The following is a 54,076-nucleotide window of genomic DNA, read 5'->3' as shown; positions in this document are numbered from 1 at the left end:
AGCAGCACCGGGATGGTGCGGGCGACCTCGATGTAGAACCCGCACAGCCAGCGCACCGGGCGCAGCCGGCTCAGGCGGCCGAGGGCGAGCACGATCCCGAGGGCGCCGCCGAGCACGGCGACGATCGCCGCGGCCTCGAGGGTGCCGAGCAGGCCGACGAGCAGGTACTGCCAGATCGCCCAGTCGGTGAACGGCGCCCAGCGCTCCGCCGCGAACTGACCGTGCGACGCGAGCTGCCAGATCCCGTAGCCGATGATGGCGGCGAAGGCCACGCAGCTGATCAGGGAGCCGAGGAGGATGTTGCGGCGGCCGCGCGGGCCCGGGGTGTCGTACATGAACGAAGCGGCATACGTCCGCCTGGGGCGGCGGGGACGTGCGGGTGCCGGGCGGTCCGGGATGAGCTGGGCGGTCATCGGGCGATCGCCACCTTTCGTTCGACCCAGCCGGCCGCCAGGCCGATGGTCAGCGCGATCGCCATGTAGACGAGTCCGGCGCTGGAGAAGATCAGGATGGGCTGCGCGGCGACGAGGTTCACCTTGTTGACCTCGGCCGTCAGCTCGACGACCCCGACCGCGGCGGCCAGGGCGGTGTTCATCGCGAGGGCGATCATCACGTTGCCGATGGGCTGCACGACCGCGCGCAGCGCCTGGGGCACGACCACGAGGCGCAGCGTCTTGGCGAGCGTGAAGCCCAGCGCGCGGGCCGCCTCCACCTGGCCGACCGGGACGGTGTTGACGCCCGACCGCACCGCCTCCGCCACGTAGGCGGCCTCGTACACGGTCAGCACGATGATCGCCGTGGGCGTCAGCGGGAGCAGCAGCCCGGCGTCGGGCAGCGCGAAGACGGCCAGCAGCAGCAGCGCCAGCAGGGGCACGTTGATGAAGAACTGCACGTAGAGGAAGGCCGCGGTGCGCAGGATCGGGATCGGGCTCACACGCGCGATCGTGATCAGCACGCCGAGCACGATCGAGCCGACACCGGCCACGACCGCCATCAGCAGCGTCGTGCCGAGGGCCTGGACCAGTGGTCCGAGGTTGTCGATCAGAGGGTTCATCGCTCGCTCACTCGTGAGAGAAGTCGGGGGAGGGCGGGGCCGACGATCCGGCCCCGCCCCGGGGGCTCAGGAGCCGGGGACGGAGCCGATCTTCGGCGGCGTCGGGATGTCGGAGTCGGTCACGGTGCCGAGCGTGGTCTTCCACGCCTGACCCCACTGGCCGCCCTTCTGGATCTTGGTGAGCCAGTCGTTGACGAAGGACTTGAAGTCGGAGTCGCCGTGCTTCAGGCCGATGCCGTACGGCTCCTTGGTGAAGGGCTGGCCCACGACCTTGATCTGCTTCTCGCTGGCGGCGTCGCTCGCGAGCAGCGTGTAGTCCTGGACGTACGCGTCGCCGCGGCCCTGGATGAGCGCCTGCACGGCGGCCGGGTCGGTCGCGAACGCGGTGACGGTCGCGGTCGGGGCGATCTTCGGCACCTCGGTCACGGCCGGGGTGTTGGCGCCGACGATGACGGTCTTGCCGTCGAGGTCCTTGGAGCTCGTGATGTCCTTGTTGTCGCTCTTGACGGCGACAGCGAGGCCGGACTCGAAGTACGGGCCGGCGAAGTCCACCTGCTGCGCGCGCTCCTCGGTGATCGTATACGTGTTGAACACGACGTCGACGGTGCCGTTCTGCAGCATCGCCTCGCGGGTCTCGCTCGCGGGCGGGACGATCTCCACGTTCGGCTTGCCGAGGATGTAGATCGCGAGGAGCTTGGCGAGGTCGGCGTCGAAGCCGGTCACCGAGTCCGGGTTGGTCGGATCCTGCTGCGAGAGCAGCGGGGCGTCGAGCGCTTCGGCGACGACGAGCTTGCCGCGCTTCTTGATCTTCTCCATCGTCGAGCCCGAGATGATCAGGTCGGCCGAGGCGACGGGGGCGCCGGAGAACACGGCGTCGGCGGACGACGTGGAGCTCGAGCCGGAGCCCGGCAGGTTGGTGGAGCCGGACGAACAGGCGGTGACGGCGAGCGTCACGGCCGCGAGCAGGGCGCCGGCGAAGGCGGCCTTCCTGCGGGTCGTGCTGCGGGTCATGGTGCTTCCCTTTCTGGAACGGACGGGTCGTGGTGCGGTGGAGCGGTGGAACCAGTGGTGCGGTGAAGCCGTGGTGCGATGGAGCCGGTGGTGCGCAGGACTCAGTGCGAGAGCACGGAGGCCAGGAACGACTTCGCCCGCTCGGAGCGGGGCGAGTCGAAGAACTCGGCGGGCGTCGCCTGCTCGACGATCTGCCCGCGATCCATGAAGACGACCCGGTCGGCCGCCCGGCGGGCGAAGCCCATCTCGTGGGTGACGACGATCATGGTCATGCCGTCGCGGGCGAGGGAGGTCATCACGTCCAGCACCTCGCCGACCATCTCGGGGTCGAGCGCGCTGGTGGGCTCGTCGAACAGCATCACCTTGGGCTGCATCGCGAGCGCGCGGGCGATCGCCGCCCGCTGCTGCTGGCCTCCCGAGAGCTGGGCCGGGTGGCTGTGCGCCTTGTCGGCGATCCCGACGCGGTCCAGCAGCTCCAGGGCCTGACGCTCGGCGGCGGCCTTCTTCATGCCGCGCACCTTCATCGGAGCCAGTGCGACGTTGTCGAGCACGGTGCGGTGCGCGAAGAGGTTGAAGGACTGGAAGACCATGCCGACCTCGGCCCGCAGTCGTGCGAGTGCCGCGCCCTCTTCGGGCAGCGCCTCGCCGTCGACCAGGATCTCGCCGCTGTCGATGGTCTCGAGGCGGTTGATCGAGCGGCAGAGGGTGGACTTGCCGGATCCGGACGGCCCGACCACCACGACGACCTCGCGCGGGGCGACATCGAGGTCGATCGTCTTGAGCACGTGCAGATCGCCGAAGTGCTTCTCGACGCGGCGCAGGCTGACCATGGGCCGTGCGTTCGCTGCTTCCATCGTGTTCCTCGCATCATCGTCGGTCGGATTGCGATGAGCGTACTAAGTAATCAAAGTTCATGCAATTTTGATTTTGGTTAGATCGAAATCGAAGAAAGTGGCTACACTATCCTCAACACCAGCAGTGCGGCGCCGACCGCGCAGACGAGGGGGACGCGCGATGCCGAGCAGCACCAGGACCACGCCGCCGGATGCCGCCGTCACGCTCGCGTCGTCGTCCGGGCCGGGCGGCGTCCTCGACCTCGTGCGCTCCGGGCGCGCCGCCTCCCGAGCGGACATCGCCCGGCACACCGGCCTCTCTCCCTCCACCGTCGCCCAGCGGGTGGATGCGCTCCTCGCCGCCGGCTTCCTCCGCGAGGCCGGCGAAGGGGTCTCCCACGGCGGGCGGCGGCCGCGCGCGCTCGAAGTCGATCCCACCACCGGCGTGGTGCTCGCCGTCGACCTCGGCTCGCACCACGCCACCTTCGGGCTCTTCGACCTCGCGGGTCGCCTCCTCGTCTCGCGCACCGACACGATGGACATCGCGGCCGGCCCCGACCACGTGCTCGGCTGGATCGCCGCCGTCGCCGAGGAGCTGCGCGCCGCCTACGCCGAGCCGGGGCAGGAGCTCCGCGGCTTCGGGATCGGGCTGCCCGGTCCGGTCGACTCCACCAGCGGGCGCATGGTGTCGCCGTCGCGCATGCCCGGCTGGAACGGTCTCGACGTCGCCTCCGAGCTGCGGGCGCGCACCGGGCTCGTGGCCGTCGCCGACAACGACGCCAACCTGATGGCGCTGGGCGAGCACACCGCGCTCGGCGGGGGCACGGATCAGCTCGTGTTCGTCAAGGCCGGGTCGAGCATCGGCTGCGGCGTCATCGCGTTCGGCGGCGTCTACCGCGGCCACCACGGCATGGCCGGCGACATCAGCCACGTGACCGTCCCCGGCGTCCCCGAGGTCTTGTGCTCCTGCGGACGCATCGGCTGCCTCGACGCCGTCGCGGGCGGTGCCGCCATCGTGCAGGCGCTCCGCCGCGAGGGGGTCGACGTCGCCGACACCCGCGACATCCTGGCCCTGGCGCGGGATGCGCATCCCCTCGCCACCCTCATGCTGCGCGAGGCGGGGCTGCGCACGGGCGGCGTGCTCGCGACCATCATGAACTTCTTCAACCCGCAGCGGCTCGTACTCGGCGGCATCCTGGGCGAAGCGGAGGCTTTCGTTGCGGGAGTGCGGTCCACGATCTACTCCGACTGCCTGCCGATGATCACCGACCAGCTCGACATCGCGATCACGGTCGCGAAGGAGGAGGCGGGCATCCGCGGCGCCGGACGCCTCGTGCTCGACGCCCTGTTCGACCCGGCGCAGGTCGACCGGGCGGTCCGGTGACGCTCTCCGGTGCGGCGACGCACGCCGCGGTCGTCGTCGGCGCGGGCCGGATGGGCCAGGCTCACGCCACGGCGTGGAAGAGCCTCGGCGTCCCCGTGCGCTGGGCGGTCTCGCCCCGGAGTCGACCCGCGCTGGACGCCGCTCCCGAAGTGCGCTGGGCGACCGACCTCGACCAGGCTCTGGCCGATCCCGCGGTCACGATCGTCTCGATCTGCACCCCGACCCCAACCCACGCGGACCTCGCTGTGCGCGCCCTCGCCTCCGGGCGACACGTCCTGCTCGAGAAGCCGATCGCCCTCACCGTGGCCGATGCGGAGCGCGTCGCCGCCGCGGCCGAGGACGCGCCCGGCATCCTGATGGTCGCGCACGTCGTGCGCTTCTTCCCCGCCTACGCCGCTCTCGTCGAGCGGGTCGCCTCCGGCAGCGTCGGTCGTCCGCGCGCGGTCCGCGCCACTCGCCTCTCGGCAGCGGCGCCACCCGACGAGGCCCGCTGGCTGCAGGACGAGGAGCGCTCGGGCGGCCTGGTCGTGGACTTCGCCATCCACGACATCGACCAGGCGAACGCGCTGCTCGGCGCACCCAGGGCGGTCACGGCCCTCCCGATGCCGGGCGACGGGTTCGGCGCCCCGGTCGCCGTGACGATCGAGTACGCGGAAGGCGGGATCGCCCAGATCCTCGCCGTGGCGGATCTCCCGCCGGGCACGCCGTTCCAGACCTCCCTCGACGTCGTCGGCGACGGCGGCCTCGATACGCTCGCCGACGCTCCGGGTGACCCGTTCGAGGAACAGGCGCGGTACTTCCTCGCCTGCGTCGAGTCCGGAGTCCGACCCCGGCGCGCCCCGGTCGCCGCGGCGGTCGATGCGCTGCGCGTCAGCCTGGCGGCCCGGGAGTCGCTCCGCACCGGAGCGCGGGTGGTCCTCGCCGAGTAGGGTGGCGTGCGTGAACGACAAGTGGTGGCAGTCGGCGGTCGTGTACCAGGTCTACCCGCGGAGCTTCGCGGACAGCGACGGCGACGGCATCGGCGACCTGCGCGGCATCATCCAGCACCTCGACCACCTGAAGGAGCTCGGCGTCGACGTGGTCTGGCTGTCGCCGATCTACGCGTCCCCGCACGACGACAACGGGTACGACATCAGCGACTACCAGCGCGTCGACCCGCTGTTCGGCACCCTCGACGACTTCGACGAGCTGCTCGCCGGTCTCCACGAGCGTGGCATCAAGCTGGTGATGGACCTCGTCGTCAACCACACCTCCGACGAGCATCCGTGGTTCGTGGAGTCCGCCTCCAGCCGCGACAACCCCAAGCGCGACTGGTACTGGTGGCGTGGGCCTCGCGACGGCGCCCAGCCGGGGGAGCACGGCGCCGAGCCGACCAACTGGGGCTCGTTCTTCTCGGGTTCCGCCTGGCAGCTCGACGAGCGCACCGGCGAGTACTACCTGCACCTCTTCTCGCGCAAGCAGCCGGACCTCAACTGGGAGAACCCGGAGGTGCGCGGAGCCGTCTACGACATGATGAACTGGTGGCTCGACCGCGGCGTCGACGGCTTCCGGATGGATGTCGTCAACTTCCTCTCGAAGGACGTCTCGCTCCCCGACGGCGTCGTTCCCCCGGGTGCGCTCTGGGGAGACGCGTATCCGTTCTTCGCGCAGGGCCCGCGCATCCACGAGTTCCTGCACGAGATGCACGAGCGCGTGTTCGCCGGCCGTGACGACCGTTACCTGACGGTGGGCGAGATGCCCGGCGTCGACATCGCCGAGGCGCGCCGCTTCACCGACCCGGCCCGCGGCGAGCTGGACATGGTGTTCCAGTTCGAGCACGTCGACCTCGACCACGGTCCCGGCGGCAAGTGGGACCACCGCGACGCGAGCGTGCTCGACCTGAAGCGCAACCTCGCCCAGTGGCAGGAGGGCCTCGCGGAGGTCGGCTGGAACAGCCTCTACTGGAACAACCACGACCAGCCCCGCGTGGTCAGCCGCTTCGGCGACGACGGCGAGCACCGCGTCCCGTCGGCGAAGGCGCTCGGCACCGTGCTGCACCTGATGCGCGGGACCCCGTACGTCTACCAGGGCGAGGAGCTCGGGATGACGAACGTCCCGTTCTCCACGATCGACGACTTCCGCGATATCGAGACCCTCAACCACTACGCCGAGGCGGTCGACGTACTGGGAGAGCCCGCCGACGAGGTTCTGGTCGCGCTCCGCCGGACGAGCCGCGACAACGCGCGTACCCCGATGCAGTGGAGCGACGGGCCGAATGCCGGATTCACGACCGGGGAGCCGTGGATCACGGTCAACCCCAACTTCCCGCAGGTCAACGCCGCCGCCGCGCGCGCCGACGCCGAGTCGGTCTTCGCCCACTACCGGGCGCTGATCGACCTCCGCCACCGGTCGCGCCTCGTCTCGGCGGGCGGCTTCGAGCTGGTGCTCCCCGAGCACGAGCAGGTCTTCGCCTACGTGCGCGCACTCGACGGCGAGGCCCTCCTGGTGCTCGCGAACCTGACCGGGCGGCCGGCCGCGTACGACGTGGCAGCGCTGCCGGGGTGGGAGTCCGCGGAGGTGGTGCTCGCATCCGGAGGCACGGCTGCGACCGGGCTGACCGGCGTGCTCGGCCCCTGGGAGGCCGTGGTTCTGCAGCGCTGATCGGTCTTGTGCGCCGACTCGTTGCGGGTGTGGGATGGGCGCGAGATGCAGGAGGCGATCATGGGCGATTTCGTCGCGCGCGCGGAGGCGACGGTGCGGGCGCCGCGTCGTACGGTGTGGCAGGTGCTGACCTCGAACGGCGCGCATCCGGAGATCCTGTTCGGTGCCGAGGTGCGCTCGGACTGGCGCCTCGGCTCGCCGATCACCTGGAGCGGCGAGTGGGAGGGACGGTCGTTCGAGGACCACGGCCGGGTCATCGAGCTCGAAGACCGCGAGGAGCCCTGGCGCATCGTCCTCACGCACTTCAGCCCGCTGACGGGATTGCCGGACGAGCCCGACAACTACCACACGCTCCGATTCGAGTTGGAGGAGACGGCGGCAGGAACGGTGGTGACCCTCGATCAGGACAACAACCCGACCCGGGAGGCCGCCGAGCACTCGCAGCGCAATTGGGCGCAGATGCTCGCGGGCGTCAAGACCGTGGCCGAACGCGGCGCGTGAGCCGGGTTCAGTCGCCCAGCGCCTCGCGCAGGTAGGCGTCGAGGAACACATCGAAGGCGGCGACGGTCGCCGCGCGGTCCCCGACGAGCAGGTAGCCGAACTGCAGTCCCGCCGCCGAGTCCACGAGCCAGTGCGCCAGCACTCCCGCGCGGCGGGTCTCGACGCCCTGCTTCTTGAGCCACGAGCGCACCAGCTCGCGCCACTCGGTGAACGCGGTCGTGATGCGCTTGCCGAGGTCGGGGTCGATCGGCTCCAGCACGCCGGCCTCGAACTGCAGGCGCAGCGCGGTGCGGTTGCCTTCGCGCAGGGTGTGGCGGAACGCCTGGCGGTACCAGTCGCGGAACTGTTCGCGGTCGAAGGCGACGATGTCGACGCCGACCAACGACTCGTTCTGCTGCCGCACGCCCTCCTCGAGGATGGCGTCGATCATCTCCTGGCGGGACCCGAAATGGTAGACGAACGAATAGGTGCTCACGCCGAGAGACGTCGCGAGGCTCCGGAAGGTCATGCGTGAGAGCGGCTCCGTCGCCACGTGTTCCATGATGCGGCTGAGGAGCTCCGGTTTCCTGGTCGGATCAGGTGTGCGTCCCACGCGCTAACGATAACGGAGTTTTCGTCATTTGTGAGTGGTCGATTTCGGGCGGAGTCAGCCTCGACCCGGCGGGTTCGCGCCCTGTCCTCCGGTCCCCGGTCCCGTGCCCGTGCCCGTGCCCGGCTGTGCCGGGGTGGACGGCTTGGGGGCGGGAGCCGACGCCACGTACTTCGACGGGGGAGTCGGGAAGGCGCTGCCGCCGTACGCCGCGTTGAGCGCTGCCACGATCGGCTTCACGATCGAGAACTTCACGTTGCCGCCGCCGACGCCGTTGAAGTTCTGGCTGCGGAGGGCGACGTCGCCCGACACGTTGCCGACCCAGGTCGCCTGCGCCGTCTTGGTGGTGGAGGTCACGAGCCAGTTCTCGAGCGAGTTGTCGGTCGTGCCGGTCTTGCCGAAGATCGGCACGCCGTCACCGGGGTTGGCCGAGGAGGCCGTCCCGCCGCCGCGCAGCACACCCTGGAGGGCGTAGATGGCGGCCGCGGCCACTCCCGGGTCGATCGGGGTGGTCGAGCACTGGGTCTTGGGCACAGCGTGCTCGCTGCCGTCGGCATCGACGATCTTGTCGATGGCGACCGGGCTGCAGGCGACGCCGTTGTTGGCGATGCCCGCGTAGGCCGTGGCCATCGTCAGCGGCGCGATGTAGTTGGTGCCCAGCACGGCCGAGGGATTCGACATGAACGGGTTGATCGATTCGTCCGCGCCGTGGACGAGCAGGTCCTGTGCGCGTTGCTTGATGCCGCAGAGGTCGAGCTGGGTGGCCATCTTGGCGAAGATCGTGTTGATCGACTGGGCGGTGGCGTTCATCACCGTGGTGCTGCCGACCGTCTCGCCCTCGTCGTTCGAGACGTTCCAGGGCGCTCCGCCGATGTCGTTGCACGGATCGCTGGCATGGAACGAGCTCTGGGGGAAGCTGTGCTGGGTCCCGCTGACCGTCTGGTACAGCGAATGCCCCTCCTGCAACCACTCGAGCAGGTCGAACGCCTTGTACGACGATCCGGTCTGGAAGCCCTGCGAGCCTCCCATGTCGCTGTCGGTGTTGTAGTTGACCGCCGTCGTGCCGGGCGCCGGTTGCGCCGTGTTGTCGTACGGTCTGTTCTGCACCATCGTGATCACCCGGCCGGTGCCGACCTCCACCGCCACGTTCGAGGCGCCGAGGTCGAGCCGGGGGCTGGTCGGCGGGATGTACGCGCTGAGCGCCGACTGCGCCTGGTTCTGCAGGTCGAGGTTGAGGGTCGTGTAGATCTTGAGGCCGCCGCGGGTGAGGAAGCTGGAGCGTTCGTCGTCGGTCTTGCCGAAGGTCGCGTTCTGCTCGATGGTCCGCTCCACGTAGTCGCAGAAGAACGCCGCGTTGTACTGCTGCGCCGTCATGCAGCCGTTCTGCACGGGGGTGATCTTCGGCTCGACGGGAGTGGCACGGGCGGCGTCGTGCTCCTCCTTCGTGATCTTGCCGTTGACGAGCATCCGGTCGAGCACGTAGTTGCGGCGGTCGAGGGTCTCCTTGTAGCCGTTGGCCGCGCCGTTCTCCGTGCTGTCCGGCTGATCGATGCGCAGGTTGTCGGGGTTGTTCAGGATGGCGATGAGCGTCGCCGCCTGCTGCAGGTTGACGTCTTTGGCGGAGACGCCGAAGTAGTAGGAGGCCGCCGACTGCACGCCGTAGACGCGGCCGCCGAAGAGTGCGATGTTCAGATAGCTCTGGAGGATGTCGTTCTTCGAGTACTCCTTCTCGAGGCCGATGGAGTAACGCATCTCCTTGAGCTTGCGCACCGGGTCGACCTCGGTGGCGTCGTTGTAGCAGGCCTTGTAGGCGGCGAGCTGCTTCTTCTGCACCTCGGCCGTGGCCGTCAGGTCGGGCTGCTTGTTCTCGCAGCGCTGCACGAGGATGTTCTTCACGTACTGCTGCGTGATCGACGATCCGCCCTGGACCGACTTGTGCAGCGCTGTCAGCACCGCGCCGCGCAGGGTGCCCGTCACGTCGATGCCCCCGTGCTCGTAGAAGCGCGGGTCTTCGGTGGCGATCGCGGCGTCTTTGAGGTTCTGCGAGATCGCGTCCCAGCCGACCTCCACGCGGTTCTGGGAGTAGAAGGTCGCGATCGGCACCTGCTGGCCGTTCGAGGTGGCGTACATGGTGGAGGCCTGCGCGAGGGGCTCCACTTTGATGTACTCCGGGAGGCCGTCGAAGACGTCGATGGTGGAGTCGGCGGCCGATCCGGTGAGGGCGACGGCGGGTGTCACGGCGGCCGCGGCGAGGATCCCCGCGATGCCGCTCAGCGCGACGAATCCGACGAGCGCAGGCGCCCACTTCCATCTTCTGCGTGTCGTCGAGGCCATGGGCGTCATGATACGCGGAGGATCCAGGGCCTTCCCCGGGGCGACGCTCAGTTTGGGGAGAGTCGGCGCCGAGCGGGGGCTGTGGATGACGTCATGCTGCGCCGCGCAGCTTGTCGCACAGTGCCGCGAGGGTCTCCAGCTCGTCCGGGTCGAGGCGCTCGCCCACCCGGCTGGTGATCGTCTTCATGTGCTCGACGGCGACGCTGCGGAACATCTCGAAACCCGTGTCGGTCAGCATGATGAGGGTGCCGCGCGCGTCGGCGGGGTCGGGGCACTTCGCGACGAGCCCCCGTGCGACCAGACGGTCGACGAGCCGGCTGACGCTGGGCTGCGTGAGGAGGACGTGCTTGTTGAGCTCGCGCAGGCGCAGCCGGCGGTCCGGCTGGCGGGAGAGGTTGAAGAGCACGTCGTACTCGTTGAAGGAGATGTCCTTCGTCGGGAACTCGGCGGCGAGCGAGCGCATCACGGCGACCTGCGCACGGAACAGCGATTCCCAGGCCGAGACGGCGTTGATGCGGTGTCGGGCCGGAGCCGTCTCGGTGGCGCTGCTGCTCATGACGCCTGCCTCCTTGTTCGAAAACGCGTCTCAATGCATTCGCATCTTCTCATCATCCGCCGACAGGGCCATCCGTGCCAGCACGGGAGGGCGGAGGGTGCCGGGACGGATTGAGGGCCGGCCGCAGAGGCTAGCGGCCGGCCCTCTCCCTTGCACCAAGAGTGTCCTGCAATCACATTCCGCGATGGCTGCCACAGCAAACAACCATTGCTCTTGAACTATATAACGAAGAGGTAACGGGATCTAGTTATCAAGTCGTTATTTTTGCTGCGAGTTGTCTATGGGTGCCTGACGGGATTTTCAGTGGCCGGATGAGGCGGTCTGGACACAATGCTCGCGATCGAATACTCTGAGCAAAGTATTCGGAGGTGAGCAATGTCGAAGCGCGCGATCGCGAACCCGCTGGCCCTGGCCGTCCTGGCCTGCCTGTGGGAGAAGCCGATGTACCCGTATGAGATGACGACGACCATGCGGGAGCGCGGCAAGGAAGACAGCATCCGGCTCAACTTCGGCTCCCTGTACTCCGTCATCAAGTCCCTCGAGAAGCACGGCTACATCGAGGTCGCGCAGACCGAGCGCGAGGGCAACCGGCCGGAGCGCGTGGTCTACCAGATCACCGAGAGCGGCCGACGCGAGGCCACCGAGTGGCTCAGCGACCTCATCGAGACGCCGGTGAAGGAGTACCCCGCGATCGAGACCGGGCTGTCGCTGCTCCCGATGCTGCCGCCGGCGACGGCTGCCGACCTCCTGGAGCGCCGCCTCGAACGGATCGACGCCGACATCGCCGAGCGACGTGCGCTCGGTGAGGCGACCGGGCCGGCGTTGCCCGAGCTCTTCATGATCGAATTCCGCTACCGGCAGGCCGTGCTCGACGCCGAGCGCGCCTTCGTCGCCGACCTGCTCGCACGGCTGCGCGCCGGGACGGTCGGCGGCTACGAGTGGTGGGAGCAGCTGCACGTGCTGCTCGCCAACGGCCTGAGCATGGCCGAGATCCAGCATCGGGTCGCGGCCGGCGACTTCGGCGAGGAGGTGGCCGAACTGCTGGGCAACTGATCCACGCGGCATCCCGCCGCACACAAGACGATGGCCGGAGAGCGGCAACTCCCCGGCCATCGGAAACCTTCAGTCGTTCCTTACGGAACCTGCGTCAACAGTCACCGAGGGTCGTATCCGATGATATGCCCCCTTCGGTGACCTCTCAGAGAGGAACCATCGTGGCATCATCCACCGGTCCGGCGCTCGTCGCCGATCAGCTCGTCAAGTCCTATCCCGGCGGGAGGGGCGCGCCGCCCGTCCGCGCCCTCGACGGCCTCGACTTCGACGTCGAGGCGGGCACCGTCTTCGGGCTGCTCGGCCCGAACGGCGCCGGCAAGTCCACCACCATGAAGGTCCTGTCGACCCTCGCCCGCGCCGACTCCGGCCGCGCGTTCGTCGCCGGGATCGACGTCTTCCGGCATCCGGGGCGGGTGCGGCGCGCCATCGGGTTCGTCGCCCAGAAGCCCGTCTCCGACCCGATGGACACCGGGGCGGAGAACCTCGTGCTCGCCGGCCGGCTGCAGGGCATGAGCGGGCGGGATGCGCGGGCACGCGCCCGCGACCTCCTCGACCGCTTCGGCCTCGCCGAGCACGCCGGCCGCCAGGTCAAGACGTACTCGGGCGGCATGGCGCGCAAGCTCGACGTCGCGCTGGGTCTGATGCACCGTCCCGAGGTGCTCTTCCTCGACGAGCCCACCACCGGGCTCGACCCGGAGGCGCGCACCGAGCTCTGGCTCGAGATCGAGCGGCTCACCGCGGCCGAGCACATCACCGTGCTCCTGACGACGCACTACCTCGATGAGGCCGACCGGCTGGCGGGGCGGCTCGCGATCGTCGACCACGGTCGCGTCGTCGCGGGCGGAACCCCGGAGGAACTCAAGAACGGCCTCCGCGGGGACACCGTGATCGTCGAGGTCGCGCCCGACGGCGACCCGCTCGCCGCCCTCGCCGCCCTGGAGCGGGTGGAGGCGCTGCGCGACATCGGCGGCGACGGCCGGACCCTCCGCGCCCGCGCCGATGACGGCGCCGCGACGCTGCCGCTCGCCCTCGGCGCCCTCGAGGCCGCGGCCATCGCGGTCGCGTCCGCCACCGTCGCCCGGCCCAGCCTCGACGACGTCTACCTGCGGCACACCGGCCGCACCTTCACGCGGGCGCAGGCGTCCGCCGAGCACGCCCTGGAGAACGCATCATGACCGCCGTCACCGCGCCCGCACCGTCGCCCGCCCGCAGCGCCCGCAGGGGAGGCGGACCGACCTTCCTCACGCACACGCTCCTCCTCACCGGGCGGCAGCTGCGCTGGGCCGTCCGGATGCCGGCGTTCCTCGTGATGAACCTGGTGCAGCCCGTGATCTGGCTGCTGCTCTTCGGGCAGCTGTTCAAATCCGTCGTCGAGATCCCCGGTTTCGGGGTCGGGCAGAGCTATCTGGAGTACCTGACCCCGGGCGTCGTCATGATGCTCGCGCTGTTCGGCAGCGCGTGGTCGGGGACGGTCTACATCCAGGACATGGAGCGCGGGGTGATGGATCGGCTGCTCACGTCACCGGCGAACCGGGGCGCGATGATCGTCGCCACGCTCGTCTACCAGTCGATCCTCGCGGTGTTCCAGTCGCTGATCGTGGTCGGGATCGCGTTCTGGGCGGGCGCCCGATTCGACGGAGGCGTCGGCGGCATCCTGCTGCTCCTCGTCGGGGTGGTGCTGCTCACCGCGGTGTTCTGCTCGCTGTCGAACGCCGTGGCGCTGCTGGCCCGCGACCAGACCGCCCTCATCGGCATCTCCCAGCTGATCACCCTGCCGCTGATGTTCCTCAGCTCGGCGATCATGAACACGAAGCTGTCGCCGGAGTGGGTGCGGAACGTCGCGGCCTACAACCCGTTCGAGTGGGCGGTGATCGTCGGCCGGGAGGCGCTCAGCGCGCATCCCGACACCGCCGCCCTCTGGGGGCACGTCGGCCTGCTCGCCGCCCTCGCGGTCGTCATGGCCGCCCTCGCGACCAGCGCGTTCCGCGTCTACCAGCGCAGCGCCTGACTGCAGCCGCACAGCCCCGTCGCCTCGCAAGCCGTCGAGTACGCGAACTCTCTGCGTACTCGGCGGTTTCCGGGCGACTTTCTGCGTACTCGCGAGCTACGGACGCGGGCGGGCGCTCAGAACAGGTCGGGGGAGGGGGCGCTCGCGTGGCGGATCGAGACGTCCGCGTGACGGTCGAACCGGTAGCCGACACCGCGGACCGTGCGCACGATGTCCTCGTAGCGGGCCAGCTTGGCGCGCAGGCGGCGCACGTGGACGTCGATCGTGCGCTCGTTCGGCACGTCCTCCTCGTCCGCACCGTTCCACAGCGACGAGATCAGCTCGGCGCGCTCGATCGTGCGGCCCTCGCGCAGCACCAGGTACTGCAGCAGCTCGAACTCCTTGTAGGTCAGCGCGACCGTCTGGTTGTCCAGGATGAGGCGCTTGCGGGAGATGTCCACGACCACGCCGGACGCGGCACGGTCCTCGTCCTCGTCGATCGCGGCCGTGTGACGGTGCTTGGCGATCGCGGACGGGTCCTGCAGGGCGAGGCGGACGACATCCACGTCGCGGCCGCCGGCGCCGGCCGGGGCGATCGCGACGGCGGCGTAGGTCTCCGACGCCGGGGCGAGCTCCGCGGTGAGCGCCTTGAGCGCCTCCACGATGCGGCCGAGATCGGTTCCGGCGGCCGCCGCCTTGGCCTCGTCGATGCCGACGTAGAGGACGAAGCCGCGAGCCTCCGTGCCGGTCGGGACGGCGCGGATCTTCGGAGCGGCGGGGGCGGCCTCGGCAGCGGGGCGGAGGGCGGTGGGGGCGAAGGTGTCGATGGTGGCGAGAGACATGGGAGGAAGTCCTTAGATGATGTCGCGAGCCCGATGGTCCTCCGACGCCGTGGGACGGTCGTCCCGAGGAGTGAGATGCGCCAGATGGTGCGGGGATTCGCAGAATTTTCGTGTTGGCCGTATCAGAGACGGCTGATGCGCGGGAACGTGCGTGTGGCGTTCCCGGGGAGCTCTCGCCCGATCACGAGGTGGTGGTCGGAGGGCGTTCGGCTCGGCGAAGGGTCGTCAGATCAGCGACACATTCGGCAACACATGACGGAGTCGCGGCCGGCCATCATCATGCCGGCATCCCCAGGGGCCTCGAAGGAGGTCAGGGTACGCGAGTTGTCAGTCATGGAGTCAGTAAAGCGAACGATGACTCGCGGTGTCAAATCATTACGGAATATTGCAGGCGTTCACACAGTGCCGTAGAGGCGGTCCCCGGCGTCGCCGAGGCCGGGGACGATGTAGCCGTTCTCGTTGAGGCGCTCGTCGAGCGCGCCCAGGACGATCGTCACGTTACGGCCCTCGGTGGCCTTCTCGAGCGCCTCCAGGCCCTCCGGGGCGGCGAGGATGCAGATCGCGGTGACGTCGACCGCGTTGCGCGCGAACAGGAAGTCGATGGCCGCGCCGAGCGAGCCTCCCGTCGCCAGCATCGGGTCCAGCACGAAGCACTGGCGGTCGGAGAGGTCCTCCGGCAGGCGCTCGGCGTAGGTGGTCGGCTCGAGGGTCTCCTCGTTGCGGGCCATGCCGAGGAATCCGACCTCGGCCGTCGGCATCAGGCGCACCATGCCCTCGAGCATCCCGAGCCCGGCGCGCAGGATGGGGACGACGAGCGGGCGCGGCTTGCTGATCGCGACGCCGGTGGTGGTTGTCACGGGGGTCTCGATCTCGATCGGCTCGACCCGCACCGCGCGGGTGGCCTCGTAGGCCAGCAGCGTCACGAGTTCCTCGGTGAGCGCGCGGAACACCGGCGACGGCGTGGTCTTGTCGCGGAGCACGGTCAGCTTGTGGGTGATGAGGGGGTGGTCCGCTACGTGCACTCGCATAGGCTCAAGGCTAGCCGACATCCCGCTTGGAGGAGCCCGTGTCCCTGTCCGTCCCCGCCGACTACGAGCAGTGGATGCGGCGCGCCGTCGCCGACGCGCGCCTCGCGTTCGACACGGGCGACGTCCCGGTCGCGGCGCTCGTGCTCGACGAGCATGGCGAGGTCATCGGCACGGGGCGCAACGAGCGCGAGCTGCACCACGACCCGACCGCGCACGCGGAGGTGCTCGCCCTGCGGCAGGCGGCCGCGGCGCGCGACGACTGGCACCTCGAGGGCTGCACTCTGGTCGTGACGCTGGAGCCGTGCGTCATGTGCGCGGGCGCCGTGCTCGCCGCGCGCGTCCCCACGGTCGTGTTCGGCGCCTGGGACGAGAAGGCCGGGGCGGCCGGATCGGTCTACGACGTGCTGCGCGACCGGCGGCTCAACCACCGGGTCGAGGTGTTCGCGGGCGTCCTGGCCGAGGAGTGCGCCGAACTGCTGCTCGACTTCTTCCGCGCCAAGCGCTGAGCGGCGAGCGGCGGCCGAGCGGCGAGCGGCGAGCGCTCAGCGGGGCAGCGACTCCAGCCACTCCGAGAACGCCGCGCGGGACGCCTCCTGCATCCGGGCCGAGTACAGCTCGCGGTCGCGGCGCAGGGCGTCGGGGTCGATCGCCTGCTCGTCGAGCTCGTTGTACCCGTCCGACACCCACGACTCGTGCATCTCGTCCGTGACCTCGGGATGGAACTGCACCGCCAGCGCGAAGCCGCCGATCGCGAACGCCTCGTTCGAGTAGTCGCTCGACGACGCCAGCCGGGTCGCCCGTTCGGGCAGTTCGAACGTGTCGCCGTGCCACTCCACGACGGGCACGCCCTCGAAGTGGCGGATGGGGGAGCTCGCGCCCGCCTCCGTCGTCTCGACCCGGCGGTAACCGATCTGGGTGGTGTCGCCCTTGTAGACGCGCTCGCCCAGCGCGCCGGCCATCAGCTGCGCGCCGAGGCACACGCCGAGCGTCGGCCGCTCTGCGTCGAGCCGCTCGCGCAGCAGCTGCTTCTCTGCCTCCAGGAACGGGAACTCGTCGGTCTGGTAGGCGCCCATCTCGCCGCCGAGCACCACCACGAGGTCGGCATCGGTCGGATCGACCGCTGCCACATCCTCCGGCGTGCGCACCTCGACCACGCGCAGCTCGTACCCGTGCTCTTCGAGCGTCGGGCCGATGTTGCCGAGGTGGATGGTCGGGTCGTGCTGCAGGACGAGTGCCGTGCGGGTGCCCGTGCTGGCGGCGTTGCTGGTCAATCCAGGCCCTTCAGGATGATGGTGTCGGTCGCCGGGTGCTTCTCGTTCGGGTCGATCCACACGTCGGGCTCGATGTAGATGACGCGCGCGGCCGGGACGGCGTCGCGGATGCGCCGCTCCACGAGGTTGATCGCCGCGGCGACGTCGGCCAGGCGCTGCTCGCCCGGGAGCGCCAGCTTGGCGGCGACCATCAGCTCCTCCGGGCCGAGGTACAGCGTCTTCATGTGGATGATGCGCTCGACCTCGTCGCCCGCCAGCACCGCGCGCTCGATCGCCTCGACGTCGGCGTCGGTCGCGCCCTCGCCGACGAGGAGGCTCTTCGTCTCGATGCCGAGGATGATCGCGACCACGATCAGCAGCGCGCCGATCAGCAGAGTGCCGACGGCATCCCAGATCCCGTTGCCGGTGAGGACCGTCAGGCCGACGCCGATGAAGGCGAACACCAGACCCGTGAGGGCGGCCACATCCTCCAGCAGCACGACCGGCAGCTCGGGAGCCTTCGCGCGGCGCACGAACTGCGGCCACGACATGCCCTTCTTGTGCGGGCGCGACTCGTGGACCGCGGTGCGCAGCGAGAACGACTCCAGGCCGATCGCGATCAGCAGCACCAGGACGGGGAGCCACCAGTTGTCGAGGGGGTGCGGGTGGGCCAGCTTCTCGAAGCCTTCGTAGAGCGAGAACACGCCGCCGACGGAGAACAGGATGATCGACACGACGAACGCGTAGACGTAGCGCTCGCGGCCGTAGCCGAACGGGTGCTCCTTGTCGGCCTGGCGCTTCGCCTTGCGGCCGCCGAGCAGCAGGAGCAGCTGGTTGCCGGAGTCGGCGAGCGAGTGGACGCCCTCGGCGAGCATCGAGGAGGAGCCGGAGAAGAACCAGGCGATGAACTTCGTCAATGCGATGCCGAGGTTCGCGGAGAACGCCGCGACGATCGCCCTGGTGCCTCCTGATGCGCTCATGGACTCATCCTAGGATGGCCGCATGACCGACACGCAGAACGTGACGCTGCCCACCATCGCGATGCTCGGAGCCGGCTCCATGGGCCGTGCGATCCTCTCGGGCCTGCTCGCCCCCGGTGTCTCCGTCGCCGGCGGGGTGCGCGTGACCAACCGCTCCGCCGCCCGCGCCGCCGAGCTCGCCGACACCCCCGGCGTCACCGCGTTCGCGACCGACGACGACCCCGCGGCGAACCGGCGGGCCGTCGAAGGCGCCGAGATCGTCATCGTGGCGGTCAAGCCCGCGATGGTGCCCGACCTCCTGCGCGAGATCGCGGACTCCCTCGCCCCCGGCGCCGTCGTGGTCAGCGTCGCCGCGGGCGTCACCGTCGCGACGTTCGAGTCGCTCCTGCCCGACTCGGTCTCCGTCGTCCGCTCCATGCCGAACACCCCCGCCGTCGTCGGCAAGGCCGTCACCGGCATCAGCGCCGGCACCCGCACCGAGCCGGAGGACCTCGCCCTCGTGCGCTCCCTCTTCGAGACCGTCGGCCAGGTCGTGGAGGTGCCCGAGTCGCAGCTGGATGCGCTCAGCACGATCTCCGGCTCCGGTCCCGCGTACGTGTTCCTCCTCATCGAGGCGCTCACCGACGCGGCCGTGGCCAAGGGCTTCACGCCGGAGCAGGCGGCCATCCTCGTGAACGGCACGTTCCTCGGCGCGTCGACCATGCTCGCCGCGTCGGACGACGACCCGGCCGAGCTGCGCCGCCGCGTCACCAGCCCCAAGGGCACCACCGAGCGCGCCATCGCAGTCCTGGCCGAGGCCGACCTCCCCGCGCTCTTCGCGCGCGCCACCGACGCCGCCCTCGCCCGCGCCCGCGAACTCGCCGCCGGCTGACGCCGCGCCGCCCGCCCGCGAGGCGCTGAGTACGCAAAAACTCGGGCCGAAACCGTCGAGTACGCAGAAAATCTTCGTACTCGACGGTCACGCGCGCCGCAGGGCTGTGCGCACACGGCGGGCGACCTCGGTGAAGTCGTCTCCTCAGGTCACGAACACGACGTTCCAGCCACGATCAGCGAGCCACTCGCGACGTTCGATGTCCTTCCGATATGCGGCAGGTGTCGCTCGATGATGATCGCCCAAGTACTCGATGGCGACGTTGCTCGCGGGATAGGCGAGGTCGACCATCGCTCCGATGCGCCCACGGCCGTCCACGACGCGGAAGTTCAGGTCCGGCTCCGGCAAGCCCGCGGTGACGAGTGCGAGGCGAAGCCGGGTTTCTTGTGGAGACAGGGAGCCGTAGCGGACACGATCCAACGCGAGCCGCAGAGATCGGACACCGCGGTGGCGGCCGAATCGACGTAACGCGTTCTCCAGATCGCTTCGTGTCGTGGGCGGTCGGGCCCCGGTGAAGGGCTCGTCGCCCGTGATGAGGAAGTCTCCGGCGACGACGAGGTCCTCGATGGAGAGGAGGGCGCCCAACTGGATCCAGGTGTCCTCCGGCGCGAACATCCGCATTCCGTCGACGTGGACGATCCGTTGACCGTTCGGCGTGAGTTGGTGGGCCCGGATGCCGGCTCGTCGTGGTGAGCGGGACGGCTCGAGGACGCTGACCTCCACGTCGTCGGGGAGGTCGCCGAGCGGGAGCGGTATCCCATGGAGGATGGCCGCCGAACGATGTGAGAACGCGGCCGCATGCGGGAGCGCGAGCACGGCCGCGCGGCAGAGGTCGACGTGCGACGACGGGATCCGGTCGGTACGGACACCGTGGAATGGTCGGTGGTAGCGGGTGCCGTACAAGCTCGCGCGAGGGAATCCGACGGCGAGGGCGTCGCTGGTCTTGATCGCATCCATCCGCCCACCCAACCGGACCCGCGCCGTCACCGCAGAACTTATCCACAGCCCATCCCGCGAGTACGCAGAAAGTGGGGGCTTAGACGTCGAGTACGCGGAGATTCTGCGTACTCGGCGGACGGGCGGCGGCGCGGGTCAGGAGTCGAGGGCGGCGAAGCGCTCGATGTCGGCGGAGGTGCCCGAGATGATGATGAGGTCGTGGTTCGAGACGACGGTCTCGGCCGTGGCGTAGGTGAACGGCTTGCCGGGGCTCTTCACGCCGACGACGGTGATGTTGTACTTGCTGCGCACGCCGGACTCGGTGAGGTTGAGGCCGCGGATGGGCTTCGGCGGGTACATCTTCACGAGCGCGAAGTCGTCGTCGAACTCGATGAAGTCGAGCATCCGTCCCGAGACGAGGTGGGCGACGCGCTCGCCGGCCTCCGCCTCCGGGTAGATGACGTGGTTGGCGCCGATGCGCTCCAGGATCTTGCCGTGCGACTGCGAGATCGCCTTCGCCCAGATCTGGGGCACCTTGAGGTCGACGAGGTTGGCGGTGATGAGCACGCTGGCCTCGATGGAGGAGCCGACGGCGACGACGCCGATGGAGAAGTCCTCCGCGCCGATCTGGCGCAGCGTCTCGATGGAGCGCGCATCCGCCTGCACGGTGTGCGTGACGCGGTCCGCCCACTTCTGCACGAGTCCGCCGTCGGTGTCGATGGCGAGCACCTCGCGGCCGAGGCGGTCGAGCTGACCGGCCGTCGCGGCTCCGAACCGGCCGAGGCCGATCACCAGGACGGGGGCGTTGTGCTTGATCCGGTCAACCAACGAGCGGCCTCTCCTCGGGGTTCTGGTACAGCTGCTTGCGCTGGCTCTGCGCCAGCGCCGCGGCGAGTGTCACTGTACCAACGCGGCCGCAGAACATGGTGGCCGCCATCACGTACACCCCGGGGTCCGGGAGGGAGGCCGTCAGCCCGGTGGACAGCCCGCACGTCGCGAACGCGGAGATCACGTCGAAGAGCACGTGGTCGAGCGGCGCCTTGGTCATCTGGGTGAGGGTGATGGTCGACACGGCGACGATGGTCGCGCCCCACAGGGCGACCGCGACGGACAGCCGCAGCACGTCGATCGGGATGCGGCGGCGGAACGCGTCCATCGTCTCCACTCCGCGGGCCTCCGCGAACGCCGCCAGGAACAGCACCGCGAGCGTGGTGACCTTGATGCCGCCGGCGGTGGAGGCCGACCCGCCGCCGATGAACATCAGCATGTCGGTGACGAGCAGGCTCGACCCGTGGAGGTCGCTGATGTCGATCGTCGAGAATCCGCCCGATCTCGCCATGGTCGACAGGAAGAACGATTGGAAGACCGTGTGCCCGGCGTCGAGGTTCCCGAAGGTCTTCGGGTTGTCGAACTCGAGCACGATGTACATGACCGCGCCGGCGACGAGGAGGATGACCGACGTCAGCAGCGTCAGCTTGACGTGGATGGACCAGCGCCGCCGCTTCTTGCGCAGGTTGGAGGCGATGGCGAGGATGACCGGGAACCCGATCGCCCCGAGGAACACGCCGATCATGAGGGCGCCGAGGAACCAGAAGTCCTCCTGGAACGGCGTCAGCCCCTCCGCGTTCGGCGCGAATCCGGTGTTGGTGAACGCCATGGCCGAGTAGTAGAGGCTCTCCCAGAGCGCCGAGCCGAACGACATCCCGGCGATCAGCATCCGGGGCAGGAGCAGCAGGGCGACGAGCCCCTCGATGACGACCATGCTGAGGGCGACGGTCGTGAGCAGCTTGCCCACCTCGCCGAGGCGCACGGCCTGGCCCTCGGCGACGGGACCGGCGTGGATGCGCAGCGGGTTGCTGTCGCTGGCGGCCATGAGCTTGGCGCGCAGCCCGAGGCGGCGGGAGATGACCAGGCCCAGGATGCTCGCCATCGTGAGCACGCCGACCGCGCCGATCTGCACGCCCAGGTAGACGAGCAGGTGACCGAAGACCGACCAGTGCGTGGCCATGTCGACGGTGGACAGGCCGGTGACGCAGATGACGGAGACGGCGGTGAACAGCGCGTCCGCCAGCGGGGTGACCGTCTGCTTCACCGAGGCGATCGGCAGGGAGAACAGCAGCGTGAAGATCAGGATGAGGAGGGTGAACACCAGGATCGCGAAACGCGACGGGCTGCGGGAGGCGAATCCGTTGATCGCGCCGCGCACCCGGTTCAGGGGAACCGCGGTCCCGCGCCGGGCCGCCGGGGTCGTAGCCATGGTCCGTTCCCTCCCACCGAAGCTTCGGACATGGTACTCCGGGAGTGGAGTGACTAGCCTGGGGGGATGGCCGACATCTTCGACGTGATCGCCGACCCCACGCGGCGCGACATCCTCCGCGTGCTGCTCGACCGACACTCGGAGTCGGGGGACGGTGTCGGCGAGATCTCGGTCTCGGAGATCGTCTCGACGCTCGAGCTCAGCCAGCCGACCGTCTCGAAGCACCTCAAGGTGCTGCGGGAGGCCGGCCTCGTCTCGGTGCGCGAGGAGGGTCAGCACCGCTACTACCGGCTCGACGCGACCCCGCTCGAGCTGGTGGAGGACTGGATCATCCCGTTCACGACGGCCGACGTCGACGCCGCCGCGCTCTCGGCGCAGCTCGCCGAGGAGACCCGGGAGTTCGCCAGCACCGTCGGCAAGGTGCTCGCCGACACCCGCCACGCGGTGTCGAGCGCGACCGAGCGCGTCACCAAGTGGCGTCGCGACTGACCTCCCGGTGCTTGCCGCGGGATCCCGCGGGCGCATAGAGTTCCTGTCACCCGCCGGTGGAGCCGAGTACCATGGCGGGCGGAAAGGTACGACGATGGCACACGATCTGCGCGACGTGCGCTTCCTGACGGTCGCCGAGGTGGCCGACATGATGCGCGTCTCCCGGATGACCGTGTACCGGATGGTGCATTCGGGTGAGCTTCCCGCGATCCGTTTCGGGCGCTCATTCCGTGTTCCGGAGTCGGCCGTCGACCAGGCTCTGGAGGCTCTTGTGACCTCCGAGAAGGGCGGCGTCGCCGATACGGCGTGACGTCGGGTAAACTGGTTGCTTGTGTCGCCGCGCACCCCGCGGCAAACCCCCCTAACTTTGTGAGGTCTACGTGGGTTCCGTTATCAAGAAGCGTCGCAAGCGTATGGCGAAGAAGAAGCACCGCAAGCTTCTCCGCAAGACGCGCCACCAGCGTCGCAACAAGAAGTAGACCTCAGAGTCTGCGGCTCAAGCGTCGGTCCGTCACGGCCCGGCGCTTTTTGCTGTGCTCGGGAGCACAGTGCTGTGCTCGGGAGAGCTAGGCTGGACGCCGTGTCCGCCGTCTCCCTGACCCTCATCGGCAAGCCGGGCTGCCACCTGTGCGACGACGCCCGCGAGGTGATCCGCACGGTGGTCGACGGCCTCCCGGACGGCTCTCCCTCCGTCGAGGTGCAGGAGCTCAGCATCCTGGACGACCCGGCTCTGCACGAGAAGTACGTGGAGGAGATCCCGGTCGTGCTGGTCGGCGGGCGGATGCACACCTACTGGCGGGTCGATCCGGCCCGGCTGCGCACCGCGATCCTGGAGGACCGATGACCATTCGCCACGTCGTCACGTGGAAGCTCGCTTCGACCGACGAGTCCGAGCGGGCCGAGCACGCCGCCGCCGTCAAGGCGAAGCTGGAGTCGCTCGTGGGCGTGGTGCCCGAGATCGAGCGTCTCGAGGTGGGTGTCAACGTGCTTCCCGGCAACTTCGACCTGGTGCTGATCGGCGACTTCGCCGACCTCGATGCCGTGGCGCGCTACCAGGTGCACCCCGCGCACGAGGAGGTCGCGGCGTACATCCGCTCCGTCGTCGACGGTCGCAGCGCGGTCGACTTCGAGGTCTGAGCCACGGTTCCCGCCCCTCTGCACGACGAAGCGCCCGGCCCCGCAGGGGACCGGGCGCTTCGCGTTGTTCCGGGTGACGTGAGCCGTCAGTAGCCGGGGGTGTCGTCGATGTCGCGGTCGCTGCGCCGGTACTCGGCGAGGAACTGCGTGAGCGTCGGCGCGTAGAGCTCGGCGATGAGGTCGCCGGCCTTCTGCCCGTCGCGCGCCTTGGCGGCCTCGAAGATCGCGGTGACGCGGGCCGGGAGGTCGTCGACGCCGAACGGCTGCGGCCAGACGGCGATGTAGCGCAGCAGCTGCGGGCTGAGGCCCTCGCTCACGCCGAGCAGCACCGCGTTGTCCGCGCTGCGACCGAATTCGAGGAGGAAGTCGTTGAGTGCGCGGCCGAGGGCGGGCTTGTCGCCGGCTTTCGCGGTCTTCTTGACCTCCTTCTGCGCCTTGTCGAGGCGGCTGACGGCCGCGTTGTCGAGGTCGGGGACGGCGGCGCGGACGGCGTGCTCGTGCAGCAGCCCGGTCGTGTAGATGGCCTCGTCGATCGCGCGGTGGTCGATGGGGGCGACCCGGGTGTAGCGGTTGGGCGCCATCTCGACCAGGCCGATGTCGGCCAGCTTCATCAGCGCCTCCCGGATCGGGGTGCGCGAGACGCCGAGCCACGCCGTGAGCTTGTCGTCGAGGAGGGTCTCACCCGGCTCGAGTGTGCCGTCGAGGATGCCGTCGTAGAGGCGGTTGTAGACGACGTCGCGCAGCAGCTGGCGCTCGACGGGGGCGGAGTCCTTCACGGGCAGCGGCATCAGAGGGCCTTCCCTTCGGTGGCGGCGAACTCGTCGACCACGGTCGCGATGCCGTTGTCCCAGTACTCGGTGACGGCCTGCGCGGCGCCGGCGGCATCGCCGTCGACGGCGGCCGTCACGAGCGACTTCAGCGCGGGAACGCCCGCGGCGAACGCGTCGCCGGACGGGGCTGCGACGAGGGCGCGGCGCACCTCGGGCAGGTGCCGCTTGAAGAGACGAGCGATGGTGCGGTTGTCGAGACGGCGGACGAAGACGTCGATGAAACCGTCGACCAGGACGCGGTCGCGCTCCAGGGCGGTCCCCTTCCGCGCGTCGGCCGCACGCTCCGGGAGGCCGCGGAGCGTCTCCTTGTCGGCGTCCGTCAGCAGGGGGGTGGCGTCGCGGACGACCCCGCGCAGCAGCGTGCCGACCGTGTCGATGAGGCCGCGGAGGCGGACCGGGTCGATGGGCGTCACGCGGGTGCGCTTCTGCGGCATGATCTCGACCAGGCCCATGGTGGCGAGCTGGTTGAGGGCCTCACGGACCGGTGTGCGGGAGACGCCCACCCACCGCTCGATCTCGGCGTCGTAGAGCTGCCCGCCGGGTGTGAGGTCTCCCTCGACGATCGCGTCGAGGAGACGGAGGAAGACTTCGTCTCGGATGAGCCGTCTGGGGCTGACGGCCTCGGTTACGGGTACAGGCATACTTGAATATTACATCCGCTCAGCCTGGATACAATGCCGTGATTCAGAAGCGCTGGCCCAGTGCCTTCGCCTTCAGCGCGTCGAACTCGTTCCGGCTGATCACGCCGCGATCGAGCAGCTCCTTCGCCTGCGCGATGTCGCTCGACGGGCTGGAGGAGGCGACCGGGTGGAGGCCGTAGTCGTCGTCCCCGGGGACAGTCTGCCGGCGTTGGGCGTTCCGCTCGGCCATCCCGCGACCGCGCGCGATCAGGTAGACGAGGGCCGTCAGCCAGGGCAGGAACACCAGGAAGATGATCCAGAGCGCCTTCCACCAGCCGTTGAGCGTCTGGTCGCGGAACAGGTCCGCCAGGATCCCGAACAGCACGAACAGGTAGGCGACGAAGGCGAACGACCAGAAGATCAGCCAGAGCACATCCCAGAAATTGTTCATCCGTGACTCCCATCCCGTGGCGCTCACCGTATCGGGCGGATCCGCCCGTGGCTAGACGCGGCCGGGCGCGGGGCCGGAGCTAGGCTGACCGCATGCCGCCGTCGTCGTCGCCACCGCACCTCTGGCGGGGGCGCTCGGCCGGCGGATGGATCGCGCTGATCGCGGGATTCGTCGTCGGCATCCCGCTCACGCTCGTGACCGGCGTCGTGCTGCTCGCACTGGCGGTCGTGGCGGCGGTGGTGGCCCTCGTCGTACGCCTGATCGGCCTCGCCGCGGCCTGGGTATGGTTCGTCGTGCAGCGCTCGCGCCGCATCCCGTACCCGTTCCCCTCCCCGCCGCCGGTCCGCCGTCGCGCTCGCCGCGTCGCACTGAGCGGTCTCTATCTCTCCCTTGTCCCTCGCACGGTCGGGGGGATCGCCCGACTGGCGGGCTGGCTGCTCGCGCCGCTCGCCCTCGGCGTGAGCGTCGCGGGCGTCGCATTCCCGCGCTGGCGCGCCCGGCCGTACGTCGCCGTCTTCCGGCTGCCCGATCTGCTGCGGAAGGTCGTCGGCCTGGGGAGGCGGCGCGGCCTCCTGCGCGACGGGCACGACGCGCGGCTGCTCGGCTACGACGAGTTCCTCGCGGCCGCCTTCCCCCTGCTGCACGACTTCTTCCGATGGTGGTCCGAGCCGGAGGCGCCCGAGCCGTATCGTCCGCCGGCGTCGCTCGGGGACGCCGCGTCGGCGGAGGCGGCGCGGCTCGGTCTGCGCCTCGGGCCTCCCGTCGACCCCCTGGGTCAGCCGGGCCTCGCCGCCGGCGCGATGCGACGCCGCGCCGTGCGGTCGCTGCGGGAGGTCTTCCTCAGCCAGCGCGAGATCGACGACCTCTGCGATCCCGACCTCGACGACCGCGCCGACGTCGGCGTGATCCGGGTGATCCACCGCGTGGACGCGGAGGGCCTGCGCCACTGGATCGTGCAGCTCCCGAGCACGAAGTCGTGGCACCCGCGGGCGGGCGCGGCGCCGAACGACCTCACCGCCGACCTCGTCATCGGTGCCGAGCAGCGGGCCACGATCACGCGCGCGGCGATCGCGACCATGCGCGCAGCCGGGATCGCGCGAGGAGAGCCGGTGCTGCTCACCGGCTTCAGTCTCGGCGGGATGGTCGCCGCGCAGATCGCGCTCGCCGCTGCCGCCGAGGGCTTCACGGTGACCCACCTCGTGGTCGCCGGGTCGCCGCTCGGGCGCTTCCCGCATCCTCCCGGCGTCCGAACGCTCGCGCTCGAGCACGTCCTCGACATCGTGCCGCGCATCGACGGACGCGAGAACGCCGTCGACGCCGGTCCGGACGACCTGCTCACGGTGAAGGCGCGACCCCCGCTCTCCGTCGGGTTCCGCCTCGGTGCGCTCCACCAGTCGACCGCGTACGCCGACACGGCGGGGATCGTGGAGGCGCGGCCACCTGATCAGCGCGTCGCCGCCTTCCTCGCCGAGCTCGCCCCCTTCCTCGGCGCCGGGCAGCACGTCGACGACCGGGCTGCCTTGCGTGCCGGGGACCTGCCGCCGCGGGCATCCGTGCCGATCTATCTGCGGAACACGGTGGAGGAGGGGATCACCCGGCAGAGCCTGCGGCAGACCGTGCGGCGGATCTCCGGGGTCATCGCCGTCGACGTCTACCAGTCGCGCTCGGGATTCGCGACGACGGTGATCTGGAACGCCGACATCCTCGCGACCGCGCTCGGCCCCTGGCTCTCGAACCGCAGTCGCGCCGCCGTCTACCGCGGCCTGCTCTCCCTGCTCGGCCGGCGGGGCTCCGTCGGCGTCCACCTGCGGGTGCAGGCCAAGCGGACGCCGGGCATCACGTGGGAGGCGACGCTGCAGCGCATGGCCGACGGCCGCTGGCGCGAGACGATCGACATCACCGTCGACGACCGCGCCGACCGCGCGGAGGTCGCCCGGCTGTTCCCGGGCGGGACGCAGCCGATCGTCCTGGCGCACCCGCCTCACGCCTTCGGCCCCATCGTGGGCGTGGCGCTCCCGCGCTGACCTCCCTACGATGGACCCACCCCGATCGAGGAGGACGCGGATGGGACGAGAGAGCTACTGGACCACCGACCCGGACGACCTGCTGCGGGTCGGGGACGGATTCCGGCTGTCGGAGCGGGACACCGGCGCGAAGCCCGGGTTCGACGGGGACAAGCGCGACGGCGAGAAGGCGCTCGCCGAGGGGGCCGGCATCCTGGCCGACCTCCAGGAGCGGCTGTATGCCGCGGGCACGCAGGGCGACCAGCGCCGCGTGCTGCTGGTGCTGCAGGCGATGGACACCGCGGGCAAGGGCGGCATCGTCTCGCACGTCGTCGGGGCGATGAACCCGGGAGGCGTGCGCTACACCGGCTTCAAGAAGCCGACGCCGGAGGAGCTCGCGCACGACTTCCTCTGGCGCATCGAGAAGGCGGCGCCCGCCGCCGGCCAGGTCGGCGTCTTCGACCGCTCCCACTACGAGGACGTGCTGATCGGCCGTGTGCGGCAGCTCGCCCCGCCGGAGGAGATCGAACGCCGCTACCGCGCGATCAACGACTTCGAGCGCGAGCTCGCCGAGACCGGGACGACCATCGTCAAGGTGATGCTGCACCTGGGCAAGGACGAGCAGAAGAAGCGCCTGGAGGATCGCCTCGACCGCGAGGACAAGCGCTGGAAGTTCACGACCAACGACGTCGACGAGCGGATGCTGTGGGACGACTACCAGGAGGCGTTCCAGCTCGTGTTCGAGCGCACCTCCACTGATGTCGCGCCCTGGTTCGTCGTGCCCGCCGACCGCAAGTGGTACGCCCGGATCGCCGTGCAGCACCTCCTGATCGACGCGCTGGAGCGGATGGAGCTCGGGTGGCCCGTGCCCTCCTACGACGTGGAGGAGCAGCGCAACCGGCTCGCCGCGACCTGAGGCCGGTGCCGCGGGACCGCCGGGCTGGGGTTGGGGGTCGGGCTCGGGCTCGGTCTCAGCCGAAGGCCTCCACGATCGGGCGGAACTTCATCGTCGTCTCCGCGAGCTCGCGCTCGGGGTCGGAGTCGGCGACGATGCCGGCGCCCGCGTAAGCGGTCAGATCGCCGTCGGGATCGACCTGGGCGCAGCGGAGGGCGATCGCCCACTCGCCGTCGCCGTCGCCGCCGACCCAGCCGACCGGACCGGCGTAGCGCCCGCGGTCGAACGGCTCGAGCTCGCGGATGACCGCGAGGGCGTCCTGACGCGGGGTGCCGGCGACGGCCGCCGTCGGGTGGAGGGCGTCGGCGAGGTCGAGCGAGCTCGCGCCGTCGCTGAGCGTGCCGGCGACGTCGGTCGCCAGATGCCAGAGATTGGGGAGCTTGAGGGTGAAGGGGAGGTCGCTGGCGTCGAGGTCGGCGCTGTGCGGACGCAGGGCCTCCAGCACGCTTGCGACCGCGAACCGGTGCTCCTCCTGGTCCTTGGTGCTGCTCGCCAGGGTGACGGCGGCGTCGTGGTCGGCGACCGCGTCCGCCCCGCGCGAGATCGTGCCGGCGAGCACGCGCGCCGTGACCGTGCCGTGGTGCACCCGCACCAGGGTCTCGGGCGAGGAGCCGACGAGACCGTCGACCGCGAACGTCCAGCACTCCGGGTAGCCCAGGGCCAGTTCGACCAGGGCGCGGCGCAGGTCGGACTCCAGCGGCAGGTGCCCGGTGAGGTCGCGGGCCAGGACGGTCTTGGAGAGGTCGTGCTCGCGGATGCGCGCCACGGCGGCGGACACGGCCTGGCGATAGCCGTCCTTGCCGAGGGTGCCGGGCAGGAGGCTGAGCCGGTACTCGTCGCCCAGCGGGGTGCGCGGGGGGAGTGCGGAGGAGGTGGAGGTCGGGGCTGCTGCGGCGGCGTCGTTGACGTCGATCGGGCGGATGCGGGTGATCCAGCTGCGACCGTCGCGGCGCCCCAGGATGATCTCGGGGACGATCAGCGTGCTCGTCGCCGCGCTCTCGTCCGCGAACGCGAACGTGCCGAACGCGACCAGACCGGTGCCGGGGGTGCGCACGGAGTCGGCGATCGTCGCTGCGGCGACCGTCTCGCGCCACGCGGCGGAGGCGTCGGCGATGCGGTCGGGGCCGGAGAACTCGAGCCGGAGCGCCTCGCCGATGCCGGCGATCCCCTCGCCCTTGCGCAGCCACAGGAGGGGGGTGCGTGAATCGATGTAGGGGATGAGCTGGCGTACGTCGTCGAGGGGGGTCGTCTCGACCGAGAGCGCCGTCACGTCCGTCGCCTGGCGCGTGGTCGCTGGTGCTGTCACCGCTACAGACTACGCCCGGCACGCTGGGCGTCCGATGCGCGCCCCCTGCGCATTGACCGCGCATTCGCCGCGCAGGCGCCGTCCATCCCGCCCCGGGAATGCACGGGATCACGGCGCAGCCTAAGCTGGTGTGGTGAGTAAGGCCGACCTCGACAAAAAGCCCGCCCAGGTCGCCGCCATGTTCGATGAGGTGTCGACCCATTACGACCGGACCAACACGGTCCTCTCGGTGGGCAACGCATCCCTCTGGCGTGTGGCGACGACGCGTGCCGTCGGACCGCGCGCCGGCGAACGGATCCTCGACGTCGCGGCCGGGACCGGCACGTCGAGCGCGTCCCTCGCCCGCAACGGCGCGAGCGTCGTCGCGGCGGACTTCTCCGAGGGGATGATCGAGGTCGGGCGCCGCCGTCAGGCCGACAACCCCTACGTCACTTTCGTGCAGGCCGACGCGATGAAGCTGCCCTTCGACGACGATTCGTTCGACGCGGTCACGATCTCGTTCGGCCTCCGGAACATCGTCGACCCGCGCGCGGCGCTCGCGGAGTTCTACCGCGTGACCAAGCCCGGCGGCCGCGTCGTGATCTGCGAGTTCTCCCACCCGCCCATCGGGCTCATCCGCGCCGGGTACGGCGCCTACCTCAAGTACGGCATGCCGCTGCTCGCCAAGGTCGCGAGTTCCAACCCGGCCGCCTACGAGTATCTGATGGACTCCATCCAGGCCTGGCCGGCCCAGCCGGAGCTCGCGGGATGGCTGCGCGAGGCCGGCTACGAGTCGGTCGCCTGGCGCAACCTGACCGCCGGCATCGTGGCGCTGCATCGGGGCCGCAAGCCCGTGGATGCCGCGCCCGCCCAGGCGGCACCGGAGCCGGTGGCCGCGGTGAAGCCCGCTGCCGCGGTGAAGCCCGCTGCCGCGGAGAAGCCCGCTGCCGCGAAGAAGCCCGCCGCCGCGAAGCCGGCGGCGACCGCCGCCGCGAAGAAGCCCGCGACCTCCGCGAAGCCGGCCGCGACCGCCGCCGCGAAGAAGCCGGCGACCCCGGCCGCCAAGAAGCCGGCGACCACCGCGAAGCCCGCCACCGCGGCGAAGCCCGTCGCGAAGAAGCCCGCCGCGAAGAAGCCTGCTCCGGCGAAGCCCGCAGCCGACGGAACATCTTCGACACCGTCCGTCCCATCCGAGGGGGAGTAGTGCCACGAAGTGTTCCCGGAGTCCGCCGCCCCGCGTCGGTCTCCAGCCAGCTGGGACTGACCGAGCGGATCTTCTCCCGCGGTGAGGATCGCGCCCTCGCGGCTGCCGTCGATGCGGGTCTGGTGCAGATCGAGGACGGTCTGCGCGCCCAGATGCAGTTCGCCGACGAGCTGGCCGACGTCACCGCCCGGTACCTGCTCGAGGCCGGCGGCAAGCGCGTGCGCCCGATGCTGACCCTGCTCGCGGCGCAGCTCGGCCGGGGGACCACGCCCCAGGTGCTGCAGGCCGCCCAGGCGGTCGAGATCACCCACCTCGCGTCGCTGTACCACGACGACGTCATGGACGACTCGCAGATGCGCCGCGGCGTCCCCAGCGCGCAGTTCGTGTGGGGCAACTCCGTCGCCGTGCTCACCGGCGACCTGCTCTTCGCCCGCGCGAGCAAGCTCGTCTCCGCGCTGGGCGAGCGCGCCATCCAGCTCCAGGCCGACACCTTCGAGCGGCTGTGCCTCGGCCAGCTGCACGAGACGATCGGTCCGCGCGAGGGCGAGGACCCCATCGCCCACTACATCACCGTGCTCGAGGACAAGACGGGGTCCCTGATCGCCGTCGCCGCCCAGATGGGCGTCGTCTTCTCGGGAGCGGACGAGAGCTACGAGCAGCCGGTCGTGACGTTCGGCGAGAAGATCGGCGTCGCCTTCCAGATCATCGACGACGTCATCGACCTCTCTGCCAGGGGCGTCGAGGAGACCGGCAAGACCCCGGGCAACGATCTGCGGGCCGGTGTCGCGACCCTCCCTGTGCTGCGCCTGCGCGAGCGGGCCGCGACCGACCCCTCCGCCGCCGAGCTGCTCGACCGGCTCGAGCGCGATGTCATCGGCACCGCCGACGAAGGCCCGGTCACCCCGCAGGCCACCGCCGCGATCGCCGCGCTGCGTGAGCACGAGGTCACCCACCAGACCCTGGAGGAGGCCCACCGGTGGGCGCGCGAGGCCGTCGAGGCGCTCGCCCCCCTGCCGGACGGCCCCGTCAAGAAGGCGCTCGTCCGCTTCGCGGACACGATCGTCGAACGCTCCAGCTGAACACGAAGGATACGACGCATGACCAAACTCCGACTGGCCATCGTGGGCGCCGGGCCCGCCGGCATCTACGCCGCGGACATCCTGCTCAAGGCGGAACGCAGCTTCGACGTCTCCATCGACCTCTTCGAGCAGCTCCCGGCTCCCTACGGCCTGGTGCGCTACGGCGTCGCCCCTGACCACCCCCGCATCAAGGGCATCATCACGGCGCTGCGGGATGTGCTCGACCGCGGCGACATCCGCATCTTCGGCAACGTGAACTTCGGCACCGACATCACGCTGGACGACCTCAAGCGCCACTACAACGCCGTCATCTTCTCGACGGGCGCCATCCGCGACGCCGACCTCGACATCCCGGGCATCGACCTGAAGGGCTCGTACGGCGCAGCCGAGTTCGTGAGCTGGTTCGACGGCCACCCCGACGTGCCGCGCACGTGGCCGCTGGAGGCCGAGTCCGTCGCCGTGATCGGCAACGGCAACGTCGCGCTCGACGTCTCGCGCATCCTGGCGAAGCACGCCGAGGACCTGCTGCCCACCGAGGTCCCGGACAACGTCTACGAGATCCTGCAGAGCTCGCCCGTGACCGACGTGCACGTCTTCGGGCGCCGCGGGCCGGCGCAGGTGAAGTTCACCCCGCTAGAGCTGCGCGAGCTCGGCGAGCTGCGCGACGTCGACATGATCGTCTACGACGAGGACTTCGACTACGACGAGCAGTCGAAGGACGCCATCGCGAGCAACAAGCAGGTCATGGTGATCGACCGGGTGCTGCAGCAGTGGCGCCAGCGCGAGGTGGGCGCGGCCTCCCGCCGCCTGCACCTGCACTTCTACGCCAAGCCGCTCGAGGTGCTCCCGGACGAGGACGGTCGCGTGCGCGCCTTCCGTTACGAGCGCACCGAGCCCGACGGCGAGGGCGGCGTGCGCGGCACCGGCGAGATCCGCGAGGTCGAGATCCAGGCGCTCTACCGCGCCGTCGGCTACTTCGGCTCCCCGCTGCCCGACATCCCCTTCGATGCGAAGCACGGCGTCATCCCGAACCATGAGGGCCAGGTGCTGCGCGGCGACGACAACGAGCGCATGTACGGCGTCTACGCCACCGGGTGGATCAAGCGCGGCCCCGTCGGGCTCATCGGACACACCAAGTCGGACGCGATGGAGACGATCAAGCATGTGATCAACGATCAGGGAAACTGGTGGTCCCCCACCGACCCTGACGAGGAATCTGTGGATAAGCTCCTGCGCGAGCGGGGTGTGGAGTACACCGACCTCGACGGCTGGCACAACCTCGACGAGCACGAGCAGGCCCTCGGTGCGGAGCGCGGACGCGCCCGCATCAAGGTCGTGCCGCGCGACGAGATGGTGCGCGTCTCCAACCGCACGTCGGTCTCGGCCTCCTCCGAGGACTGAGCGCCGGCGCCCGCTGGTAGCGACTGCTGCGCCGCGGGACGTCTGCGGCGCGGCGACCCGGCGCACTCGTCGCGGGACGGCGCAGTCGCGCGGCGCGCACGCCGGGTGTACCGGCGAGCCTCCCGACCTGGCACGCTGGGGGGATGACCCGCGTGCACGAGTGGCAGCCCGATGTGCTCGGCGAGCCGTTCGAGCAGCTCACCCTGCCGCTGCAGCCCGACAGCGAGGGCGAGGTTGTCGCGACCCTCGTACGGTACTTCCCGGCGCCGCGGCTCGCCGACCTGCGCCCGCACCGGCCGGCGGCCGACACGGACGTGCTCTACGTGCACGGCTGGTCGGACTACTTCTTCCAGGAGGAGCTCGCGCGGTTCTGGCACGATCGCGGCGCGCGCTTCTTCGCGCTCGACCTCCGCAAGTACGGTCGCAGCCTGCGGGAGGGGCAGACCCCGGGGTTCGTCGACAACCTGGCCACCTACGACGAGGACATCGAGGCCGCGCTCACGGTGATGGGCCACGGCGAGGGGTCGGCTTCCCACCGGAAGCTGATCCTGCTGGGCCACTCGACCGGCGGCCTGACCCTCAGCCTGTGGACGAACCGGCACCCCGGGCGGGCGCACGCACTCGTGCTCAACAGCCCGTGGCTGGAGTTCCAGGCCGGAGGTCCGGGACGCGCCGCCCTCGCGCCGCTGATCGACCTCCACGCCCGGATCGATCCGAAGGCGGCGCTGCCGAACGTCGACCTCGGCTACTACACGCGCTCCGTCTCGAAGACGATGGACGGCGAGTGGGACTACGACCTGGCCTGGCGCCCGGTGCGCGGCTTCCCCGTGCATCCCGCCTGGTTGACGGCGATCCTGGCCGGCCATGCCCGCGTCGCCGCCGGACTGTCCCTGGATGTGCCGGTGCTGACCCTGCTGTCGGCGCGGTCGGCCCTGCTGCCGTACTGGACGCCCGAGATGATGAGCAGCGACATCGTGCTCGTCGTGCAAGACATCGCGAAGCGGGCACTGGGGCTCGCCCCGACCGTCACCGTCTCACGCATCGACGGCGCCCTGCACGACGTGTTCCTGTCGCGGGAACAGCCGCGGGGCGTCGCCTACGCGGAGATGGAGCGCTGGATCCGCGGGTACGTCAGCGGAAGTTGACGAACTGGAGGGCGACGTCGAGGTCGGCGCCCTTGAGCAGTGCCATGGTGGCCTGGAGGTCATCGCGGCTCTTCGACGAGACACGGAGCTCGTCGCCCTGGATCTGTGCCTTGACCGACTTCGGGGCCTCGTCGCGGATCAGCTTGGAGATCTTCTTGGCGGCGTCCTGCTCGATGCCGTTCTTGAGGCCGATCTCGATGCGGAACTCCTTGCCCGAGGGGTAGGGGTCGCCGGCGTCGAGGGACTTGAGGGTGATGCCGCGCTTGATCATCTTGGACTCGACGACCTCGAGCACGGCCTTCACCCGCTCCTCGGTGTTGGCCTTGAGCAGGATCTTCTCGCCGCTCCACTCGACCGAGGCGCCGACGTTCTTGAAGTCGTAGCGCTGCTCGACCTCCTTGCGCGCCTGGTTGACGGCGTTGTCCGCCTCCATCTTGTCGACCTTGCTGACGACGTCGAACGTGGAGTCTGCCACGGTATCTGCCTCACTCTTCGTAGAAAATGCTGATCACGGTTGATGTGCTGATCGGCCTCGTCCCACGAGTCTACGGCGGCGACGGTCGCCCTCCACCTCCGAGCGCCGTCAGTCGGACGACGCGGCGGCCTCGCGCATCCGAGCCGCCAGATCGACGAGGGCATCGTCGTCGCCGGGGCCCTCGCCGGGAAGCTCCTCACCCGTGGACAGGTTGTAGGCGGCGATCCCGAGGAGGGCGAACGCCGTGAAGTAGACAGGGCTCTCCGTCTGCAGCAGATGGTACGTCCGGTCGAACTCCGGGGCGTCCAGGAACACGTTCGAGTAGGCGCCTGCGACCTCCAGCCAGTTCGCTCGCGGATCCGGCTCGAAGGCCAGGAAGACCCGGTGCCCGGATTCGGTCGTGAGACGGATGACCCGCGTGTACGGCACGATCTCGTTCTTCAGCACGGTGACGGTGTAGCTGACGACTTTCTCGTTCAGGGGCACGACGGTCCCTCCCTCCGGACCGGTGCACCCACGTCGGTGCGCCGTGCATCACAGGTTCCGCCTGATCCTCGGAGGTGTCAACGACGAACTACAGCTGCCCCGTCACCCAGATCACGAGCAGGCTGGTCCCGGCGACGAGCGTCGACAGGGTGAAGCCGAGCAGCAGCGGTCGCCAGCCGGCGCGGCGGATGGCGGCGAGGTCGGTGGAGAGGCCGATGCCGGCGAGGGCGACAGAGACGAGGAAGACGCTGACCGCGACCAGCCCGTCGTGCACGCCGCCGGGGATCGGGATGAACGTGTTCGCGACGGCGACCAGCAGGAAGCCGATCAGGAACCACGGCACCAGCCCGAGCGCGCGGCGGGCGGTCATCGGCGTACCCGCGTTCGTCCGGCGGTTCTCGGCGATGGCGAGGCCGATGCTGATCGGGATGATCATCAGCGTCCGCACGAGCTTCACCACCACCGCGAAACCCAGGGCGGAGGTCGCGAACAGGCTCGCGGCGGCGACGACCGAACTGGTGTCGTTGACCGCGGTGCCGGCGAACAGGCCGAAGGTGTGGGGATCCATCCCGAGCGCGTGGCCCAGATACGGGAAGACCACGACCGCGATGGCGTTGAAGAGGAAGATCGTGGAGACCGCGTAGGCGATCTCGGCGCTGGTCGCCCCGATGATCGGCGAGACCGCGGCAATCGCGGAGGCGCCGCAGATGCCGGTGCCGACGCCGATCAGGGTGCGCTCGCGGGTCGGGATGCGCAGGGCGCGGCCGATCAGCCAGGCCGCGAGCAGGCACACGACGAGCGAGCTCAGCATCACGGGGAGCGATTGCATCCCGACGACGAGGATGCCGGACAGCGACAGCTGCACGCCGAGGAGCACCACGGCGAGTTGCAGCACGAACTTGCCGGAGTAGCCGACTCCGGGCGCGAACCGTCCCGTCGGCTTGCGGATGACCGCCACGACGACGCCGATCAGCAGCGCGGGGAGCGCGCTGCCCAGGGCCGGCACGAGCCGCGCGATGCCCGTCGCGACGAGGGCGATCACCACCGTGACACCCACGCCGGGTGCGACGTCGACCCCGCGGGAGACGAGACGGGCCGGGAGGGTGCGCACGGGGGAGACGTTCATTCCACCGAGCATCTCCCGGCCGGGGCCGCCTCGGCTACCGACGCGCGGTTGGGCCGTTGCAACCGTGCGTTGTGGCCGGACCCGCGACCGGGGACGGAACCGCGGAACCGATCAGGAGATCGTGACTGCTGTTCCGTACGCGCAGACCTCGACGCCGGCCTGGCCGTAGTCGTTGGTCTCGAAGCGGAACGCGAGCACGGCGTTGCCGCCCTTCGCCTGCGCCTCGTCGGCCAGGCGGCCGAGCGCCTCGGTGCGCGCCTCGTGCAGCAGCGCGGTGATGCCCTTGAGCTCACCGCCCGCGAGCGACTTGAAGCTCGCCCCGAGGTTGGAGCCGAGGTTGCGCGAGCGCACGGTAAGGCCGAACACCTCGCCGAGGACGTTCGTCACGGTGTGGCCGGGGATGTCGTTGGTCGTCACGATCAGCATGGACCGACACTCCCACACCGCGGGTCGCGCCTCCAGCCTCCGATACGGGGCACACGACCGTCGGCGGTCAGGCTACGCGGTCTCTCTCAACTCGGCGTAGTACGTCACGTGGCAGCCGTCACCGGAGCATTCCACGCACACGGTGATCTCCTCACCGTGCTGGGCGGGGTCGGCACCGGTCCCGTCGCACCGTTCGCAAATCTCCAAGGTCCTCATGCCGACGATTCTGCGCCCGGCCACCGACATCCGTGGAAGCGGCTGCGGGGTGTCGCCGATCGGTGTCCCTCTCTCGGCGGACCCGCAGGGTGGTACGACGGTCCGACGACACCGCGGCCGCTGCCCCGTAGCGTCGAGTCATGCGCATCGTCTACGACCCCGAACTGGATGTGGCCCACCTCCTGTTCGACGAGGGCGCGGCCGGAGCACCCCTGCGCGGCGAGGTCACCGGGGTGCCGGCGGGCGGCTACGTCGACGCCGAGTACGACGCGGAGGGGCGGCTGGTCGGCCTCGAGGTGCTGGGTGCGCAGCGGGTGCTGCCGCCGGAGGTGCTCGCGGGCGCGGAACCGGCGTGACCGGCGGATCGATGTCGCTGCGCGTTCTGCTCTGAGCAGAATCACCGGATCGCACTGGTCCGGATCCGCGCTGCGCGGCTTAGGCTTGCGCCATGCTTCTGCGGCACGCTCTCGGGTCCGTGCTCCGCCGGATACGGACGGAGCAGGGGACGACGCTGCGCCAGCTCTCCGAGACGTCGCGGGTGAGCATCCCCTACCTCTCCGAGATCGAACGGGGCCGCAAGGAGGCGTCGTCCGAGATCCTCGCCGCGCTGTGCCGCGTGCTGGAGGTGCCGGAGGGCGAGCTGCTGACCCGCGTCGCCGCCGAGTTTGCGGGCGTGCAGGCTGCGGGAGTGCAGGCCGCCGCACCGGCGCAGGTGCTGAGCCTCGTCCCCGAGCGCGACGAGGTCCCTGCGTCGCAGACCGCGGTCGCGGCGGTCGCCGAGCCGGCCTCCACCACCGAGACAGCGCCGGCCGCGCTGCTGCTCGTCGCCTGAGCGTCAGCGCTCGGTTCCTGGCTCCCGGTGCGCGGCGTCAGGCGCGCAGGGCGCCCGTCGTGCCGACCACGGCATCCACGAATCCGTAGTCGAGCGCTTCGTCCGCGGTGAACCAGCGGTCGCGGTCGCCGTCCTCGACGATCTGCTCGACCGTCCGGCCCGTCTGCTCGCTCGTGAGCTGCGCCATCCTCCGCTTGAAGTGGAGGATCTGGTTGGCCTGCGTCTGGATGTCGGCGCTCGTGCCGCCGAACCCGCCGTGCGGCTGGTGCATCACCACGGACGCGTTCGGCAGGGCGTAGCGCTTTCCCTTCGCACCCGACGAGAGCAGGAACTGCCCCATCGAGGCGGCGAAGCCGAGCGCCACGGTCGCGACGTCGGCGCGCACGAAGTTCATGGTGTCGTAGACGGCGAAGCCCGCGGTGATCGAGCCGCCGGGGGAGTTGATGTAGAGGTAGATGTCCTTGTCAGCGGCGATGGAGTCCAGCAGCAGGAGCCGGGCGCAGACCTCGTTGGCGGTCTCGTCGGTCACCTCGCTGCCGAGGAAGACGATGCGTTCTTCCAGCAGGCGCTGGACCGGGGAGTTCATGTCGGTGTCCATGCGCCCATCCTGAGCGGCGCAGAGGCCCCTGTCATCGGCTTCTGCCGGGCGCGAATTCGCCGCGGGCAGACGCCGCGCACGGCCTGATTTCGCGACGGGGCGCGCGACCAGTATTCTTATGTGGCGCCTTCGGTCAGCAGCTGACTGGTGGTCGGGAGCGCGAACGGCGAGTTACCCTAGCGGCCAAAGGGATCTGACTGTAAATCAGACGGCGTAGCCTTCGGGGGTTCGAATCCCTCACTCGCCACAGCGAACAACCCCCGGTCTTCCATGACCGGGGGTTTCGTCGTCTCCGGGGTCGCCGCATTCGGCACGAATCGTCGTTATGCGGCGGCGAAAGTCGACATTCGGCACGAATCCGCGGTGCGGCGCGTGGGAGGGTGGACGCATGACCTCCTCCGCAGAGCTCCGCGACATCGCCGTGACCATCGCGAAGCGGGCGGCGACGCTCGCGCAGCAGCGCCGGCGTGACGGCGTGGAGATCGCCGCCTCCAAGTCGTCCGTGTCGGACATCGTGACGCGGGCGGACCGGGAGGCCGAGGACCTGATCCGCGGAGCGCTCGCGGCGGCCCGGCCGACGGACGGCTTCTTCGGCGAGGAGTCCGGCGGCGATGCCGGGACGAGCGGGCTCACCTGGGTGGTCGACCCGATCGACGGCACGGTGAACTACGCCTACGGCATCCCGGCCTATGCGGTGAGCATCGCCGTCGTGGAGGGCGACCCCGACCCGACGACGTGGCGGACACTGGCGGGCGCGGTGGTGAACCCGGAGTCAGGAGACGTGTTCGCCGCGGCGGCAGGTCGGGGGTCGACCCGCAACGGCCAGGCGCTGCGCGTGAACGAGGGGGTGGAGCTCCCGCTCGCCCTGGTCGGGACCGGTTTCGGGTACGACGCGGGCGTGCGGCGGCGACAGGCGGAGTTCGTGGCGCGGCTGATCGGCGAGGTGCGCGACATCCGCCGCATCGGTTCCGCCGCCCTCGACCTCTGCGCGCTCGCCGCAGGTCGGCTCGACGCGTACTACGAGCGCGGGCTGAACCCGTGGGACCACGCGGCCGGTGCGCTCGTCGCCCGGGAGGCCGGAGCGCGCGTCGGCGGCCTCGACGGCGGACCGGAGGACGGCCGGCTGCTGCTCGCCGCGGCACCCGCGCTCTACGAGGCGCTGGAGCCGATGGTGCAGGAGTTCTTCGGCGCCTGGGAGTAGGCGGACGCGCCGGCGAACTGGCGTGATGTTTATCGATTTGTTACTTTTGGTCGAGTGCGCCCCTCCACCGACCACAGCGCCGGCCGATCCGAGCCGGACGCGCCGGTGACCCGCCGGGCCGCACGAGCCGCCCGGGAGGCGCGCGAGGCCGAGAGCCGCTCGACCAGGCGTGCGCGTCGCAACCGCGCCGCCGTGGTCTCGGCGAAAGCCTCTGCGTCGCCCGCGGTCAAGGGTCGTGCCGGCCGCGGCGTCAGCGTGATCGCCATGTTCGCCGTTCTCGGCATCGGGGTGGCCACGTCGCTCCCGGCGATGGCGCTCCTCACGGAGGAGCAGGTGCGCGCCACGGCCGTCGCCGAGGCGTTCCCCGATGCGGGGGCGAGCCGCGGAGACGTGCAGGCGCTGGACCGCGTGGAGTCCGACCAGACCGCCGTCGTCGACCGCGAGAGCCCCGAGGTGACCGCGGCCGAGCAGCTCGCGGCCGTGCGCTCGATGCGCATCGCCAACACCTTCACGAACAACCCGCGCGGCGCGATCCAGTGGCCGTTCCCGGTCGGCGTCCCGATCTCGTCGTGGTTCGGGCCGCGCGAGGCGCCGACGGCCGGAGCCTCCACCAACCACCTGGGCGTCGACTTCACCCCGGGCGAGGGGGTGCCCATCCAGATCATCGCCGACGGCGTGGTGCGGGAGGTCGTGCTCGGCGACAACGGCGGCTGCGGCGTCAACGTCACGATCGACCACATGATCGACGGTGCCCTGGTGAGCAGCAAGTACTGCCACATGCAGCGTGGCTCGGTCCAGGTGCAGGCCGGGCAGATCGTCAAGGTGGCCGACATCGTCGGCAAGGTCGGCAACACCGGCGTCTCGACCGGTGCGCACCTCCACCTGGAGATCCGCCTGAACGGCACCGAGCCGGTCGACCCCTACGCGTGGCTGAAGGCCAACGCGTCCTGAGCCGACCGGCCCGCGGCCGAGACGATTATCGCCGCTGCGGTCAGACCAGCCAGACGGTGGTGTCGCGCGGGAGGCTGCGGCCCTCGAGCTCGCCGCTCGCCAGGACGATCTCGCCCGCCGGCAGCTCCACGAGTCGCTCGCCGAAGTTGGCGACCACCGTGACGCCGCCGGAGCGGAACGCGAGGGTGTCCGGGCCGAGGTCGAACCAGTCCAGCTCGCCGAACGCGAGGTCGTGCGCGCGGCGGGCGGCGAGCGCCTCCTGGTACATCGTCAGGGTCGAACCGGGCACGCCCTCCTGCGAGGAGCGCGTGTAGGTCGCCCACGACGCGGGCTGAGGCAGCCAGCTCTTCGCCGACGGGCCGAAGCCGTACGACGGGTCAGCGCCCTCCCACGGGATCGGGACGCGGCAGCCGTCGCGACCGTAGCGCTCGCCGTTCGTGCGGAACCAGGTCGGATCTTGACGGGCGTCGTCGGGCAGGTCGATCGCCTCGGGAAGGCCGAGCTCCTCGCCCTGGTAGAGGTAGGCCGAGCCGGGGAGCGCGAGCATGAGAGCGGTCGCCGCGCGGGCGCGATGCAGCGCGAAGACGGGGTCGGGCAGTCCGGTGGTCTTCGGGCCGATGCCGTGGCCCTGGAGGTTCTCGCCCGTCAGCGCGAGACGCGTCGCGTGCCGCACCACGTCGTGGTTCGACAGCACCCAGGTGCTGGGTGCGCCGACGCTTCCGAAGACCGAGATCGAGCGGTCGATCACGGTGCGCAGCGCCGCCGCCTCCCACGGCGTCTCGAGGTAGCCGAAGTTGAAGGTCTGCTGCATCTCGTCGGGCCGCACCCAGTGGGCCAGCTTCTCGAGCGGCTCCACCCAGGCCTCGCCGCAGAGCACGCGGTCGCCCTCGTACTCCTCGAGCACCTGGTGCCAGTCGCGGTAGATCTCGTGCACGCCGTCCTGCGCGAAGTACGGCGGCGTCGGCGGCTCGTCGCCCGCGTGGCCCTCGATGCCGGGCTCGAGCGCGACGGATCCGGCGCCCCCGCCCATGCTGCCCGCGTGCTCCGGCGGGGTGTAGTCGGGGAGGCCGGTCTCCTTGATCATGCCGTGGGCGACATCCACACGGAAGCCGTCGACGCCGCGGTCGAGCCAGAAGCGCAGGATGTCGCGGAACTGCTCCCGGACCCACGGGTTCGTCCAGTCGAAGTCGGGCTGCGACTTGTCGAACAGGTGCAGGTACCACTGGCCCGGGTTGCCGTCCGCCTCGTCGACGCGCGTCCACGCGGCGCCGCCGAAGATGGACTCCCAGTTGTTCGGAGGCAGCTCACCGTGTTCGCCCTTGCCGTCCCGGAACAGGTAGCGCGCGCGCTCGGGGCTGCCGGGACCGGCCGCCAGGGCCTCCTGGAACCAGCGGTGATCGCTCGACGAGTGGTTCGGCACGATGTCGATGATCACGCGCAGCCCGAGCTCGTGCGCGGTCGTCAGCATGGTGTCGAAGTCGGCCAGGGTGCCGAATCGACGGTCGACGTCGCGGTAGTCGGCGACGTCGTACCCGGCGTCGCGCTGGGGCGAGGTCTGGAACGGGGAGAGCCAGACGGCGTCCACACCGAGGTCGCGCAGTGCGGGGAGGCGGTGCGTGATGCCCGGGAGGTCGCCCATCCCGTCGCCGTCCGCGTCGGCGAACGACCGCGGATAGACCTGGTAGATGACGGCGGAGCGCCACCACTCGCGGCCGGGGGAGCTGGGCGCGAGGGCGGAGGAGTCGGGGGTGTTGGCGGTGATGACGGTCACCTCTCGTTCGGGCTGCCGGCGGACAGCGCTGGATGTGCGGGGGCTGGGGGCGCCGTGCTGGAACGCACGACGAGGTCGACGGCGACCGGGACGGTGACGGGGCGCTCGTCGTCGGCGTCGGCGTCGTCGGCGGGCGGTGTCGGCAGCGCGGTCGCGGCGGTCGTGCGCGGCCCGGGGCGACGGCGCCCGCGTTCCACGCTCCGCAGGAGGAGCTCGACGGCCTCCTCGCCCTGCAGCTCGGGGTGCTGGGAGATGGTCGTCAGGCCGAAGAAGTCCGCGAGGGGATGGTCGTCGACGCCGATCACCGACAGGTCGCCCGGCACCGAGAGCCCGAGCTCGCGCGCGGCGAGGATGCAGCCGATCGCCATCTCGTCGGAGGCGGCGAAGATGGCGGTGGGCCGGTCGGCGGGGTCGGCGAGCAGCTCCATCGCGGCCGCGTGCCCGCCGGGGATGGTGAAGTCGGCGCCGCGGTTGCGGTCGAGGTCGGGCGCGTGCCCGGCATCGCGGAGCGCCGCCTCGAAACCGAGCCGGCGCTTCGTGGGCGTGTGGAACTCGAGGTCCCACTCCTCACTGCCGCCGATGTAGGCGATGCGGCGGTGCCCCAGCCCGATGAGATGGTCGGTGGCGAGACGCCCCACCGCGATGTCGTCGATCGTGATCGCGCTCGCGCCGGGCAGCGGGCCGCCGACGCCCGCGATGGGCTTGCCGAGCGAGAGCAGCCGGCCGACCTCGTCCTCGTCGAGGGCGAGTGCGACGGCGATGACGGCATCCACCCGATTACGGAGGAGGTGGTGGTCGAACACGCGGCGGCGCTCGCCGTCGTCACCGCTCAGGTTGTAGAGCGTGAGGTCGTAGCCGCGGCGCAGGAGGGCGCGCTCGGCTCCCTCGATCACGGAGGTGAAGAACCAGCGGTTCAGGTGGGGGACGACGACGCCGATGTTGCGGGTGCGGCCCGAGGCGAGGCTGGAGGCGTCCGACGAGACGACGTAGCCGATCGAGGCCGCCACCTCGGCGACGCGCGTGCGGGTGCGGTCGGAGACGGAGCCGTTGCCGCTGAGCGCACGGGAGACCGTTGCGGTCGAGACTCCGGCGAGACGGGCGACGTCGTCGATGCCGGGCATCGCACCCCTTCCGCGGTCGTGTGGAGGCCGCGCACCGGGCGCGCGACCGGCCGGCGCCTGGCCGACGGGACGAGTCTAGTGGCGCAGACTGCGCAGAATGGAAGCGTTTCCAGTGAGCGGTCTGTGTACGATGCCCGGTCGGTCGGCTCAGCCGCGCCAGTGCGAGGGCCGGCCGAGCCCGGCCGGAAGCAGCGTGCTCGCGTCGCCGGTCGCGGCGTTGACCTGGGTCTGCGTGACGAAGAGGGCGTCGCGCAGGTCGGCTCCGTGCACACGCGCGTCACGCAGGTCGGCGCCGAGCAGCTCGACGAAGGAAAGGTCGGCATCGCGGAGGTCGGCCGCGATCAGGAGTGCGCCGCGCAGCTCGGCGGCGCGCAGATCCGCGCCGCGCAGGTCGGCGCCCAGGAGGTCGGCGCCTGGGCGGAGGCGGGTCGCGGCGACGCGTGGCGTGCGCGCGGCGCCCTTCGGGTCGCGCCTGCGGCCGGGGGAGCGGGTCGCCGCCTCCCGGGTCAGACGTGCGGCCTCCCGGAGCAGTTCGGCCGCAGGGGCGCGCAGGGCGTCGACGTCGAGCTCACGGATGCGTTCCGGGGTGTCGTCGGCCGCGGCGCGCACGGCCCGCTCGGCGGCGCGCAGTCGCGGGTGAAGGCCCTCGGCGGCGGGCAGGCGCAGCGCCTCCCGCAGGTACCAGAGCAGTTCGTGCAGCTGGCGGACGATCGGGAAGACCGCGAACATCCCGTCGCGGGTGGCGCCCCCGTCGTGCCAGGTGGCGCCGCCGAAGGTGCGCTGCGTCACGTGCTGGCCGGCGCCGAAGCAGTCGAACACCGTGCAGCCCTTGAACCCGCGGTCGCGCAGCTGCGGGTGGATGCGGCAGAGGAAGTCGTCGTCGAGGTTCACGCACGGATCGCCCGCCGGCTTGTCGAACGCGAAGTCGGCCGACTTCGCGAACGCCAGCGCCACGCAGCAGAGCCCGGCGCAGTTCGCGCAGTCGGCTGAGAGCGAGGGAGGCGAGGGGAGGGCGGCGACGTCCATCCCATCAGCGTACGGCCCTCCACAGCGCGGGGCTCCGCCTAACCTTTCCACATCTTCAGTGCCTCCCGGAATTTCGCGCGGCCACTCGCGTTACCGTGAATTGACCGACACGACACACGAAACCGGAGAGATCTTTATGACCGCACCCCGTCGCACCATCGGCAGTTCCGACCTCGAGGTCTTCCCCCTCTCGCTGGGTGGCAACGTCTTCGGCTGGACCGCCGACCGGGACACCTCCTTCGACGTGCTCGACGCGTACACCGCGGCGGGCGGCAACTTCGTCGACACCGCCGACGGCTACTCCGCGTGGGTGCCGGGCAACACGGGCGGCGACTCGGAGCGCATCCTCGGCCAGTGGTTCGACGCCCGCGGCAACCGCGAGGACGTCGTGCTCGCGACGAAGGTCAGCCAGCACCCCGACTTCAAGGGGCTCGCGGCCGACAACATCCGCCGCGCCGCCGACGCCTCGCTCGAGCGCCTCGGCAGCGAGTACATCGACCTCTACTACGCGCACTTCGACGACGAGACCGTCCCGCTGGAGGAGACCGTCGCGGCCCTCTCCGGCCTGGTCGACGCGGGCAAGGTCCGCTACATCGGCATCTCGAACTACAGCCCCGAGCGCATCGAGGAGTGGTTCCGCATCACCGAGGCCGAGGGCCTCCACCGCGCCGTCGCCCTCCAGCCGCACTACAACCTGGTCGAGCGCTCCTACGAGCAGAAGTACCGCCCGATCGCCGAGCGCGAGAACCTCGGCGTGTTCCCGTACTTCGCGCTCGCCGCGGGCTTCCTCACCGGCAAGTACCGCGACGGCGTGACCGTCGACAGCGCCCGCGCCGCCGGTGCGGCGAAGTACCTCGACGAGACCGGTCGCGCCGTCCTGAGCGCTCTCGACGAGGTCGCGGCCGCGCACGACGCCTCGGTCGCGTCGGTGTCGCTCGCGTGGCTGGCCGCCCAGCCGACGGTCACCGCGCCGATCGCCAGCGCGCGCACGCTCGACCAGCTCCCGGACCTTCTCGCGTCGGTCTCGCTGGAGCTCACCCCCGCAGAACTGGACGCCCTCGACGGCGCCTCGGAGGCAGCGCGGGCCGCCTGACCGGCCCGCGCGCAGTCGCGTCCACGATGGTCGGAAGCACCCTCGCGGTGATGGTATTCTCTTACGGTTGCCAAAATCGTTCGGGTCTTCCGACCAGGACCGGCTTCGCCCCCTTAGCTCATTGGTAGAGCACTTCCTTGGTAAGGAAGAGGTAGTGGGTCCGATTCCCACAGGGGGCTCCGTCTCCCCGATGTTCGGTGGAGACCGCGGCGGGGTAGCTCAGGTGGTTAGAGCACACGGCTCATAATCGTGGTGTCGCGGGTTCGAGTCCCGCCCTCGCTACAGACACACAACGCGAACGGCAGTCCGGACGGACTGCCGTTTCGTCGTTCACAAGCCGACGTGGACACAATCTGGACACACTCCAGATCATCGAAGCGGGCCGAGACGCGCTCGGATGACCAGCGGGCGACCTATGTGAGGGCCGTTGGGCGCGCGTGATCGAGCGCGATCGAAGCGGCCTCATTCAGTCGCTTCGCGACCTCGTCAAGATCGTCGTTGAACAGGTCGGCGTAGACGTCGAGTGTCATGGCTGCCGACGCGTGGCCGAGCATTCGTTGGACTGCCTTGACGTTGGCGCCGGCGGATACTGCGAGGCTCGCGGTGGTGTGGCGGAGACCGTGGATCGTCATGGATGGCAGGCCGGCTGAGATCAGCGCGCGATCAAGCCAGGAGTTCTCCCTGATCGTCGGAGTGGTCTGGTGCTGCCCGAAGCGTCCGGGGAACACCAAGTCCTCAGGATCCTTGCCCGCGATCGCCTCCGTCAGCCCCTCGCGCAGGAGGGCGGGGAACGGAACGCTCCGTCGCTTGTGTGACTTCGGCGATCCGACGATGACCTCACCTCGCACGAAGACAGCGTTCTCGACGACGTGAAGTCGCTGACGCCGCAGATCCACGTCTTTCGCACGGAGTGCAGTGGCCTCGCCCCAGCGGAGCCCGGTGTAGCCGAGCAGCCGGCAGTGGACGCGTGTGCGCTGAGCCTGGGTATGCCGAACTTCTTGATCCCGGTCACGGCACCGAACGGGTCGATCGCGACGCCGACCGAACAGAAGGCGCGCTGGCAGGCGGGTCTCGATCCGCGCACCGGGCTCCCGGCGGCCGCTGTCGCTACTCGTGAGGTCCTCGTCGCGCGCTGAGCGCGCCAGCCGATCTCACGGGAGATAAACGGGGCGGGTGCGTCGGAGATCGACTGCCCCCTTCGCGTGCGCGATGGGTTGCCAGTGGAGCCGCCGTCGGCGGCGCTGTCTTTGCCGGTTTGTGTGTCTTTCCGGTGGTCGATCGTAGCTCGTTCCCGGTGCTCCCGTGCCGGGCTTTCGCGGCATATCCTCACTCGCTGCTCCCTCCGGTATTCCACGGTCCCCGCACTCCCGCACCTCCCACTCGCCATCGATCTCTCCGCGGGAAAGGCAAACAAAACGATCGACCAGGGGAGTGATTAGGATGCGGGTATTCATCATCGACACCAGAAGCATGGGCCCCGAGCTGCAAGGCGGGCTTATCGGCGTGACAGGTACCGCAGAGCCGGGATCCGAGGAGAAGCGGGAATGCGTGGAGATCGTAGCGCGATACGCAACCGACGGGTGGGCCATTGCGGCCGACCCCCACACGCCTATTGGCCGGCTGGCGGCAATCGCAGCCGAGGCTGCGTGCGTCCCGTTTCTGTCGTTCGCCCGGCTGGCGGGAGGGGGAGCAAATCCTCATACTATCGATGCCTTGCCGAGCCGCCCACGTCACCTGTCCTAAGCGAGCGCAATATCTGAGGCGGTCAATTCAGTTGCGACCGCGCCGATTCCAGCCGCCATTCGTCATGCCGCTCGAGCACCGGGATCTAGGGGTAGCAGCGAAAACCTCCGTCCGAGTGATTCTGGTGTCACACGGACGGAGATCTTGGCTTCACCTCGCTGGTCTGGAGGTCACTCAATCGGCCCACTTCTTGAGGTCGGCGAGGTCGGGGCGATCCTCGAGAGTCCATCGGTTCGTCAGGTCCTTGGTCAGACCGGAGGGTGCTTCAGCGTCGAGAAGGTCCAGGGTCCATCCGCCCTCGTGTTCGATCGTCCGCTCCAGGCCGGGCTCTTCAAGAAGGCTCACCTGGTCTCCGCCGATCTTGAATGTGCGACCGTTCACGTTCGCCGCCGCGTCGGTGCACAGCCACGCGACGAACGGCGGAATCTTCGGTGGCGTCAGAACCTCGGCACCGAGCGACGTTCCGCCGCGCGTCGCAGGGTCGTCACCCGTCGTCGCCTGCATGAGGCGGGCCCACGGGAGCATCGCCTCATCGAACGAGTCGGAGGACTGTGCGAGAGCGAGGGGCCGGATCGCGTTGCATCGGATGCCGAAACGACCGACCTCCTTCGCCACCGTCCGAGTCAGTCCGATGTCACCCTCCTTGGCGGAGGCGTAGGCGACGAGTCCGGGCAGGCCGAAGCCGCCACCCGAACTGGTGTTGATGATGACGCCTGAGCCCTGCGCCGCCATCAGCGGGACGGTCTGGCGGATCATCGCGAAGTACCCGCTCAGGTTGACGGCGATGGTGCGGTCCCAGTCGGCTTGCGAGAAGTCCCAGACGTTGCCGTAGCCGCCCGCGGTGGCGTTGTTGATGAGGATGTCAACGGTCCCCCATGCATCGACGGCCGTGCCGACGATGGAGGATGCGCCTTCCCACGTCGCCGAGTCTGTGTTCGCCACGGCGATTCCGCCGGCGGCTTCCACTTCGGCGACGACGTCTGACGCCCGTGACCCCTCGCGCGTCGCAACGTCGTTGATCAGCACGCGAGCGCCCTCGCGAGCGAACAGGAGCGCGTGCTCCCGGCCGAGACCGCGCCCGGCTCCCGTGATCACTACGACCTTTCCGTCAAAACGACCCATTTCCGTCTCCCATCATCTGTTTCGAATTCATTTGTTGCATCGCCGTCCGCGCGAGGTCCTAGTCGCGGAACCCGCCGCCACCGTTGACGCTCCAGACCTGTCCCGACACCCAGTCCGCGTCATCGCTGAGGAGGAAGACGATCGTCTGCGCGAGGTCTTCGGGCCGGCCGAGTCGCGGAAGAGTAACGCCGGCGAGCATGGCGGCTTTGAAGTCATCGCTCATCGTCGCGATAGCGGTCTCGCTGAGTACCGCGCCCGGGCTGACGCTGTTCGCGCGGATCCCCTGGTGTCCGTAGGTCGCGGCCAGGTGACGAGACAGAGCGTTGATGCCGGCCTTCGAGGCGGCATAGGCCGGCCGCGTCTTCTCGCCCACCCAGGACGCGCCTGAGGAGGTGTTGACGATGGAACCGCCTCCGGCCTCGGCCAGGTGAGGGACGGCGTATTTGGCGATCAGGGCGAAGCCGATCAGATTGGCCCTGAGCGTCTGTTCCCAGATCGCCACGTCCATGTCGGTCACCTCGACATCGTTGCCGAGAGTCGCGGGGGACAGATCGGCTGCAACGTTCGCGACGCCATCGAGACCCCCGAGGGAATCGACAGCCGACTGGACGAGCTGCTCAACTGACGCCGCGTCCGCCAGATCGAAGCGTGCCGCGGTCGCGGTACCGCCTGCGTCGCGGATCGCCTGAGCGGTCGACTCGGCGCCGTCGAGGTTGATGTCACCCAGGACGAGATGTGCTCCCTCCTGCCCGAGGCGGATCGCAGTCGCCGCGCCGATCCCGCTGGCCGACCCTGCGACCAGGATCCGCTTCGTATTCAGACCTCGCATGACTGATTCCTTCCTCGTCGAAGATGCTTTACTGATTAAAGTCATCCGTGTTGACATAAAGGTAAGGCGAGCGCAAGATTTAGTCAACAGGGTTGATTCAATGAACGGTTCGATCGAAGAGGGAGCAGAACAATGGTTGTCAACGATGCGAAGGGCCCGGATACCGTCCGCGCCGGCGTGATCGGGCTCGGCATGATCGGTGGCGGTGTGGCTGTCAGTCTCGCCAAGACCGGCAACGCCCCGACGGCTGTGTTCGATGTGCGCCCCGGCATCTCCGACAACCTCGACGGAGTGCCGTCGCAAGCAGCCAGTCCAGCCGAGGTCGCCCGGCAGAGCGATATCGTTCTGCTGGCCGTGCTCAACGCCGCCCAGGCCGAGGAGGTCATCGCCGGACCCAGGGGTCTGCTCGAAGAAGCCCACGACGGCCTCACGGTCGTCCTGCTGTCGACGGTCTCGATCGAGGCGGTCCGTTCGCTCGCCGCGTTGTGCGCCGATCGCGGCGTGGCGTTCCTCGACGCAGGCGTGACAGGCGGCAGCAAGGCCGCCGAAAACGGGCTCATCGTCATGGTCGGTGGTGAGGATGCAGACGTCGCTCGCGCCCTCCCGGTGCTGGATGCATTCGCCAAGTCGGTCGTCCATTGCGGCCCGCTCGGAGCAGGGATGGTCGCCAAGCTCGCGCGCAATTCGCTCACCTATTCGATCTGGGCCGCTGTCCGCGAGGCGACATCGATCGCCGCAGCCGGCGGCGTCACTCGCGAGACACTGCTGGAGGTGCTCGAGCAGCAAGACGCGGGTACGGAGCCGTACACTCTGCTTCGCTCCCAGGTCGCCGGAAACGTGGTTCCCGACGATTACGCCGCGCAGGTGAACGTGCTGGCTGAGAAGGATCTCTCGGCGGCTCAGGAGTTCGCCGGAAGCGTCGGCATCCCGCTCCCCATCGTGGACGTCGTACGGCCTCGCATGTCCGCGGTCTATCGCGGCGACGTCGAGACCCGCTACCCCGAGGATGTGCGCGAGCGAGGGCTGGTGACGATGGATCGGGTCTACGGCGACGGCTTCAGCGCGCAGATCCCACAGCCGATCACCGTCCCCTCGATCGTCGACACGGTCGACAAGCTCTTCGCCGACGTCTGGGCGCGTCCGTACTTGACGCTCCGCGACCGGCGCCTCCTGACGCTCGGGGCCACCGCCATGCTCGGTCGTGCCGATCTGATCGAGACCCAGTTGCGCGGGGCCCTTGCCAACGGCGAGTTCACGACCGACCAGCTGCGCGAGCTGGTCCTGCACGGTATGTACTACGCCGGCTGGGGCAACGGGACCGTTCTGCAGGGCGTCGTCGAGAAGCTGATCGCCGAAGGCGCCGACCACCACTGACCACGACAACGACTGAACAAGGAGAGCGATATGCGCAGCATCTATACCGTCGAGGCCATCGCGACCGGAGGGGGAAGGGATGGCCACGTCCGCAGCACCGATGGCCGGGTCGACCTTGACCTCGCTGTTCCCCAGAGCATGGGTGGCTCCGGCAACGGCTCGAACCCTGAGCAACTGTTCGCCGCGGGATACTCCGCCTGCTTCCATTCCGCCGTGCAACTGGTGGCGAGACAGCGGAAGATCGACATCTCCGGGTCGTCTGTCGGTGGTCAGATCAGCCTGCTAGCCGACGCGCAGGGCGCCCTCAGGCTGGCCGTCCTCCTGGAAGTCGTGCTTCCTGGAGTCGAGCAGGGCGTCGCCGAGTCCCTCGCCGAGGCTGCGCATCAGGTCTGCCCGTACTCGAACGCGACTCGCGGCAACATCGAGGTGACGATCGTCGTCGCGGACGACTGACCCACGGCGACCGGACGCGACCTGAGATACTCGAAAGGTGAACGACCAGCACGAAGCTCCCGCGGCGCCGCGGCGCCGCGGGCGGCCGCCGTCCACGCGCGCCCAGGACGCGATCCGCGCCGCCGCGTCGAAGCTCTTCGCCGAAGGCGGGTTCTCCGGGACCTCCATCCGCGACATCGCCGCAGCGGCGTCGGTCGACCCCGCAATCATCATCCGCCACTTCGGATCGAAGGAATCGCTGTTCCTTGAAACGCTCTCCGTGGACGAAGGGTTCCGCGGACTCACTGAGGGTCCGCTGGACCAGCTCGGTCGCAGCATTCTCGATCGGCTCATCACTGACGCAACGCCCGAGCAGGTCAAGGTGTTCGCGGCCCTGATGGGCGCCTCAGACCGACCTGACGTGCGCGCCTACCTCGAGCGCTCGACCGAGCAGCACATCGTTCAACCGCTGATCGCGCGCCTTACCGGCGACAATGTCGAGTTGCGTGCTCGTCTGATCACCGCGCAGCTCACCGGCCTCCTCGTCAACCTTCGCGTCGCCCACCAGACGCACCTGCGTGACTACGAGACGGGGCTCGTCGTCGAGGTCTACTCCCGCGCGTTGCAGAGCCTCATCGACCCCTGATCGAATCGCAAATCACTCGAACCGCTATTTAGGTCAACGGTGTTGACTTTAATACCTCTGCCGGACTACCATCGGCATCATGACATCGCGTCCCAGTTGGCAGCAGCGGCTGCTCGTGACTGTAATCCGGCCTCTCGGTCTCGGGCGTCGCACGCCCGAGAAGCTCCATGCCTCGATCGCCAAACGTGATGCGAAGTGGACGCCGCCATCGCCGCCCGCGAAGAAACTGAAGGGCATCGTCGCTTCCTCCTCATCCGCGGTGGGATGGCCGGTCTGGACGCTCGCTCCGGACGAGCCGGCGGACGGCGTTCGCCGAGCGGTCGTGGCCGTGCTTCCCGAAGCGAAGGAAGTCGCTCCGCGCATCCTCGAGCAACTCACCGGCGTCCGCGCCTAATCGACACAACCCCACCGTTCGGAAGGTACGCCATGTCATCGGAACCCCGCCCGCCCCACTCGCGGCCCTCGCTCGGGAAGATCATCGCGTGGTTCGCGCTGCCGCTGTTCTTCATCATCGGATTCCCGCTGGCCTACGTCAGTGCTTCACACGATCCGACGCCCCACGACATGCCAATCACGATCGTCGGACCGTCCGCCGTGACAACACCGATCGCGAACTCACTGAGCAAGGGCGATGAATTCTCCGTCGCGGTCTCGGGGCAAGCGGCGGATGCCAGGGGGAGCGTGACGAGTCGCGCCTCCGTCGGAAGCGTGCTGATCGATATCGAGATGGCCGCCGACGGGACCCAGACGACGACGGTCACCACCTACACGGCGTCCGGGGCCGGTCGCGCGACGACGTCGGTCGTCCAAGCAGTCGGCGACAAGATCGCCTCGCAGTTCGACGTCGCCAATACGGTCGTGGATGTCGCCCCGCTGGCCAAGCAGGACCCGCTCGGCAGCAACCTTCTTTATCTGCTGATCTTCTCGTCGATCGGGGGCTACCTCGTCATCATCACGATCTCCGAGCTCTGGGGACGATCGCTGCGAGCACGACTGACTGGAGCCGCGGTCGCCGCGGTCGTCACTCCACCGTTGGTCTTCTTCCTCAGTTCGATCGTGGTCGGAACGTACGGCGCCGACGCCGGCACGATCGCCAAGCTGCTGCTCATCGACGCCCTCTACGTCTTCACCTGCGCCCTGGCTGCGATCCTGGCCGAACAACTCGTCGGCCCCGCGATCACAATGGGAGTGATCCTGCTCGTCGTATTCCTCAACTTCCCGAGCTCGGGAGGGACGACGGCGGCATCACTCCTGCCACCGTTCTGGCAAGACGTCCACAGTTTCTGGTTCGGCGCCGGCGCGTTGGAGACGTTCCGGTCGTTGATCTACTTCGACGGTGCGGGAAGCGCCCGCTGGATACTCCAGTTGGCGGCCTGGACGTTCGCACTGCTCGTGATCATCGCCGTGATCGAGTTGGGCAGATCGATCTCGGTGCTGCGCCGAGAGGTGCGCACCATGCAAGGAGTCGATACGAAAGCGATCGATCTGGCAGCCGCTCCCCGCAATCTCAAGCCGTCCACTCGGATCGCCGGCGTGATCGCCCTGCCCTTGTTCTTCATCGTGTCCTTCGTTTTCGCATACCTCACGGCTTTGCACTCTCCCACCCCGAACAACATGTCTGTCGTGATCGCGGGACCACAGACCGTGACGACCCAGGTGGTGGATGGGGTTGAAGCCAAGGCCGACGGCGCCTTCCACCTCACGACCACGACCAACGCATCCACGGTGAAATCCGCCGTGGCTGATCGACAGGTCGAAGGTGCGATCGCCGTCGAGGGAAGAGACGTCACCGTATACATCGCGAATGGAGGTGGTCGGCTCGCTGCGTCCACGGTCCAATCACTCGGGTCACAGGTCGCCGAGTCCCTGGGCGGAACGGTGACTGTCGTCGATGTCGCCCCTG

60 protein-coding genes and 3 tRNA genes (2 of these 63 only partly in view) are annotated in these 54,076 nt (G+C 69.7%); 34 read left to right on the top strand and 29 right to left on the bottom strand.

The window, feature by feature from the left end:
• The 4 genes from HNR14_RS05670 to HNR14_RS05655 form a co-directional block, all read right to left on the bottom strand.
• Positions 1–335, bottom strand: partial view of an amino acid ABC transporter permease gene (locus tag HNR14_RS05670; protein WP_246311523.1) — the start only. 523 nt of this gene lie to the left of the window's left edge; the window shows 335 of its 858 coding nt (coding positions 1–335); the start codon lies at positions 333–335; the stop codon falls past the left edge of the window.
• A gap of 74 nt (positions 336–409) precedes the next feature.
• On the bottom strand, positions 410–1,054 hold the full coding sequence (locus tag HNR14_RS05665) for an amino acid ABC transporter permease (protein ID WP_021763342.1): 645 nt from the start codon (positions 1,052–1,054) through the stop codon (positions 410–412).
• A 66-nt stretch (positions 1,055–1,120) separates the two neighbouring features.
• Complete coding sequence (locus HNR14_RS05660) at positions 1,121–2,065, bottom strand: glutamate ABC transporter substrate-binding protein (RefSeq protein WP_021763343.1); 945 nt, start codon at positions 2,063–2,065, stop codon at positions 1,121–1,123.
• A gap of 101 nt (positions 2,066–2,166) precedes the next feature.
• A complete protein-coding gene (locus tag HNR14_RS05655) occupies positions 2,167–2,919 on the bottom strand; it encodes an amino acid ABC transporter ATP-binding protein (protein ID WP_281371271.1) in 753 nt (250 codons plus the stop codon).
• A 160-nt stretch (positions 2,920–3,079) separates the two neighbouring features.
• Here HNR14_RS05655 and HNR14_RS05650 point away from each other — a divergent pair, with 160 nt between their 5' ends.
• Genes HNR14_RS05650 through HNR14_RS05635 form a run of 4 tightly spaced genes read left to right on the top strand, consistent with a single transcriptional unit; the run spans position 3,080 to position 7,423 of the window.
• On the top strand, positions 3,080–4,282 hold the full coding sequence (locus HNR14_RS05650; protein ID WP_179700252.1) for an ROK family transcriptional regulator: 1,203 nt from the start codon (positions 3,080–3,082) through the stop codon (positions 4,280–4,282).
• Positions 4,279–5,211, top strand: coding sequence for a Gfo/Idh/MocA family protein (locus tag HNR14_RS21315; RefSeq protein ID WP_343064422.1), 933 nt, complete (start codon positions 4,279–4,281; stop codon positions 5,209–5,211). Before HNR14_RS05650 ends, HNR14_RS21315 begins: the two co-directional genes overlap by 4 nt.
• A gap of 10 nt (positions 5,212–5,221) precedes the next feature.
• Complete coding sequence (locus tag HNR14_RS05640) at positions 5,222–6,922, top strand: alpha,alpha-phosphotrehalase (protein ID WP_179700251.1); 1,701 nt, start codon at positions 5,222–5,224, stop codon at positions 6,920–6,922.
• A 60-nt stretch (positions 6,923–6,982) separates the two neighbouring features.
• Entirely contained in the window at positions 6,983–7,423 is a 441-nt protein-coding gene (locus HNR14_RS05635) for an SRPBCC family protein (RefSeq protein ID WP_179700250.1), read from the top strand.
• Between the two features lie 7 nt (positions 7,424–7,430).
• Here HNR14_RS05635 and HNR14_RS05630 read toward each other — a convergent pair whose 3' ends face one another.
• The 3 genes from HNR14_RS05630 to HNR14_RS05620 form a co-directional block, all read right to left on the bottom strand.
• Complete coding sequence (locus HNR14_RS05630) at positions 7,431–8,015, bottom strand: TetR/AcrR family transcriptional regulator (RefSeq protein ID WP_179700249.1); 585 nt, start codon at positions 8,013–8,015, stop codon at positions 7,431–7,433.
• A gap of 54 nt (positions 8,016–8,069) precedes the next feature.
• Complete coding sequence (locus HNR14_RS05625) at positions 8,070–10,346, bottom strand: transglycosylase domain-containing protein (protein WP_179700248.1); 2,277 nt, start codon at positions 10,344–10,346, stop codon at positions 8,070–8,072.
• Positions 10,347–10,437: 91 nt separating this feature from the next.
• Complete coding sequence (locus HNR14_RS05620) at positions 10,438–10,902, bottom strand: MarR family winged helix-turn-helix transcriptional regulator (protein ID WP_179700247.1); 465 nt, start codon at positions 10,900–10,902, stop codon at positions 10,438–10,440.
• Between the two features lie 375 nt (positions 10,903–11,277).
• On the opposite strand from HNR14_RS05620, the gene HNR14_RS05615 reads away from it, so the two are divergent.
• The 3 genes from HNR14_RS05615 (at position 11,278) to HNR14_RS05605 (ending at position 13,963) form a co-directional block, all read left to right on the top strand.
• Entirely contained in the window at positions 11,278–11,955 is a 678-nt protein-coding gene (locus HNR14_RS05615; RefSeq protein WP_179700246.1) for a PadR family transcriptional regulator, read from the top strand.
• A 161-nt stretch (positions 11,956–12,116) separates the two neighbouring features.
• A complete protein-coding gene (locus tag HNR14_RS05610) occupies positions 12,117–13,130 on the top strand; it encodes an ABC transporter ATP-binding protein (RefSeq protein ID WP_338092034.1) in 1,014 nt (337 codons plus the stop codon).
• Entirely contained in the window at positions 13,127–13,963 is an 837-nt protein-coding gene (locus HNR14_RS05605; RefSeq protein ID WP_179700244.1) for an ABC transporter permease, read from the top strand. The genes HNR14_RS05610 and HNR14_RS05605 overlap by 4 nt, the downstream gene beginning before the upstream one ends.
• Before the next feature lie 116 nt (positions 13,964–14,079).
• Here the strand turns inward: HNR14_RS05605 and HNR14_RS05600 are convergent, their stop codons facing one another.
• Complete coding sequence (locus tag HNR14_RS05600; RefSeq protein WP_179700243.1) at positions 14,080–14,784, bottom strand: winged helix-turn-helix domain-containing protein; 705 nt, start codon at positions 14,782–14,784, stop codon at positions 14,080–14,082.
• A 395-nt stretch (positions 14,785–15,179) separates the two neighbouring features.
• Positions 15,180–15,812, bottom strand: a complete 633-nt coding sequence (gene upp, locus HNR14_RS05595; protein WP_179700242.1) for a uracil phosphoribosyltransferase — start codon at positions 15,810–15,812, stop codon at positions 15,180–15,182.
• Positions 15,813–15,850: 38 nt separating this feature from the next.
• On the opposite strand from upp, the gene tadA reads away from it, so the two are divergent.
• Positions 15,851–16,318, top strand: a complete 468-nt coding sequence (gene tadA / locus HNR14_RS05590; RefSeq protein WP_179700241.1) for a tRNA adenosine(34) deaminase TadA — start codon at positions 15,851–15,853, stop codon at positions 16,316–16,318.
• Between the two features lie 36 nt (positions 16,319–16,354).
• Here the strand turns inward: tadA and HNR14_RS05585 are convergent, their stop codons facing one another.
• Together HNR14_RS05585 and HNR14_RS05580 are read right to left on the bottom strand one after the other, a co-directional pair.
• A complete protein-coding gene (locus HNR14_RS05585) occupies positions 16,355–17,083 on the bottom strand; it encodes a glutamine amidotransferase-related protein (protein WP_179700240.1) in 729 nt (242 codons plus the stop codon).
• Positions 17,080–18,042, bottom strand: a complete 963-nt coding sequence (locus HNR14_RS05580; RefSeq protein WP_021763880.1) for a cation diffusion facilitator family transporter — start codon at positions 18,040–18,042, stop codon at positions 17,080–17,082. The genes HNR14_RS05585 and HNR14_RS05580 overlap by 4 nt, the downstream gene beginning before the upstream one ends.
• A gap of 22 nt (positions 18,043–18,064) precedes the next feature.
• Between HNR14_RS05580 and proC the strand changes: the two genes are divergently transcribed.
• On the top strand, positions 18,065–18,913 hold the full coding sequence (gene proC / locus HNR14_RS05575) for a pyrroline-5-carboxylate reductase (RefSeq protein ID WP_179700239.1): 849 nt from the start codon (positions 18,065–18,067) through the stop codon (positions 18,911–18,913).
• Positions 18,914–19,057: 144 nt separating this feature from the next.
• Here the strand turns inward: proC and HNR14_RS20795 are convergent, their stop codons facing one another.
• The 3 genes from HNR14_RS20795 to HNR14_RS05560 form a co-directional block, all read right to left on the bottom strand.
• Positions 19,058–19,528, bottom strand: a complete 471-nt coding sequence (locus tag HNR14_RS20795; RefSeq protein WP_246311522.1) for a hypothetical protein — start codon at positions 19,526–19,528, stop codon at positions 19,058–19,060.
• 477 nt (positions 19,529–20,005) lie between these two features.
• Positions 20,006–20,677 carry a potassium channel family protein gene (locus HNR14_RS05565; RefSeq protein ID WP_179700238.1) on the bottom strand — a complete coding sequence of 224 codons (672 nt, stop codon included), beginning with the start codon at positions 20,675–20,677 and terminating at the stop codon, positions 20,006–20,008.
• The gene (locus tag HNR14_RS05560; RefSeq protein ID WP_179700237.1) at positions 20,670–22,106 is read right to left on the bottom strand and encodes a TrkH family potassium uptake protein; all 1,437 of its coding nucleotides are present in this window, start codon (positions 22,104–22,106) and stop codon (positions 20,670–20,672) included. The genes HNR14_RS05565 and HNR14_RS05560 overlap by 8 nt, the downstream gene beginning before the upstream one ends.
• Before the next feature lie 66 nt (positions 22,107–22,172).
• Between HNR14_RS05560 and HNR14_RS05555 the strand changes: the two genes are divergently transcribed.
• The 5 genes from HNR14_RS05555 to HNR14_RS05535 all read left to right on the top strand — a co-directional run bounded on the left by HNR14_RS05555 (position 22,173) and on the right by HNR14_RS05535 (position 23,732).
• Entirely contained in the window at positions 22,173–22,595 is a 423-nt protein-coding gene (locus HNR14_RS05555; RefSeq protein ID WP_021758521.1) for an ArsR/SmtB family transcription factor, read from the top strand.
• A gap of 94 nt (positions 22,596–22,689) precedes the next feature.
• On the top strand, positions 22,690–22,905 hold the full coding sequence (locus HNR14_RS05550; RefSeq protein WP_021758519.1) for a helix-turn-helix domain-containing protein: 216 nt from the start codon (positions 22,690–22,692) through the stop codon (positions 22,903–22,905).
• A gap of 70 nt (positions 22,906–22,975) precedes the next feature.
• Positions 22,976–23,074: a 30S ribosomal protein bS22 gene (locus tag HNR14_RS05545; protein WP_003792170.1), complete on the top strand. Its 99-nt coding sequence runs from the start codon at positions 22,976–22,978 to the stop codon at positions 23,072–23,074.
• Positions 23,075–23,175: 101 nt separating this feature from the next.
• Complete coding sequence (locus HNR14_RS05540; RefSeq protein WP_179700236.1) at positions 23,176–23,439, top strand: glutaredoxin family protein; 264 nt, start codon at positions 23,176–23,178, stop codon at positions 23,437–23,439.
• The gene (locus tag HNR14_RS05535) at positions 23,436–23,732 is read left to right on the top strand and encodes a Dabb family protein (RefSeq protein WP_179700235.1); all 297 of its coding nucleotides are present in this window, start codon (positions 23,436–23,438) and stop codon (positions 23,730–23,732) included. Before HNR14_RS05540 ends, HNR14_RS05535 begins: the two co-directional genes overlap by 4 nt.
• 86 nt (positions 23,733–23,818) lie before the next feature.
• Here HNR14_RS05535 and HNR14_RS05530 read toward each other — a convergent pair whose 3' ends face one another.
• The 3 genes from HNR14_RS05530 to HNR14_RS05520 are packed head-to-tail and all read right to left on the bottom strand — an operon-like array spanning position 23,819 to position 25,633.
• Positions 23,819–24,520, bottom strand: coding sequence for a GntR family transcriptional regulator (locus HNR14_RS05530; protein ID WP_179700234.1), 702 nt, complete (start codon positions 24,518–24,520; stop codon positions 23,819–23,821).
• Positions 24,520–25,203 (bottom strand): GntR family transcriptional regulator, encoded by a 684-nt coding sequence (locus HNR14_RS05525; RefSeq protein ID WP_179700233.1) that lies wholly within the window; start codon positions 25,201–25,203, stop codon positions 24,520–24,522. The genes HNR14_RS05530 and HNR14_RS05525 overlap by 1 nt, the downstream gene beginning before the upstream one ends.
• A 43-nt stretch (positions 25,204–25,246) precedes the next feature.
• The gene (locus HNR14_RS05520) at positions 25,247–25,633 is read right to left on the bottom strand and encodes an SHOCT domain-containing protein (protein WP_179700232.1); all 387 of its coding nucleotides are present in this window, start codon (positions 25,631–25,633) and stop codon (positions 25,247–25,249) included.
• A 92-nt stretch (positions 25,634–25,725) separates the two neighbouring features.
• Here HNR14_RS05520 and HNR14_RS05515 point away from each other — a divergent pair, with 92 nt between their 5' ends.
• Together HNR14_RS05515 and HNR14_RS05510 are read left to right on the top strand one after the other, a co-directional pair.
• Positions 25,726–27,657 (top strand): hypothetical protein, encoded by a 1,932-nt coding sequence (locus HNR14_RS05515; RefSeq protein WP_179700231.1) that lies wholly within the window; start codon positions 25,726–25,728, stop codon positions 27,655–27,657.
• Positions 27,658–27,697: 40 nt separating this feature from the next.
• Entirely contained in the window at positions 27,698–28,552 is an 855-nt protein-coding gene (locus HNR14_RS05510) for a polyphosphate kinase 2 family protein (protein ID WP_179700230.1), read from the top strand.
• A gap of 55 nt (positions 28,553–28,607) precedes the next feature.
• Here HNR14_RS05510 and HNR14_RS05505 read toward each other — a convergent pair whose 3' ends face one another.
• Positions 28,608–29,897 (bottom strand): isochorismate synthase, encoded by a 1,290-nt coding sequence (locus tag HNR14_RS05505; RefSeq protein ID WP_343064421.1) that lies wholly within the window; start codon positions 29,895–29,897, stop codon positions 28,608–28,610.
• 133 nt (positions 29,898–30,030) lie between these two features.
• Between HNR14_RS05505 and HNR14_RS05500 the strand changes: the two genes are divergently transcribed.
• The 4 genes from HNR14_RS05500 (at position 30,031) to HNR14_RS05485 (ending at position 34,705) form a co-directional block, all read left to right on the top strand.
• Positions 30,031–31,080: a demethylmenaquinone methyltransferase gene (locus HNR14_RS05500; protein ID WP_179700229.1), complete on the top strand. Its 1,050-nt coding sequence runs from the start codon at positions 30,031–30,033 to the stop codon at positions 31,078–31,080.
• Positions 31,080–32,159, top strand: coding sequence for a polyprenyl synthetase family protein (locus tag HNR14_RS05495; RefSeq protein WP_179700228.1), 1,080 nt, complete (start codon positions 31,080–31,082; stop codon positions 32,157–32,159). The genes HNR14_RS05500 and HNR14_RS05495 overlap by 1 nt, the downstream gene beginning before the upstream one ends.
• Before the next feature lie 18 nt (positions 32,160–32,177).
• Positions 32,178–33,560, top strand: coding sequence for an FAD-dependent oxidoreductase (locus tag HNR14_RS05490; protein ID WP_179700227.1), 1,383 nt, complete (start codon positions 32,178–32,180; stop codon positions 33,558–33,560).
• Positions 33,561–33,703: 143 nt separating this feature from the next.
• The gene (locus HNR14_RS05485) at positions 33,704–34,705 is read left to right on the top strand and encodes an alpha/beta hydrolase (protein WP_179700226.1); all 1,002 of its coding nucleotides are present in this window, start codon (positions 33,704–33,706) and stop codon (positions 34,703–34,705) included.
• On the opposite strand, the gene HNR14_RS05480 is transcribed toward HNR14_RS05485, so the two are convergent.
• The 4 genes from HNR14_RS05480 to HNR14_RS05465 all read right to left on the bottom strand — a co-directional run bounded on the left by HNR14_RS05480 (position 34,692) and on the right by HNR14_RS05465 (position 37,218).
• The gene (locus tag HNR14_RS05480; protein ID WP_179700225.1) at positions 34,692–35,180 is read right to left on the bottom strand and encodes a YajQ family cyclic di-GMP-binding protein; all 489 of its coding nucleotides are present in this window, start codon (positions 35,178–35,180) and stop codon (positions 34,692–34,694) included. The two genes, HNR14_RS05485 and HNR14_RS05480, sit on opposite strands and share 14 nt — an antisense overlap.
• 108 nt (positions 35,181–35,288) lie before the next feature.
• Complete coding sequence (locus HNR14_RS05475) at positions 35,289–35,666, bottom strand: hypothetical protein (protein ID WP_179700224.1); 378 nt, start codon at positions 35,664–35,666, stop codon at positions 35,289–35,291.
• Positions 35,667–35,754: 88 nt separating this feature from the next.
• Positions 35,755–36,792 (bottom strand): YeiH family protein, encoded by a 1,038-nt coding sequence (locus tag HNR14_RS05470; RefSeq protein WP_179700223.1) that lies wholly within the window; start codon positions 36,790–36,792, stop codon positions 35,755–35,757.
• Between the two features lie 111 nt (positions 36,793–36,903).
• Positions 36,904–37,218, bottom strand: coding sequence for a YbjQ family protein (locus HNR14_RS05465; protein ID WP_021758656.1), 315 nt, complete (start codon positions 37,216–37,218; stop codon positions 36,904–36,906).
• Between the two features lie 356 nt (positions 37,219–37,574).
• On the opposite strand from HNR14_RS05465, the gene HNR14_RS05460 reads away from it, so the two are divergent.
• Positions 37,575–37,790 (top strand): DUF2283 domain-containing protein, encoded by a 216-nt coding sequence (locus HNR14_RS05460; protein WP_021758652.1) that lies wholly within the window; start codon positions 37,575–37,577, stop codon positions 37,788–37,790.
• A gap of 92 nt (positions 37,791–37,882) precedes the next feature.
• Positions 37,883–38,266 carry a helix-turn-helix domain-containing protein gene (locus tag HNR14_RS05455; RefSeq protein WP_179700222.1) on the top strand — a complete coding sequence of 128 codons (384 nt, stop codon included), beginning with the start codon at positions 37,883–37,885 and terminating at the stop codon, positions 38,264–38,266.
• Between the two features lie 37 nt (positions 38,267–38,303).
• Here the strand turns inward: HNR14_RS05455 and HNR14_RS05450 are convergent, their stop codons facing one another.
• Positions 38,304–38,864 (bottom strand): ATP-dependent Clp protease proteolytic subunit, encoded by a 561-nt coding sequence (locus HNR14_RS05450; protein WP_179700221.1) that lies wholly within the window; start codon positions 38,862–38,864, stop codon positions 38,304–38,306.
• A 165-nt stretch (positions 38,865–39,029) separates the two neighbouring features.
• Between HNR14_RS05450 and HNR14_RS05445 the strand changes: the two genes are divergently transcribed.
• From HNR14_RS05445 to HNR14_RS21310, 3 genes are all read left to right on the top strand, one after another.
• Positions 39,030–39,111: transfer RNA gene (locus HNR14_RS05445), tRNA-Tyr, on the top strand.
• Positions 39,112–39,252: 141 nt separating this feature from the next.
• On the top strand, positions 39,253–40,065 hold the full coding sequence (locus HNR14_RS05440; RefSeq protein ID WP_179700220.1) for an inositol monophosphatase family protein: 813 nt from the start codon (positions 39,253–39,255) through the stop codon (positions 40,063–40,065).
• 54 nt (positions 40,066–40,119) lie between these two features.
• The gene (locus HNR14_RS21310) at positions 40,120–41,016 is read left to right on the top strand and encodes a peptidoglycan DD-metalloendopeptidase family protein (protein ID WP_179700219.1); all 897 of its coding nucleotides are present in this window, start codon (positions 40,120–40,122) and stop codon (positions 41,014–41,016) included.
• 40 nt (positions 41,017–41,056) lie between these two features.
• Here the strand turns inward: HNR14_RS21310 and HNR14_RS05430 are convergent, their stop codons facing one another.
• The 3 genes from HNR14_RS05430 to HNR14_RS05420 form a co-directional block, all read right to left on the bottom strand.
• The gene (locus HNR14_RS05430; protein ID WP_179700218.1) at positions 41,057–42,787 is read right to left on the bottom strand and encodes a glycoside hydrolase family 13 protein; all 1,731 of its coding nucleotides are present in this window, start codon (positions 42,785–42,787) and stop codon (positions 41,057–41,059) included.
• The gene (locus tag HNR14_RS05425) at positions 42,784–43,908 is read right to left on the bottom strand and encodes a LacI family DNA-binding transcriptional regulator (protein ID WP_179700217.1); all 1,125 of its coding nucleotides are present in this window, start codon (positions 43,906–43,908) and stop codon (positions 42,784–42,786) included. Before HNR14_RS05425 ends, HNR14_RS05430 begins: the two co-directional genes overlap by 4 nt.
• 147 nt (positions 43,909–44,055) lie before the next feature.
• Positions 44,056–44,934, bottom strand: a complete 879-nt coding sequence (locus HNR14_RS05420) for a pentapeptide repeat-containing protein (RefSeq protein ID WP_179700216.1) — start codon at positions 44,932–44,934, stop codon at positions 44,056–44,058.
• Positions 44,935–45,070: 136 nt separating this feature from the next.
• Here HNR14_RS05420 and HNR14_RS05415 point away from each other — a divergent pair, with 136 nt between their 5' ends.
• The 3 genes from HNR14_RS05415 (at position 45,071) to HNR14_RS05405 (ending at position 46,309) form a co-directional block, all read left to right on the top strand.
• On the top strand, positions 45,071–46,027 hold the full coding sequence (locus HNR14_RS05415; RefSeq protein WP_179700215.1) for an aldo/keto reductase: 957 nt from the start codon (positions 45,071–45,073) through the stop codon (positions 46,025–46,027).
• A 107-nt stretch (positions 46,028–46,134) separates the two neighbouring features.
• Positions 46,135–46,206: transfer RNA gene (locus HNR14_RS05410), tRNA-Thr, on the top strand.
• A gap of 29 nt (positions 46,207–46,235) precedes the next feature.
• Positions 46,236–46,309: transfer RNA gene (locus HNR14_RS05405), tRNA-Met, on the top strand.
• Between the two features lie 131 nt (positions 46,310–46,440).
• Here HNR14_RS05405 and HNR14_RS05400 read toward each other — a convergent pair.
• Positions 46,441–47,076, bottom strand: a complete 636-nt coding sequence (locus tag HNR14_RS05400; RefSeq protein WP_281371334.1) for a tyrosine-type recombinase/integrase — start codon at positions 47,074–47,076, stop codon at positions 46,441–46,443.
• Here HNR14_RS05400 and HNR14_RS20785 point away from each other — a divergent pair.
• The gene (locus tag HNR14_RS20785; RefSeq protein WP_246311521.1) at positions 47,014–47,163 is read left to right on the top strand and encodes a hypothetical protein; all 150 of its coding nucleotides are present in this window, start codon (positions 47,014–47,016) and stop codon (positions 47,161–47,163) included. The two genes, HNR14_RS05400 and HNR14_RS20785, sit on opposite strands and share 63 nt — an antisense overlap.
• Positions 47,164–47,944: 781 nt before the next feature.
• On the opposite strand, the gene HNR14_RS05395 is transcribed toward HNR14_RS20785, so the two are convergent.
• Positions 47,945–48,865: an SDR family NAD(P)-dependent oxidoreductase gene (locus HNR14_RS05395; RefSeq protein WP_179700214.1), complete on the bottom strand. Its 921-nt coding sequence runs from the start codon at positions 48,863–48,865 to the stop codon at positions 47,945–47,947.
• An 85-nt stretch (positions 48,866–48,950) separates the two neighbouring features.
• Entirely contained in the window at positions 48,951–49,766 is an 816-nt protein-coding gene (locus HNR14_RS05390) for an SDR family NAD(P)-dependent oxidoreductase (protein ID WP_218874977.1), read from the bottom strand.
• An 87-nt stretch (positions 49,767–49,853) separates the two neighbouring features.
• On the opposite strand from HNR14_RS05390, the gene HNR14_RS05385 reads away from it, so the two are divergent.
• From HNR14_RS05385 to HNR14_RS05365, 5 genes are all read left to right on the top strand, one after another.
• The gene (locus HNR14_RS05385; RefSeq protein WP_179700213.1) at positions 49,854–51,095 is read left to right on the top strand and encodes an NAD(P)-binding domain-containing protein; all 1,242 of its coding nucleotides are present in this window, start codon (positions 49,854–49,856) and stop codon (positions 51,093–51,095) included.
• A 30-nt stretch (positions 51,096–51,125) separates the two neighbouring features.
• Positions 51,126–51,548 (top strand): organic hydroperoxide resistance protein, encoded by a 423-nt coding sequence (locus tag HNR14_RS05380; RefSeq protein WP_179700212.1) that lies wholly within the window; start codon positions 51,126–51,128, stop codon positions 51,546–51,548.
• Positions 51,549–51,585: 37 nt separating this feature from the next.
• A complete protein-coding gene (locus HNR14_RS21305) occupies positions 51,586–52,173 on the top strand; it encodes a TetR/AcrR family transcriptional regulator (protein WP_179700211.1) in 588 nt (195 codons plus the stop codon).
• 79 nt (positions 52,174–52,252) lie between these two features.
• Positions 52,253–52,567 carry a hypothetical protein gene (locus tag HNR14_RS05370; RefSeq protein ID WP_179700210.1) on the top strand — a complete coding sequence of 105 codons (315 nt, stop codon included), beginning with the start codon at positions 52,253–52,255 and terminating at the stop codon, positions 52,565–52,567.
• A 32-nt stretch (positions 52,568–52,599) separates the two neighbouring features.
• Positions 52,600–54,076, top strand: partial view of an ABC transporter permease gene (locus tag HNR14_RS05365; RefSeq protein WP_179700209.1) — the 5' portion only. The gene runs 638 nt beyond the window's last position; the window shows 1,477 of its 2,115 coding nt (coding positions 1–1,477); the start codon lies at positions 52,600–52,602; its stop codon lies off the right edge, out of view.

It is taken from the genome of Leifsonia naganoensis (assembly GCF_013410615.1).
Classification (GTDB): domain Bacteria; phylum Actinomycetota; class Actinomycetes; order Actinomycetales; family Microbacteriaceae; genus Leifsonia; species Leifsonia aquatica.
This window is presented reverse-complemented; position numbering and strand designations above follow the sequence as displayed.

Coding starts and splice junctions, on each gene's coding strand:
- HNR14_RS05665 (WP_021763342.1), bottom strand. CDS start 1,054: ATGAACCCTCTGATCGACAACCTCGGACCACTGGTCCAGGCCCTCGGC.
- HNR14_RS05660 (WP_021763343.1), bottom strand. CDS start 2,065: ATGACCCGCAGCACGACCCGCAGGAAGGCCGCCTTCGCCGGCGCCCTG.
- HNR14_RS05655 (WP_281371271.1), bottom strand. CDS start 2,919: ATGGAAGCAGCGAACGCACGGCCCATGGTCAGCCTGCGCCGCGTCGAG.
- HNR14_RS05650 (WP_179700252.1), top strand. CDS start 3,080: ATGCCGAGCAGCACCAGGACCACGCCGCCGGATGCCGCCGTCACGCTC.
- HNR14_RS05635 (WP_179700250.1), top strand. CDS start 6,983: ATGGGCGATTTCGTCGCGCGCGCGGAGGCGACGGTGCGGGCGCCGCGT.
- HNR14_RS05625 (WP_179700248.1), bottom strand. CDS start 10,346: ATGGCCTCGACGACACGCAGAAGATGGAAGTGGGCGCCTGCGCTCGTC.
- HNR14_RS05620 (WP_179700247.1), bottom strand. CDS start 10,902: ATGAGCAGCAGCGCCACCGAGACGGCTCCGGCCCGACACCGCATCAAC.
- HNR14_RS05615 (WP_179700246.1), top strand. CDS start 11,278: ATGTCGAAGCGCGCGATCGCGAACCCGCTGGCCCTGGCCGTCCTGGCC.
- HNR14_RS05605 (WP_179700244.1), top strand. CDS start 13,127: ATGACCGCCGTCACCGCGCCCGCACCGTCGCCCGCCCGCAGCGCCCGC.
- HNR14_RS05600 (WP_179700243.1), bottom strand. CDS start 14,784: ATGTCTCTCGCCACCATCGACACCTTCGCCCCCACCGCCCTCCGCCCC.
- upp (WP_179700242.1), bottom strand. CDS start 15,812: ATGCGAGTGCACGTAGCGGACCACCCCCTCATCACCCACAAGCTGACC.
- HNR14_RS05580 (WP_021763880.1), bottom strand. CDS start 18,042: ATGAGCGCATCAGGAGGCACCAGGGCGATCGTCGCGGCGTTCTCCGCG.
- proC (WP_179700239.1), top strand. CDS start 18,065: ATGACCGACACGCAGAACGTGACGCTGCCCACCATCGCGATGCTCGGA.
- HNR14_RS20795 (WP_246311522.1), bottom strand. CDS start 19,528: ATGTTCGCGCCGGAGGACACCTGGATCCAGTTGGGCGCCCTCCTCTCC.
- HNR14_RS05560 (WP_179700237.1), bottom strand. CDS start 22,106: ATGGCTACGACCCCGGCGGCCCGGCGCGGGACCGCGGTTCCCCTGAAC.
- HNR14_RS05555 (WP_021758521.1), top strand. CDS start 22,173: ATGGCCGACATCTTCGACGTGATCGCCGACCCCACGCGGCGCGACATC.
- HNR14_RS05550 (WP_021758519.1), top strand. CDS start 22,690: ATGGCACACGATCTGCGCGACGTGCGCTTCCTGACGGTCGCCGAGGTG.
- HNR14_RS05535 (WP_179700235.1), top strand. CDS start 23,436: ATGACCATTCGCCACGTCGTCACGTGGAAGCTCGCTTCGACCGACGAG.
- HNR14_RS05530 (WP_179700234.1), bottom strand. CDS start 24,520: ATGCCGCTGCCCGTGAAGGACTCCGCCCCCGTCGAGCGCCAGCTGCTG.
- HNR14_RS05525 (WP_179700233.1), bottom strand. CDS start 25,203: ATGCCTGTACCCGTAACCGAGGCCGTCAGCCCCAGACGGCTCATCCGA.
- HNR14_RS05520 (WP_179700232.1), bottom strand. CDS start 25,633: ATGAACAATTTCTGGGATGTGCTCTGGCTGATCTTCTGGTCGTTCGCC.
- HNR14_RS05515 (WP_179700231.1), top strand. CDS start 25,726: ATGCCGCCGTCGTCGTCGCCACCGCACCTCTGGCGGGGGCGCTCGGCC.
- HNR14_RS05510 (WP_179700230.1), top strand. CDS start 27,698: ATGGGACGAGAGAGCTACTGGACCACCGACCCGGACGACCTGCTGCGG.
- HNR14_RS05490 (WP_179700227.1), top strand. CDS start 32,178: ATGACCAAACTCCGACTGGCCATCGTGGGCGCCGGGCCCGCCGGCATC.
- HNR14_RS05485 (WP_179700226.1), top strand. CDS start 33,704: ATGACCCGCGTGCACGAGTGGCAGCCCGATGTGCTCGGCGAGCCGTTC.
- HNR14_RS05470 (WP_179700223.1), bottom strand. CDS start 36,792: ATGAACGTCTCCCCCGTGCGCACCCTCCCGGCCCGTCTCGTCTCCCGC.
- HNR14_RS05465 (WP_021758656.1), bottom strand. CDS start 37,218: ATGCTGATCGTGACGACCAACGACATCCCCGGCCACACCGTGACGAAC.
- HNR14_RS05460 (WP_021758652.1), top strand. CDS start 37,575: ATGCGCATCGTCTACGACCCCGAACTGGATGTGGCCCACCTCCTGTTC.
- HNR14_RS05455 (WP_179700222.1), top strand. CDS start 37,883: ATGCTTCTGCGGCACGCTCTCGGGTCCGTGCTCCGCCGGATACGGACG.
- HNR14_RS05450 (WP_179700221.1), bottom strand. CDS start 38,864: ATGGACACCGACATGAACTCCCCGGTCCAGCGCCTGCTGGAAGAACGC.
- HNR14_RS05440 (WP_179700220.1), top strand. CDS start 39,253: ATGACCTCCTCCGCAGAGCTCCGCGACATCGCCGTGACCATCGCGAAG.
- HNR14_RS05425 (WP_179700217.1), bottom strand. CDS start 43,908: ATGCCCGGCATCGACGACGTCGCCCGTCTCGCCGGAGTCTCGACCGCA.
- HNR14_RS05420 (WP_179700216.1), bottom strand. CDS start 44,934: ATGGACGTCGCCGCCCTCCCCTCGCCTCCCTCGCTCTCAGCCGACTGC.
- HNR14_RS05415 (WP_179700215.1), top strand. CDS start 45,071: ATGACCGCACCCCGTCGCACCATCGGCAGTTCCGACCTCGAGGTCTTC.
- HNR14_RS20785 (WP_246311521.1), top strand. CDS start 47,014: ATGCCGAACTTCTTGATCCCGGTCACGGCACCGAACGGGTCGATCGCG.
- HNR14_RS05390 (WP_218874977.1), bottom strand. CDS start 49,766: ATGACTTTAATCAGTAAAGCATCTTCGACGAGGAAGGAATCAGTCATG.
- HNR14_RS05385 (WP_179700213.1), top strand. CDS start 49,854: ATGGTTGTCAACGATGCGAAGGGCCCGGATACCGTCCGCGCCGGCGTG.
- HNR14_RS05380 (WP_179700212.1), top strand. CDS start 51,126: ATGCGCAGCATCTATACCGTCGAGGCCATCGCGACCGGAGGGGGAAGG.
- HNR14_RS05370 (WP_179700210.1), top strand. CDS start 52,253: ATGACATCGCGTCCCAGTTGGCAGCAGCGGCTGCTCGTGACTGTAATC.